General features: G+C 65.2%; 51 protein-coding genes, 1 tRNA gene and 1 pseudogene (1 of these 53 running past the window's edge). 28 read left to right on the top strand and 25 right to left on the bottom strand.

Features of this window, described 5'->3' with window-relative positions; translation table 11 throughout:
• The 3 genes from acnA to HZZ13_RS26300 form a co-directional block, all read left to right on the top strand.
• Positions 1–1,056, top strand: the 3' end of a protein-coding gene (acnA, locus tag HZZ13_RS26310) for an aconitate hydratase AcnA (RefSeq protein WP_197962408.1). The gene continues 1,665 nt to the left of window position 1, outside the view; 1,056 of the gene's 2,721 nt are visible here — the last part of the coding sequence; the start codon falls outside the window, past its left edge; it ends in the stop codon at positions 1,054–1,056.
• A gap of 231 nt (positions 1,057–1,287) precedes the next feature.
• Positions 1,288–2,064, top strand: a complete 777-nt coding sequence (locus HZZ13_RS26305) for a DUF1223 domain-containing protein (protein WP_197962407.1) — start codon at positions 1,288–1,290, stop codon at positions 2,062–2,064.
• A gap of 559 nt (positions 2,065–2,623) precedes the next feature.
• On the top strand, positions 2,624–2,986 hold the full coding sequence (locus tag HZZ13_RS26300; protein ID WP_197962406.1) for a DUF2794 domain-containing protein: 363 nt from the start codon (positions 2,624–2,626) through the stop codon (positions 2,984–2,986).
• A 147-nt stretch (positions 2,987–3,133) separates the two neighbouring features.
• Here the strand turns inward: HZZ13_RS26300 and HZZ13_RS26295 are convergent, their stop codons facing one another.
• The 4 genes from HZZ13_RS26295 to HZZ13_RS26280 all read right to left on the bottom strand — a co-directional run bounded on the left by HZZ13_RS26295 (position 3,134) and on the right by HZZ13_RS26280 (position 8,242).
• Positions 3,134–3,664, bottom strand: coding sequence for a GNAT family N-acetyltransferase (locus HZZ13_RS26295; protein WP_197962405.1), 531 nt, complete (start codon positions 3,662–3,664; stop codon positions 3,134–3,136).
• Between the two features lie 218 nt (positions 3,665–3,882).
• Positions 3,883–4,674 carry a Bax inhibitor-1/YccA family protein gene (locus HZZ13_RS26290; protein ID WP_197962404.1) on the bottom strand — a complete coding sequence of 264 codons (792 nt, stop codon included), beginning with the start codon at positions 4,672–4,674 and terminating at the stop codon, positions 3,883–3,885.
• A 281-nt stretch (positions 4,675–4,955) separates the two neighbouring features.
• On the bottom strand, positions 4,956–7,526 hold the full coding sequence (locus HZZ13_RS26285; protein WP_197962403.1) for an ABC transporter permease: 2,571 nt from the start codon (positions 7,524–7,526) through the stop codon (positions 4,956–4,958).
• Complete coding sequence (locus HZZ13_RS26280; RefSeq protein ID WP_197962402.1) at positions 7,523–8,242, bottom strand: ABC transporter ATP-binding protein; 720 nt, start codon at positions 8,240–8,242, stop codon at positions 7,523–7,525. The genes HZZ13_RS26285 and HZZ13_RS26280 overlap by 4 nt, the downstream gene beginning before the upstream one ends.
• Positions 8,243–8,297: 55 nt before the next feature.
• On the opposite strand from HZZ13_RS26280, the gene HZZ13_RS26275 reads away from it, so the two are divergent.
• The 12 genes from HZZ13_RS26275 (at position 8,298) to HZZ13_RS26220 (ending at position 22,383) form a co-directional block, all read left to right on the top strand.
• A complete protein-coding gene (locus HZZ13_RS26275) occupies positions 8,298–8,933 on the top strand; it encodes an arylesterase (protein WP_197962569.1) in 636 nt (211 codons plus the stop codon).
• A gap of 177 nt (positions 8,934–9,110) precedes the next feature.
• Positions 9,111–9,647: an RNA 2',3'-cyclic phosphodiesterase gene (gene thpR, locus HZZ13_RS26270; RefSeq protein ID WP_197962401.1), complete on the top strand. Its 537-nt coding sequence runs from the start codon at positions 9,111–9,113 to the stop codon at positions 9,645–9,647.
• Between the two features lie 177 nt (positions 9,648–9,824).
• Positions 9,825–11,012: a cell division protein ZapE gene (zapE, locus tag HZZ13_RS26265; RefSeq protein ID WP_197962400.1), complete on the top strand. Its 1,188-nt coding sequence runs from the start codon at positions 9,825–9,827 to the stop codon at positions 11,010–11,012.
• A 248-nt stretch (positions 11,013–11,260) separates the two neighbouring features.
• Entirely contained in the window at positions 11,261–12,229 is a 969-nt protein-coding gene (mdh, locus tag HZZ13_RS26260; protein WP_197962399.1) for a malate dehydrogenase, read from the top strand.
• Positions 12,230–12,434: 205 nt separating this feature from the next.
• On the top strand, positions 12,435–13,631 hold the full coding sequence (gene sucC, locus HZZ13_RS26255) for an ADP-forming succinate--CoA ligase subunit beta (RefSeq protein WP_197962398.1): 1,197 nt from the start codon (positions 12,435–12,437) through the stop codon (positions 13,629–13,631).
• Positions 13,632–13,635: 4 nt separating this feature from the next.
• Positions 13,636–14,115, top strand: coding sequence for a DUF1579 family protein (locus HZZ13_RS26250; RefSeq protein WP_197962397.1), 480 nt, complete (start codon positions 13,636–13,638; stop codon positions 14,113–14,115).
• A 36-nt stretch (positions 14,116–14,151) separates the two neighbouring features.
• On the top strand, positions 14,152–15,036 hold the full coding sequence (sucD, locus tag HZZ13_RS26245; protein WP_197962396.1) for a succinate--CoA ligase subunit alpha: 885 nt from the start codon (positions 14,152–14,154) through the stop codon (positions 15,034–15,036).
• 137 nt (positions 15,037–15,173) lie between these two features.
• Positions 15,174–18,131: a 2-oxoglutarate dehydrogenase E1 component gene (locus HZZ13_RS26240; protein WP_197962395.1), complete on the top strand. Its 2,958-nt coding sequence runs from the start codon at positions 15,174–15,176 to the stop codon at positions 18,129–18,131.
• 167 nt (positions 18,132–18,298) lie between these two features.
• Positions 18,299–19,540: a 2-oxoglutarate dehydrogenase complex dihydrolipoyllysine-residue succinyltransferase gene (gene odhB / locus HZZ13_RS26235; protein ID WP_197962394.1), complete on the top strand. Its 1,242-nt coding sequence runs from the start codon at positions 18,299–18,301 to the stop codon at positions 19,538–19,540.
• A gap of 52 nt (positions 19,541–19,592) precedes the next feature.
• Complete coding sequence (locus HZZ13_RS26230) at positions 19,593–20,354, top strand: SDR family oxidoreductase (RefSeq protein WP_197962393.1); 762 nt, start codon at positions 19,593–19,595, stop codon at positions 20,352–20,354.
• 63 nt (positions 20,355–20,417) lie between these two features.
• Entirely contained in the window at positions 20,418–21,818 is a 1,401-nt protein-coding gene (gene lpdA / locus HZZ13_RS26225) for a dihydrolipoyl dehydrogenase (RefSeq protein WP_197962392.1), read from the top strand.
• 34 nt (positions 21,819–21,852) lie between these two features.
• Positions 21,853–22,383 (top strand): hypothetical protein, encoded by a 531-nt coding sequence (locus HZZ13_RS26220; protein WP_197962391.1) that lies wholly within the window; start codon positions 21,853–21,855, stop codon positions 22,381–22,383.
• A 135-nt stretch (positions 22,384–22,518) separates the two neighbouring features.
• Here the strand turns inward: HZZ13_RS26220 and HZZ13_RS26215 are convergent, their stop codons facing one another.
• Positions 22,519–23,106, bottom strand: coding sequence for a DUF4337 domain-containing protein (locus HZZ13_RS26215; RefSeq protein WP_197962390.1), 588 nt, complete (start codon positions 23,104–23,106; stop codon positions 22,519–22,521).
• Between the two features lie 101 nt (positions 23,107–23,207).
• The gene (locus HZZ13_RS26210) at positions 23,208–24,173 is read right to left on the bottom strand and encodes a tyrosine recombinase XerC (RefSeq protein WP_197962389.1); all 966 of its coding nucleotides are present in this window, start codon (positions 24,171–24,173) and stop codon (positions 23,208–23,210) included.
• Between the two features lie 112 nt (positions 24,174–24,285).
• On the opposite strand from HZZ13_RS26210, the gene HZZ13_RS26205 reads away from it, so the two are divergent.
• Positions 24,286–26,490: a primosomal protein N' gene (locus tag HZZ13_RS26205; RefSeq protein ID WP_197962388.1), complete on the top strand. Its 2,205-nt coding sequence runs from the start codon at positions 24,286–24,288 to the stop codon at positions 26,488–26,490.
• A gap of 231 nt (positions 26,491–26,721) precedes the next feature.
• On the opposite strand, the gene HZZ13_RS26200 is transcribed toward HZZ13_RS26205, so the two are convergent.
• Positions 26,722–27,219 (bottom strand): septal ring lytic transglycosylase RlpA family protein, encoded by a 498-nt coding sequence (locus HZZ13_RS26200; protein WP_197962387.1) that lies wholly within the window; start codon positions 27,217–27,219, stop codon positions 26,722–26,724.
• Positions 27,220–27,879: 660 nt separating this feature from the next.
• On the opposite strand from HZZ13_RS26200, the gene HZZ13_RS26195 reads away from it, so the two are divergent.
• The 6 genes from HZZ13_RS26195 (at position 27,880) to HZZ13_RS26170 (ending at position 34,866) form a co-directional block, all read left to right on the top strand.
• Positions 27,880–28,440: a F0F1 ATP synthase subunit delta gene (locus HZZ13_RS26195; RefSeq protein WP_197962386.1), complete on the top strand. Its 561-nt coding sequence runs from the start codon at positions 27,880–27,882 to the stop codon at positions 28,438–28,440.
• On the top strand, positions 28,440–29,969 hold the full coding sequence (atpA, locus tag HZZ13_RS26190) for a F0F1 ATP synthase subunit alpha (RefSeq protein ID WP_197962385.1): 1,530 nt from the start codon (positions 28,440–28,442) through the stop codon (positions 29,967–29,969). The genes HZZ13_RS26195 and atpA overlap by 1 nt, the downstream gene beginning before the upstream one ends.
• A 177-nt stretch (positions 29,970–30,146) precedes the next feature.
• Positions 30,147–31,022, top strand: coding sequence for a F0F1 ATP synthase subunit gamma (locus HZZ13_RS26185; RefSeq protein ID WP_197962384.1), 876 nt, complete (start codon positions 30,147–30,149; stop codon positions 31,020–31,022).
• Between the two features lie 34 nt (positions 31,023–31,056).
• On the top strand, positions 31,057–32,499 hold the full coding sequence (atpD, locus tag HZZ13_RS26180) for a F0F1 ATP synthase subunit beta (RefSeq protein WP_197962383.1): 1,443 nt from the start codon (positions 31,057–31,059) through the stop codon (positions 32,497–32,499).
• A 109-nt stretch (positions 32,500–32,608) separates the two neighbouring features.
• Positions 32,609–33,016, top strand: a complete 408-nt coding sequence (locus tag HZZ13_RS26175) for a F0F1 ATP synthase subunit epsilon (protein WP_197962382.1) — start codon at positions 32,609–32,611, stop codon at positions 33,014–33,016.
• Between the two features lie 161 nt (positions 33,017–33,177).
• Complete coding sequence (locus HZZ13_RS26170; RefSeq protein ID WP_197962381.1) at positions 33,178–34,866, top strand: adenylate/guanylate cyclase domain-containing protein; 1,689 nt, start codon at positions 33,178–33,180, stop codon at positions 34,864–34,866.
• A gap of 319 nt (positions 34,867–35,185) precedes the next feature.
• Here HZZ13_RS26170 and HZZ13_RS26165 read toward each other — a convergent pair whose 3' ends face one another.
• From HZZ13_RS26165 to HZZ13_RS26125, 9 genes are all read right to left on the bottom strand, one after another.
• Positions 35,186–35,686, bottom strand: coding sequence for an RNA pyrophosphohydrolase (locus HZZ13_RS26165; protein WP_197962380.1), 501 nt, complete (start codon positions 35,684–35,686; stop codon positions 35,186–35,188).
• A 106-nt stretch (positions 35,687–35,792) separates the two neighbouring features.
• A complete protein-coding gene (locus HZZ13_RS26160; RefSeq protein ID WP_197962379.1) occupies positions 35,793–36,299 on the bottom strand; it encodes an RNA pyrophosphohydrolase in 507 nt (168 codons plus the stop codon).
• Between the two features lie 75 nt (positions 36,300–36,374).
• The gene (locus HZZ13_RS26155; RefSeq protein WP_197962378.1) at positions 36,375–37,595 is read right to left on the bottom strand and encodes a divergent polysaccharide deacetylase family protein; all 1,221 of its coding nucleotides are present in this window, start codon (positions 37,593–37,595) and stop codon (positions 36,375–36,377) included.
• A gap of 143 nt (positions 37,596–37,738) precedes the next feature.
• On the bottom strand, positions 37,739–39,100 hold the full coding sequence (locus tag HZZ13_RS26150) for a S41 family peptidase (RefSeq protein ID WP_197962377.1): 1,362 nt from the start codon (positions 39,098–39,100) through the stop codon (positions 37,739–37,741).
• Positions 39,097–40,488, bottom strand: coding sequence for a murein hydrolase activator EnvC family protein (locus HZZ13_RS26145; RefSeq protein ID WP_197962568.1), 1,392 nt, complete (start codon positions 40,486–40,488; stop codon positions 39,097–39,099). The genes HZZ13_RS26150 and HZZ13_RS26145 overlap by 4 nt, the downstream gene beginning before the upstream one ends.
• 32 nt (positions 40,489–40,520) lie before the next feature.
• The gene (gene rlmH, locus HZZ13_RS26140) at positions 40,521–41,003 is read right to left on the bottom strand and encodes a 23S rRNA (pseudouridine(1915)-N(3))-methyltransferase RlmH (RefSeq protein WP_197962376.1); all 483 of its coding nucleotides are present in this window, start codon (positions 41,001–41,003) and stop codon (positions 40,521–40,523) included.
• A 109-nt stretch (positions 41,004–41,112) separates the two neighbouring features.
• The gene (gene rsfS, locus HZZ13_RS26135) at positions 41,113–41,469 is read right to left on the bottom strand and encodes a ribosome silencing factor (protein WP_197962375.1); all 357 of its coding nucleotides are present in this window, start codon (positions 41,467–41,469) and stop codon (positions 41,113–41,115) included.
• Between the two features lie 208 nt (positions 41,470–41,677).
• Positions 41,678–42,322: a nicotinate-nucleotide adenylyltransferase gene (locus HZZ13_RS26130; protein WP_197962374.1), complete on the bottom strand. Its 645-nt coding sequence runs from the start codon at positions 42,320–42,322 to the stop codon at positions 41,678–41,680.
• A 19-nt stretch (positions 42,323–42,341) separates the two neighbouring features.
• Positions 42,342–43,637, bottom strand: a complete 1,296-nt coding sequence (locus tag HZZ13_RS26125) for a glutamate-5-semialdehyde dehydrogenase (RefSeq protein WP_197962373.1) — start codon at positions 43,635–43,637, stop codon at positions 42,342–42,344.
• 181 nt (positions 43,638–43,818) lie between these two features.
• Between HZZ13_RS26125 and HZZ13_RS26120 the strand changes: the two genes are divergently transcribed.
• Complete coding sequence (locus tag HZZ13_RS26120; protein ID WP_197962372.1) at positions 43,819–44,097, top strand: type II toxin-antitoxin system ParD family antitoxin; 279 nt, start codon at positions 43,819–43,821, stop codon at positions 44,095–44,097.
• Complete coding sequence (locus HZZ13_RS26115) at positions 44,087–44,383, top strand: type II toxin-antitoxin system RelE/ParE family toxin (RefSeq protein ID WP_197962371.1); 297 nt, start codon at positions 44,087–44,089, stop codon at positions 44,381–44,383. The genes HZZ13_RS26120 and HZZ13_RS26115 overlap by 11 nt, the downstream gene beginning before the upstream one ends.
• 12 nt (positions 44,384–44,395) lie before the next feature.
• On the opposite strand, the gene proB is transcribed toward HZZ13_RS26115, so the two are convergent.
• Positions 44,396–45,517, bottom strand: coding sequence for a glutamate 5-kinase (gene proB, locus HZZ13_RS26110; protein ID WP_197962370.1), 1,122 nt, complete (start codon positions 45,515–45,517; stop codon positions 44,396–44,398).
• 209 nt (positions 45,518–45,726) lie between these two features.
• On the opposite strand from proB, the gene HZZ13_RS26105 reads away from it, so the two are divergent.
• Positions 45,727–46,692 (top strand): Bug family tripartite tricarboxylate transporter substrate binding protein, encoded by a 966-nt coding sequence (locus HZZ13_RS26105; protein WP_197962369.1) that lies wholly within the window; start codon positions 45,727–45,729, stop codon positions 46,690–46,692.
• A gap of 134 nt (positions 46,693–46,826) precedes the next feature.
• Here HZZ13_RS26105 and HZZ13_RS26100 read toward each other — a convergent pair whose 3' ends face one another.
• The 3 genes from HZZ13_RS26100 to HZZ13_RS26090 all read right to left on the bottom strand — a co-directional run bounded on the left by HZZ13_RS26100 (position 46,827) and on the right by HZZ13_RS26090 (position 50,304).
• Positions 46,827–48,461, bottom strand: a complete 1,635-nt coding sequence (locus HZZ13_RS26100; protein ID WP_197962368.1) for an alkaline phosphatase family protein — start codon at positions 48,459–48,461, stop codon at positions 46,827–46,829.
• Between the two features lie 235 nt (positions 48,462–48,696).
• Positions 48,697–49,737, bottom strand: coding sequence for a GTPase ObgE (obgE, locus tag HZZ13_RS26095; RefSeq protein WP_197962367.1), 1,041 nt, complete (start codon positions 49,735–49,737; stop codon positions 48,697–48,699).
• A gap of 84 nt (positions 49,738–49,821) precedes the next feature.
• Positions 49,822–50,304: a MaoC family dehydratase gene (locus HZZ13_RS26090; RefSeq protein ID WP_197962366.1), complete on the bottom strand. Its 483-nt coding sequence runs from the start codon at positions 50,302–50,304 to the stop codon at positions 49,822–49,824.
• A 118-nt stretch (positions 50,305–50,422) separates the two neighbouring features.
• Here HZZ13_RS26090 and HZZ13_RS26085 point away from each other — a divergent pair, with 118 nt between their 5' ends.
• Positions 50,423–51,337: a DMT family transporter gene (locus tag HZZ13_RS26085; RefSeq protein ID WP_197962365.1), complete on the top strand. Its 915-nt coding sequence runs from the start codon at positions 50,423–50,425 to the stop codon at positions 51,335–51,337.
• A gap of 184 nt (positions 51,338–51,521) precedes the next feature.
• On the opposite strand, the gene HZZ13_RS26080 is transcribed toward HZZ13_RS26085, so the two are convergent.
• The 3 genes from HZZ13_RS26080 to rplU form a co-directional block, all read right to left on the bottom strand.
• Positions 51,522–52,115: a GNAT family N-acetyltransferase gene (locus HZZ13_RS26080; RefSeq protein WP_197962364.1), complete on the bottom strand. Its 594-nt coding sequence runs from the start codon at positions 52,113–52,115 to the stop codon at positions 51,522–51,524.
• Positions 52,116–52,265: 150 nt separating this feature from the next.
• Positions 52,266–52,535 (bottom strand): 50S ribosomal protein L27, encoded by a 270-nt coding sequence (rpmA, locus tag HZZ13_RS26075; RefSeq protein WP_197962363.1) that lies wholly within the window; start codon positions 52,533–52,535, stop codon positions 52,266–52,268.
• A gap of 102 nt (positions 52,536–52,637) precedes the next feature.
• Positions 52,638–53,018, bottom strand: a complete 381-nt coding sequence (rplU, locus tag HZZ13_RS26070) for a 50S ribosomal protein L21 (RefSeq protein WP_197962362.1) — start codon at positions 53,016–53,018, stop codon at positions 52,638–52,640.
• Between the two features lie 332 nt (positions 53,019–53,350).
• On the opposite strand from rplU, the gene HZZ13_RS26065 reads away from it, so the two are divergent.
• Positions 53,351–54,481, top strand: a complete 1,131-nt coding sequence (locus tag HZZ13_RS26065; RefSeq protein ID WP_197962361.1) for an ROK family protein — start codon at positions 53,351–53,353, stop codon at positions 54,479–54,481.
• A gap of 171 nt (positions 54,482–54,652) precedes the next feature.
• On the opposite strand, the gene HZZ13_RS26060 is transcribed toward HZZ13_RS26065, so the two are convergent.
• Positions 54,653–55,516 (bottom strand): alpha/beta fold hydrolase, encoded by an 864-nt coding sequence (locus HZZ13_RS26060; RefSeq protein ID WP_197962360.1) that lies wholly within the window; start codon positions 55,514–55,516, stop codon positions 54,653–54,655.
• Between the two features lie 158 nt (positions 55,517–55,674).
• On the opposite strand from HZZ13_RS26060, the gene HZZ13_RS26055 reads away from it, so the two are divergent.
• Positions 55,675–55,764 (top strand) — tRNA-Ser (locus tag HZZ13_RS26055).
• Positions 55,765–56,016: 252 nt separating this feature from the next.
• Here HZZ13_RS26055 and HZZ13_RS26050 read toward each other — a convergent pair.
• A pseudogene (locus HZZ13_RS26050) lies at positions 56,017–56,366 on the bottom strand (IS481 family transposase); the annotation flags it as partial.

The raw sequence follows: 56,366 nt of genomic DNA, 5'->3' as shown, positions 1-56,366 counted from the left end.
TACCTGGCCTCGCCGCCGCTCGTCGTCGCCTACGCGCTCGCGGGCAGCGTCACCAAGAACCTCGCCACCGAGCCGCTCGGCGAGGGTAAGGACGGCAAGCCGGTGTACCTGAAGGACATCTGGCCGACGACCAAGGAGATCAACGCCTTCATGAAGAAGTTCGTGACCGCGTCGATCTTCAAGAAGAAGTATGCCGACGTGTTCAAGGGCGACACCAACTGGCGCAAGATCAAGACGGTCGAGAGCGAGACCTATCGCTGGAACATGTCCTCGACCTATGTGCAGAACCCGCCTTACTTCGAAGGCATGAAGAAGGAGCCGGAGCCGGTCACCGACATCGTCGAGGCGCGCATCCTCGCCATGTTCGGCGACAAGATCACCACCGACCACATCTCGCCGGCCGGCTCGATCAAGCTCACCTCGCCCGCCGGCAAATATCTCAGCGAGCACCAGGTGCGCCCCGCCGACTTCAACCAGTACGGCACGCGCCGCGGCAACCATGAAGTCATGATGCGCGGCACCTTCGCCAACATCCGCATCAAGAACTTCATGCTGAGGGGCGCGGACGGAAACATCCCCGAGGGCGGTCTGACCAAGCACTGGCCCGACGGCGAGCAGATGTCGATCTACGACGCCGCGATGAAGTACCAGGAAGAGAAGGTGCCGCTGGTGGTGTTCGCCGGTGCCGAGTACGGCAACGGCTCCTCGCGCGACTGGGCCGCCAAGGGCACGCGCCTGCTCGGCGTGCGCGCCGTGATCTGCCAGAGCTTCGAGCGCATCCACCGCTCCAACCTGGTCGGCATGGGCGTGCTGCCGCTGACCTTCGAGGAAGGCACCTCCTGGCAGTCGCTGGGGCTGAAGGGTGACGAGAAGGTGACCATCCGCGGCCTCGTCGGCGACCTCAAGCCGCGCCAGAAGCTGACCGCGGAGATCGTCTCCGGCGACGGTTCGCTGCAGCGCGTTTCGCTGCTCTGCCGCATCGATACGCTGGACGAGCTCGACTACTACCGCAACGGCGGCATCCTGCACTACGTGCTGCGCAAGCTCGCGGCGTAAGCGCGGATTTGTGAACGATGGCTCACTGCGAAGTGAGTAGAAGCCTTAACGAAGGCGGCCTATCAAAGGCCGCCTTCGCGCGTTTGCGGTACGCTTCAGATGGGCCCGCCCGGCGGAAAACCTCCCCTTGGACGGTGGCCCGGATGGATGAATGTACCGCGCCCCGTAAGACTACGGTGACCATCCGGCGATAAGATTTCCCTCCAACAGCAACGGTGTGCGGCGTTCGACATGACGACAATGACGGCTTCCCATCTGATTCCACGTTGGTCCGGTGCTCTCTGGTCGGGAGCTCTCGGCATATGTGCAATCATCGCCGTCATTCGTCCTGCAGAGGCCGATCCCCGCGCCGTCGTCGAATTGTTCACCTCGCAGGGCTGCTCCTCCTGCCCGCCCGCCGACCAGATCATCGGCGATCTCTCCAAGGATCCCTCCGTCATCGCCCTGAGCATGCCGATCGATTATTGGGATTATCTCGGCTGGAAGGACACGCTGGCGGATTCGCGCTTCTCTGCACGGCAGCGGGCCTATTCGCGCATGCGCGGCGACCGCGAGGTCTACACGCCGCAGGTCGTGGTCAACGGCTCCACGCATGTCATCGGCAGCGATCGCGCCGGCATCGAGAACGCGATCGGTAGGACCGACAAGGGCTCCGGCGTGATGAGCGTGCCGGTCACGATGTCGCTCTCGGGCAAGCAGATCAGCGTCTCGGTCGCCGAAAGCAAGGAGCCCACGGTCTCGCACGGCGAGGTCTGGATCTGCTCGATCGCCAAGTCGGTGCCGATCGCGATCACCCGCGGCGAGAACCGCGGACAGCAGGTCACCTATCACAACGTGGTGCGCAACCTGCTCAAGGTCGGCGACTGGACCGGCCGTCCGGAAAGCTGGACGGTGCCGATCGAGAACCTCACGCGCGACGGTGTCGACGGCGCGGTGGTCTACGTCCAGGACGGCAGCCGCGAGCGACCGGGCCCGATGCTGGGCGCGGCGTACACGTCGCTGCATTGAAGTAGGTGCACGGCATTTCCGCAAAGTTGGTCTTCGTCATTCCGGGGCGCGCGAAGCGCGAGCTATGGTGCGCAATTGCGCACCTGAGAACCCAATGATCCAGTTTCTCGGATGAGAGATGGATTCCGGGGTCGCGCCAAGAGGCGCCCCCCGGAATGACGGCCGTGCCGAAAACATCCCGACACAAACAAAAAAGGACCAACTTGCGTTGGCCCTCCTTGTCGTGCGTACAGACCCGATCCTGTTCGACCCCGGGGGGCTGGGGGCTGAGGAATCCGGAACCGAAAGGACCGGGTCAACGCACGTCTGTCTTTTCGCAATGCAGGGCGGCGGGCGGTTGGCGGAAAAGCGGCGATACTATGATTCCTGCTAACGATCCCGTGACGGTTTGCCGCGACGGAGTTCCACCCTTGCGTGTGCCCCGACGCGGTGCCGATTCGATGGGTTGAGCCTCTTGCGATGCGCAACGGTTGGCGCAATCATGCAATTGTCATGAACGCGGTTCCGGGGACGGTCTTCGCGGACGCGGGTCATAGCGTGCGATGAGGAGGCGCTTCCCATGAGTCTGGCGTCGGAGGATACCGACCCGAGCGAGCAGCGCGCGGCGGCGCGTCCCGCCGCGGCGCCGAACCGGGTAACGTTCAACCGGCTCGAGCTGCACCGGATTCTCAATCTCTACGGCCGCATGGTCGCCGACGGCGAGTGGCGCGACTATGCAATCGACTTCCTGAAGGACCGCGCTGTGTTCTCGGTCTATCGCCGCGCCTCGGAAGTGCCGATCTATCGCATCGAGAAGGATCCGCGCCTCGCGCGCAAGCAGGGCATGTACAGCGTGATCTCGGCGACCGGCCTGATCCTGCGCCGCGGCCACGAGCTCGAGCGGGTGCTGCTGGTGATCGATCGGAAGTTGGCGGTGGTGTAGACGAACCATCGGTGGTCATTCCGGGGCGCGACGAAGTCGCGAGCTATGGTGCGCAATTGCGCACCTGAGAATCCATCCCTCCACCGCCCGTGCCGTTCAATGGATTCCGGGCTCGATGCTGCGCATCGCCCCGGAATGACGGATGACCTACGTCCCCGGCACCGTGCGCGCGCCCTCGCCGAGGTCGCGTTGCATCATCACGGTGTCCAGCCAGCGGCCGAATTTCAGGCCGACATTGGGATGCGTGCCAATCATCTTGAAGCCGCACCTTGTGTGCACGCCGATCGATCCGGCATTGGCGGAATCGCCGATCACCGCGATCATCTGGCGGAAGCCGCGCGCCTCGCATTCGGCGATCAGCCGTTCCAGCAGCTTCGAGCCGACGCCGCGGCGGTGGAAGGAGGGATCGAGATAGATCGAGTTCTCCACCGTGAAGCGGTAGGCCGGACGCGGCCGGTAGGCGCCGGCATAGGCATAGCCGGCCACGCGCCCGTCCAGCATGGCGACGAAATAGGGGTAGCCGCCGTCGATCAGCGCGCGATAGCGGCGCGTCATCTCCGAAAGGTCGGGCGGCTCCAGCTCGAATGTCGCCGTGCCCTCGCGGACGGCCTGCTGGTAGATGGCGGTGATGGCGGGAAGGTCGGCCTCGGTGGTGGGCCTGATATCGGGTGCGGACATGGGGGAAGATTAGAATCTTCGCGCGGTCGCTGGAAGGGGTCCGCCGCCTCCACCCCCGTCATTGCGAGCGCAGCGAAGCAATCCAGAGATGCATCCGCGGAGGGACTCTGGATTGCTTCGTCGCAAGGGCTCCTCGCAATGACGAGGAGAGGCCACGGGCCCAAACAAAAACCCCGGCCTCTCGGCCGGGGTTGGTGTCGTTCGCTCGGACCTGTCGCTTAGTCGCGCTGGCCGAGGAGCTGCAGCAGCAGCGTGAACAGGTTGATGAAGTTCAGGTACAGCGACAGGGCGCCGGTGATGGCCGCACGCTCTGCGATGTCACCGCCGGCCGAAACGTAGCCGTAGATGTAGTCGTTCTTCAGCCGCTGGGTATCCCAGGCGGTGAGGCCCGCGAACACCAGCACGCCGACCACCGACACGATGAACTGCAGCATCGAGCTGGCCAGGAACAGGTTCACCAGGCTCGCGATGATGATGCCGATCAGGCCCATGAACAGGAACGAGCCCATGCCGGTCAAGTCACGCTTGGTGGTGTAGCCGTAGAGGCTGAGCGCACCGAAGGTCGCCGCGGTGATGAAGAACACCCGCACGATCGAGGTGTGCGTGAACACCAGGAAGATCGACGACAGCGAGATGCCCATCAGCGCCGAGAACACCCAGAACAGGATCTGGGCGGTCGAGGGGGCCAGACGGTTGATGCCCGCCGAGATCACGAACACCATCGCGAGCGGCGCCAGCATGAACAGCCACTTCAGGGGGCTGACGAACATGGCGTAGCCGAACGGCGTCAGGAACAGCTTGCCGACGCGGACGGCGTCCGCCGTCGGAACGTCGGTCACAGCGGCCATGTAGACGCCGAGCGCGGCCAGGCCGGTGATGGCCAGGCCAATGGTCATGTAGTTATAGATGCGCAGCATATAGGCGCGCAGGCCGGCATCGACCGTCGCGGCGTCAACACGCCCGGCGGCCCTGCCGAAAGGAGAAGCGTAGTTACGGTCTAGGTCCGACATGGTCGAATTCCCGTTGGTTGGTCCGTCCGGCATGAGGGTCGCCATGCCGCCGGTTCGTCAAAATTCTATCTCGGAGACCGCTGCCAGCCGATTTAATTCTGGCTCACAATCGGGACTCCGAACCCATCCGATATGTGGGAAACTAACACATTCGCCGCAACCTTCCACGCGCGGCTGAATGTCGCCCTCGGCGTCAATCCTGACGCGAAGCTGACGGGTAGCGTGGTTAATCGACGAAAACCGGGACGATTCCGCCCGGCTCGATCCGCCGCTACATTTTGTCACAAATTTCGCAACACCGTGGCCGGCTTTTTGTTCAACGCCAGCAGCGTGCCGGCAAGCCCGAGCCCGACGGTGACGACCAGCGCCGCGGCGACCACGCCGGCGGCGCTGCCGGCCTGCCAGACGAAGCTCAGCGTCATCAGCCGCGTCACGATCATCCAGGCAGCTATGCTGCCCGCGATCACCCCGAAGACCGCGGTGGCAAGGCCGATCAGCAGGTATTCGAGGGCATAGGCGCCGAGCAGCCGCAGCCGCGTCGCGCCCAGGGTCTTCAGGATCACGGCATCATAGACCCGGTGGCGGTGGCCGGCGGCGAGCGCCCCGCCCAGCACCAGGATCGCCGAGATCAGCGTCACGGCGCTGGCGCCGCGGATCGCCAAAGCCAGATTGGTCACCACGGAGCCGACCGTCTCCATCACCTCGCGCACGCGCACGCTCGTCACCATCGGATAAGCGTCGGCGACCTCCTTGATGATCTTGCCGTCGGCGGCCGCCTTTCCGCCTGCTTCCGTCAGCGTCGCGATGTGGGTGTGCGGCGCGCCCTTGAAGGCGTTGGGCGAGAACACCAGGACGAAATTGATGCCGAGACCCTGCCAGTCGATGGTGCGCAAGTTGCTGATCTTGGCCGGGATGTCGCGGCCGAGCACGTTGACCACCACCTCGTCGCCGAGCTTGAGGCCGAGCCCGTCGGCGATCTTCTTCTCCATCGAGACCAGCGGCGGGCCGGAATAGTCCGCACCCCACCACTCGCCCTCGACCACCTTGGATCCCTTGGGCAGCTCAGCCGTATAAGTCAGGCCGCGGTCGCTCTGCAGCACCCATTCGGAATCCGTCGTGGGCTTGAGCTCCTCCGCGCGCACCCCGCGCGCGGCGACGATGCGCCCGCGCAGCATCGGCACGTCCTCGATCCTGGCGCCCGGAGCGATCTGGCGCAAGTACGCGTCGAACTGCTCGGCCTGTGCGCTCGGAATGTCGATGAAGAAGAACGACGGTGCGCGGTCGGGCAAGGCCGCGAGGAATTGCCGGCGCAGATTGCCGTCGATCTGGGTGATGGTGACGAGCACGGCGAGCCCGAGCCCCAGCGACAGCACGACGGACGGCGTCAGTGCGCCCGGCCGGTAGATGTTGGCGATCGCCAGCCGCAGCATCGGTAGCCGCGTCCGCGGCAGCCGTCGTGCGATTCCCATCAGCAGAGCGGCGATGCCGCGGAGCAAGGCGAACACGACCACCGAGGAAGCCACGAACACCGCGGCGATGCGCTTGTCGAACGATAGGCCGATCACGACCGCGACGAGGAGGGCGATCACGACGGCCATGAGCACCAGATAGCCCGCGCGTGGCCGGTGCCACTCGGAGCTGATGGTGTCGCGGAACAGGGCGGCCACCGGCACGTCGTGCGCGCGGCCGAGCGGCCACAGGCCGAAGGCGAGGGCGGTGAGGAGGCCATAGACGAAGGACAGCGCGAGCTCGTCGGCATGCACGGCCGGCACCACCGGCAGCGGCAGCATTTTGCCGAACAGCCCAACAATGGCAAAGGGCATCGCGGCGCCGAGCGCCAGGCCGATCACGGACCCGATCGCCGCCAGCAGGACCACCTGCGCCAGATAGATGCCGAACACGTCCCGGCCGGTGGCGCCGACGGCCTTGAAGGCGGCGATCACCTCGAGCTTGCGGTCGATATGGCTCTTGACGGCATTGGCGACGCCGACGCCGCCGACCAGCAGTGCGGCAAGGCCGACCAGGGTCAGGAACTGTGTGAAGCGGTTGATGTTGCGTTCGAGCTGCGGCGAGGCATTGGAACGGCTGCGGATCTCCCAGCCGGCTTGCGGCGCCGCGCTGCGCGCATCCGCGATGAAGGCTTCGGTGGCGCGCTCGTTGTTCGCAGTCTCGGGCAGCTTGACCCGGTAGACCCAGCGCACCAGGCTGCCGGGCTGGATCAGGCCGGTGGCGCGCAAGGCCGCTTCGCTGATCAAGAAGCGCGGCCCGAAGCCGATGCCGCCGGCGAGCTTGTCGGGCTCCGCCTCGACCGTCGAGCGGATCTGGAATGTCGCGGCCCCGATCGTGACGCGGTCGCCGGTCTTGAGAGAAAGCCGCGCCAGCAGCGTCGGATCGGCGGCGGCACCGAACGCGCCGTCGCGCATCGCGAGCAGATCGGCCATCGGCAGGGGCGGCGCCAGCGTCAGCTGTCCCAGCATCGGATAGGTGTTATCGACCGCCTTCATCTCGACCAGCGCCAGCTTGCCGTCAACCGAGCGCGCCATGCCGCGCAAGGTCGCAGCGGCCGACAGCGTGCCGCGCGAGCGCAGGAACGCGACCTCTTCCGGCTTGGCCTCGCGCTGGAACAGCACGAAGGAGACGTCGCCGCCGAGCAGCGTGCGGCCTTCGCGCGCGAGGCCGTCGGACAGGCTTGCGGACACTGAGCCGACGCCGGCGATCGCCATCACGCCGAGCGCGATGCAGGCGATGAAGACGTAGAAGCCGCGCAGGCCACCGCGCAATTCGCGCAAGGCGTAGCGCAGCGACAGCGCGACGGCGTTCGGCTTGGCGAACGGTTCGGCCACGGCGCTCATGCGGGCGCAGACTGCGTGTCGATGCGCCCGGAGCGCAGGCGGATGACGCGATCGCAGCGATGCGCGAGCGAGGAATCGTGCGTCACCAGCACCAAGGTCATGCCGCGCTCGGCGTGCTTGCTGAACAGGAGATCGACGATCTGCTTGCCGGTCGTCTCGTCGAGATTGCCGGTCGGCTCGTCGGCGACGAGGATCGCGGGATCGGGCGCGAGCGCGCGTGCGAGCGCGACGCGCTGCTGCTCGCCGCCGGAGAGCTGCGTCGGATAATGATGCAGACGGTCGCCGAGCCCGACCGATTGCAGCTCCTCAGCCGCGCGCCTGGCGGCATCGGGGTTGCCGGCGAGCTCGAGCGGCACGGCCACGTTCTCCAGCGCCGTCATGGTCGGGATCAGGTGGAAGGACTGAAAGACGATGCCGACCTGGCGGCCGCGGAAGCGCGCCAGCGCGTCCTCGTCGAGGGCATTGAAAGGCGTGCCATTCACCACCACCTCTCCGCTATCAGGACGCTCCAGCCCCGCCATCACCATCAGCAGCGTGGATTTGCCCGAGCCTGACGGGCCGATCAGGCCGATCGTCTCGCTCCGGCCGACCCGCAAGCTGATATCCTTGAGAATGTGAACGCGTGCCGCGCCCGTGCCCAATGAGAGATTGACGTTGGAGATGGCGATGGTGTCCGCGGTAGCGGCGAGCGAAGAGGGGTCGATGCGAGTGTCCATGGTCCGGTCATATGGCAAGTCCGCACGCGCGGTCGAGAGGCGTTACGGATTGTTCATGCACATAGCCGTGTTGATGCTCGCCGTCATGACGATGGCGAACCTCGCTTGGGCGGGCGCGACCAAACCGGTCAAGCTGGTCGTCCTCGGCGATTCCCTGAGCGCCGGCCTCGGCCTTCTGGCCCAGGAGGCGTTCCCCCAAAAGCTTAAAAAAGCCTTACAGGCCAAGGGCATAGAGGTCGACATGACCAATGCCGGGGTGTCCGGCGACACCACCTCGGGCGGCCGCGACCGGCTCGACTGGTCGGTGCCCGATGGAACCGACGGCGTCATCGTCGAGCTCGGCGCCAACGACGCGCTGCGCGGCATCGATCCCGAGGTGACGCGCGCCGCGCTGACCGACATCGTCCAGCGGCTCAAGGCGCGAAAGATTGCGGTGATGCTCTGCGGCATGCTGGCGCCGCCGAATTACGGCGCCGAATATGCCGCGCGGTTCAATTCGATTTATCCGGATCTGGCCAAGTCATTCGACGTGCCGCTCTATCCGTTCTTCCTCGAGGGCGTCGCGGCCGATGCCAAGCTCAACCAGGCGGATGGCATTCATCCGACCGCGGAAGGCGTCGACATCATCGTCGGCAGGATCATGCCCAGTGTGGAGGCATTCATTGGCACGATCGCTGAGCAACGACGTTGAAAACCAGGCAGTGCTAACCCTAATTCCAAGGGTTTTTACCGGGGTGAGGCGCGGCATGCTTCGCAGAGTCACACAACTGCGATAGGAATCAGGTTACCGGTGATTCGTCGCCGGCTCTAATTTGGATATGGTTCTCGCTGTTCGAGGACTGTACCCAAGCATCGGGAGTGCGAAACGATGCCGCGTTTGTTCACGGGTCTGGAAATTCCGGCCGAGATCGGCCAGTCGCTTTCCAACTTGAGGGGTGGCCTCCCCGGCGCCCGCTGGATCGATCCCGAAAATTATCACGTCACCCTGCGCTTCATCGGCGACATCGACGGCGCGTCCGCCAACGAGATCGCCTCGATGCTGTTTCGCGTCGACCGCAAGCCGTTCGAGGTGAAGGTGCAGGGGCTCACCAGCTTCGGCGGCCGCAAGCCGCGCGCCGTGGTCGCCACCATCGCGCCGAGCAAGCCGCTGATGGAATTGCAGGCCGAGCTCGAGCGCATGATGCAGCGGATCGGCCTCGACCCGGAGGGACGCAAGTTCATCCCGCACGTCACGCTCGCAAGACTGCACGACGCTTCCGACCGCGACGTCGCCGACTATCTCTCGCTGCGCGGCTATTTCCCGAGCAAGGCGTTCATGGCGGAACGCTTCGTGCTGTTCTCCTCGCGCGCATCGACGGGCGGCGGCCCGTATGTCGTCGAGGACGCCTACGAGCTGTGTGCGTAGCGCCGCTCTCGTGCCCCGGCCGTAGAGCCGGGGCCCAGCGCCCGCGATGAACGAAATTGTGGGTCCCGGCTCTGCGCAGCAGCGTTCCACGCTGCAGCGCGTCCGGGACACGAAAGCGCATACCCCGCCCACCAATTCACGGCTTGCAATTTCCGTCCGTCTCTGGCGGAAAGAGCCATGCTCTCGACCCCCAGTTCCCCTTTCAGCGAAGCGTATCAGGCCGAGATCGCCTCCGGCGCAATCGAGCCCGATGCCGCGCAGGCCGAGGTCGCCGAGGCCTATGCCGCGCTCGACCAGCGGCTCGCGACCTACAAGCCGCAGCGCAAGCAGGGCCTGCTCAGCCGTCTGTTCAGCTCTGGCGACAAGGATGATGCGCCGCGCGGGCTCTACATCCATGGCGAAGTCGGCCGCGGCAAGACCATGCTGATGGATTTGTTCTTTCAGCACGCATCGGTCGAGCACAAGCGCCGTGCGCATTTCCACGAGTTCATGGCGGACGTGCACGAGCGCATCTATGATTATCGCCAGAGCATCGCGCGCGGCGAGATCGCCGATAGCGACGTCATCGCGCTGACCGCCAATGCGATCTTCGAGGAGAGCTGGCTGCTCTGCTTCGACGAATTCCACGTCACCGACATCGCGGACGCGATGATCCTGGGCCGCCTGTTCGCAAAGCTGTTCGAGCTCGGCACCGTCGTGGTCGCGACCTCCAACGTCGCGCCCGACGATCTCTACAAGGGCGGCCTCAACCGCTCGCTGTTCCTGCCCTTCATCAAGCAGATCACCGACCACATGGACGTCGCGCGGCTCGATGCGCGCACCGACTTCCGCCTGGAGAAGCTGCAGGGCGTGCCGATGTGGCTGACACCGGCGGATGGCGATGCGGACGTCGCGCTCGACCGCGCCTGGAAGCGGATGACGGGCGGCGCCAAATGCCGCTCGCACGACATTTCGATCAAGGGCCGCATCCTGCATGTGCCGTGCTCGGCCCATGGCGTGGCGCGGTTCTCGTTCGCCGACCTCTGCGAGCGGCCGCTCGGTGCATCCGACTACCTCCGGCTGGCGCACGACTATCACACCATCCTGGTCGACCATATTCCAGTGATGGACTTCTCCCAGCGCAACGCCGCCAAGCGCTTCATCACCCTGATCGACACGCTCTATGACAACGCCGTGAAGCTGATGGCCTCGGCCGACGCCAACCCGATCTCGCTCTATCTCGCGACCGAAGGCGTTGAGGCCATGGAGTTCAAGCGGACCGCCTCGCGCCTGATCGAAATGAGCTCGGAATCCTATCTGGCGCTGCCTCACGGCCGCAAGGATTCCACCGCCAGCGGCTCGACCAAGGGTCTGGTGGAGACTTAAGTCCTATTCTTGCTGTCATTCCGGGGCGTCGCGAAAGCGACGAGCCCGGAATCCATTCATCGACGTGCTCCGTCGCCCGATGGATTCCGGGTTCGTGCTTCGCGCGCCCCGGAATGACAGGGGCTTGCGTGCCCGAGGCCGCGCCAAGCCCGACAATTGGGCATTGGGCGACTTGAACGGGGGAGGCGAAAGGGATAACCACCCGTCTCAGTTTTCCCCTCCTTACGGTGTCTAAAGGACAGGTTCACATGGCGCGCGACAAGATTGCTTTGATTGGCTCCGGTCAGATCGGCGGAACGCTGGCTCACCTCATCGGCCTGAAACAACTGGGCGACGTCGTGATGTTCGACATCGCCGAGGGCGTGCCGCAGGGCAAGGCGCTCGACATCGCGCAGTCCTCGCCGGTCGACGGCTTCGACGCCCACTATACCGGCGCGAACTCCTATGAGGCGCTCGACAACGCCAAGGTCTGCATCGTCACCGCCGGCGTGCCGCGCAAGCCCGGCATGAGCCGCGACGATCTGCTCTCCATCAACCTCAAGGTCATGGAGCAGGTCGGTGCCGGCATCAAGAAGTACGCCCCCGACGCCTTCGTCATCTGCATCACCAACCCGCTCGACGCCATGGTCTGGGCGCTGCAGAAGGCCTCGGGCCTGCCGCACAAGAAGGTTGTCGGCATGGCCGGCGTGCTGGATTCGGCGCGCTTCCGCTACTTCCTGGCCGACGAGTTCAACGTCTCAGTCGAGGACGTCACCGCCTTCGTGCTCGGCGGCCATGGCGACACCATGGTGCCGCTGGTGAAGTACTCCACCGTCGCCGGCATCCCGCTGCCCGACCTCGTCAAGATGGGCTGGACCTCGCAGGCGCGCCTCGACGAGATCGTCGACCGCACCCGCAACGGCGGCGCCGAGATCGTCAACCTGCTCAAGACCGGCTCGGCCTTCTATGCGCCGGCGGCCTCCGCGATCGCGATGGCCGAGAGCTATCTGAAGGACAAGAAGCGCGTGCTGCCCTGCGCCGCCTATCTCAACGGCGAGTACAGCGTGAAGGACATGTATGTCGGCGTGCCCGTCGTGATCGGCGCCAAGGGCGTCGAGCGCGTGGTCGAGATCGACCTCGCCGGCAAGGACCGCGAGGCCTTCGACAAGTCGGTCGGCGCCGTACAGGGCCTGGTCGATGCCTGCAAGAAGATCGCCCCCGATCTTCTCGGCCGCTAAGGCAAGGCAATACCCGCCGAAGATCGAAACCCGGTCTTCGGCGGTTTCACTTCCGGACCCCGGCTGACCGGGGTGGGGTTCCGGTTTCGGCAGAGATCTCGAAGTCAAAGAATCCGGGTTGCAGTTCCTGTGGTATATGGTATGCCAGCCACAAGACTGAGGTGGGCCCATGAGGTCACCGCCCGCGGGTTCAGGGAGCGACCATATGAATATCCATGAATATCAGGCCAAAGCGCTGCTGAACGAGTTCGGCGTGCCCATCTCCAAGGGCGTCCCAGTGCTCAAGGCTGCCGACGCCGAAGCCGCCGCCAAGGCGCTGCCCGGTCCGGTCTGGGTGGTGAAGAGCCAGATCCATGCCGGCGGCCGCGGCAAGGGCAAGTTCAAGGAAGCCAGCGCCGGCGACAAGGGCGGCGTCCGCATAGCCAAGTCGGCCGCTGAAGTCTCCGAGTTTGCCAAGCAGATGCTGGGCGCAACCCTGGTGACCGTGCAGACGGGCCCCGCCGGCAAGCAGGTCAACCGCCTCTACATCGAGGACGGCTCGGACATCGACAAGGAATTCTACCTCTCGATCCTGGTCGACCGCGAGACCTCGCGCGTCTCCTTCGTCGTTTCGACCGAGGGCGGCGTCAACATCGAGGACGTCGCGCACAACACGCCCGAGAAAATCGTGACCTTCTCGGTCGATCCTGCGACCGGCATCATGGGCCATCACGGCCGCACGGTGGCGAAGGCCCTGAACCTCTCCGGCGATCTTGCCAAGCAGGCCGAGAAGCTCACCGCGCAGCTCTACGCCGCCTTCGTCGCCAAGGACATGTCGATGCTGGAGATCAACCCGCTGGTCGTGACCAAGCAGGGCCAGCTCCGCGTGCTCGATGCCAAGGTGTCGTTCGACGACAACGCGCTGTTCCGTCACCCCGAGGTGCTCGCGCTGCGCGACGAGACCGAGGAAGACGCCAAGGAAATCGAGGCGTCGAAATACGATCTCAACTACGTCACGCTCGACGGCAACATCGGCTGCATGGTCAACGGCGCCGGCCTTGCCATGGCGACGATGGACATCATCAAGCTCTACGGCATGGCGCCGGCGAACTTCCTCGACGTCGGCGGCAGCGCCAGCAAGGAGAAGGTCGCGGCCGCGTTCAAGATCATCACCGCCGATCCCAACGTGAAGGGCATCCTGGTCAACATCTTCGGCGGCATCATGAAGTGCGACGTGATCGCCGAGGGCGTCACGGCTGCGGTTCGCGAGGTCGGCCTCAGCGTGCCGCTGGTGGTCCGCCTCGAAGGCACCAATGTCGAGCTCGGCAAGAAGATCATCCGTGAATCCGGCCTCAACGTGGTGCCCGCCGACAATCTCGACGACGCCGCGCAGAAGATCGTGAAGGCCGTCAAGGGAGGCTGACGCCATGGCCCAGGACCATCTCGCCGCATCATCTCCGCTCCCCGAGCACGCGCGTCTTTCCGCGTTCGCAGGCGAATGGGATGGTGAGGAGATGGTCTTCCCGTCGCGCTGGACGGCGGGCGGGCCGGCCACCTCGCGCGTCGTCGCGCGCATGGATCTCAACGGGTTCTATCTGATCCAGGACTCGGTCCAGATGCGCGACGGCAAGCAGGTCTTCGCCACCCACGGCATCTTCACCTTCGACCGCGACGACCGGACCTACAAATTGTTCTGGTACGATTCGCTCGGCTACACGCCGCCTTCGCCCGCCTCAGGCGGGTGGGTTGGCAACACCCTGACGCTGGTGCGCGGCTCGCTCCGCGGCAATGCGCGCCACGTCTACGAGATCATCAATGAGGATTCCTACTCGTTGAAGATCCAGTTCTCGCCGGACGCGGAAGGCTGGGCCGACGTGCTCACCGGCGTCTACCGCCGCATCCACTGACCCTCTCACTCTGTTAGTTTCGCGAAAGCAGACCTCATGTCCATCCTGATCGACAAGAACACCAAGGTCATCTGCCAGGGTTTTACCGGCAAGAACGGCACCTTCCATTCCGAGGCCGCGATGGCCTACGGCACCAAGATGGTCGGCGGCACCTCGCCGGGCAAAGGCGGCTCGACGCATCTGGGCCTGCCGGTGTTCGACACCGTGCGCGAGGCGCGTGAGAAGACCGGCGCCGATGCCTCGGTGATCTACGTGCCGCCGCCGGGCGCGGCGGACGCGATCTGCGAAGCCATCGACGCCGAGGTCCCGCTGATCGTCTGCATCACCGAGGGCATTCCCGTCATCGACATGGTGCGCGTGAAGCGCTCGCTGGCCGGCTCCAAGTCGCGCCTGATCGGGCCGAACTGCCCGGGCGTCATGACCGCCGGCGAGTGCAAGATCGGCATCATGCCCGCCAACATCTTCAAGACCGGATCGGTCGGTATCGTCTCCCGCTCCGGCACGCTGACTTACGAAGCCGTGTTCCAGACCTCCCAGGAAGGCCTCGGCCAGACCACCGCGGTCGGCATCGGCGGCGACCCGGTCAAGGGCACCGAGTTCATCGACGTCCTGGAAATGCTGCTCGCCGACCCCAAGACCGAATCGATCATCATGATCGGGGAGATCGGCGGTTCCGCCGAGGAGGACGCCGCCCAGTTCCTCAAGGACGAGGCCAAGCGCGGCCGCAAGAAACCGATGGTCGGCTTCATCGCCGGCGTCACCGCCCCTCCCGGCCGCCGCATGGGTCATGCCGGCGCCATCATCTCGGGCGGCAAGGGCGACGCCGGTTCCAAGACCGAAGCGATGAAATCGGCAGGAATTACAGTGTCTCCGTCGCCCGCCCGCCTCGGCCATACGCTTGCCGAAAAGTTGAAAGGCTAATTCACTTCTTCGTGCTTTTCCGGGCGAAGTTTCGCAGCAAATAGGGTAAAGGGTGCCTGTCGCGTCGAGCCCTGTCGGGGGAGCTCGGCGCCAGCGCCGTTTGTTATGCGCGAACCGAAATCGCCAGGAACTCAAGTATGTCTCGCCAGGACGCGAACGCAGCCTTTGCCCTGTCATCCTTTTTGCAGGGCACCAACGCCACCTACATCGACGAAATCTACGCCCGCTACCAGAAGGACCCGTCCTCGGTCGACGCCGAGTGGCAGGAATTCTTCAAGAGCCTGAACGACGCGCCCGCTGACATCAGCAAGAACGCGGAAGGCCCGTCCTGGGAGCGCGACAACTGGCCGCTGACCCCCGAGGATGAGCTGACCTCCGCCCTCGACGGCAACTGGGCCGAAGTCGAGAAGACGGTCGCTGGCAAGATCGCCGCCAAGGCGCAAGCCAAGGGCGCCGACATCTCCTCCGCAGACCTGCTTCAGGCCACGCGCGACTCCGTCCGCGCCCTGATGCTGATCCGCTCCTACCGCATGCGCGGCCACTTCCATGCCAAGCTCGATCCGCTCGGCATCGAAGCCCAGCGCAACCGCGAAGAGCTCGATCCGCGCACCTACGGCTTCAGCGAAGCCGATTTCGACCGCAAGATCTTCCTCGATCACGTGCTCGGTCTCGAATACGGCACCTTGCGCGAGATCACCGCGATCTGCGAGCGCACCTATTGCCAGACGCTCGGCGTCGAGTTCATGCACATCAGCAACGCCGCGCAGAAGGCCTGGATCCAGGAGCGCATCGAGGGACCCGACAAGGAGATCTCGTTCACGCGCGAAGGCCGTAGAGCCATCCTGCAGAAGCTGATCGAAGCCGAAGGCTTCGAAAAGTTCTGCGACACCAAGTTCACCGGCACCAAGCGCTTCGGCCTCGACGGCGGCGAATCCCTGATCCCCGCGCTCGAGCAGATCATCAAGCGCGGCGGCAATCTCGGCGTGAAGGAAATCGTGCTGGGCATGCCGCATCGCGGCCGCCTCAACGTGCTGACCCAGGTGATGGGCAAGGCGCACCGCGCGCTGTTTCACGAGTTCAAGGGCGGCTCGGCCAATCCCGACGCGGTCGAAGGCTCCGGCGACGTCAAGTATCACCTCGGCGCGTCCTCGGACCGCGAGTTCGACGGCAACCGCATCCATCTGTCGCTGACCGCCAACCCCTCGCATCTCGAGATCGTCGATCCCGTGGTGCTCGGCAAGGTCCGCGCCAAGCAGGACCAGCACGGCGATCCCCCGGACATGCGCATCTCGGTAATGCCGCTTCTGATGCACGGCGACGCCGCGTTCGCCGGCCAGGGCGTGGTCGCGGAATGCTTCGGCCTGTCCGACCTGAAGGGCTACCGCACCGGCGGCTCCGTGCACTTCATCGTCAACAACCAGATCGGCTTCACCACCTATCCGCGCTACTCGCGCTCCTCGCCCTATCCGTCCGACGTGGCGAAGATGATCGACGCGCCGATCTTCCACGTCAACGGCGACGATCCGGAAGCCGTCGTGTTCGCGGCCAAGGTCGCGACCGAATTCCGGCAGAAGTTCCACAAGCCCGTCGTCATCGACATGTGGTGCTACCGCCGCTACGGCCACAATGAGGGCGATGAGCCGGCCTTCACCCAGCCGGTGATGTACAAGCGGATCGCGGCCCATCCCTCGACCCTCACGCTCTACTCCAAGCGCCTGATCGCAGAGGGCGTCATCACTGAGGGCGAGGTCGACAAGCTGAAGGCGGACTGGCGCGCCCGGCTCGATGCCGAGTTCGAGGCCGGCACCTCCTACAAGCCGAACAAGGCCGACTGGCTCGACGGCAAGTGGGCGGGCTTCAAGATCGCCGACCAGGAAGAGGATGCGCGGCGGGGCGTCACCGGCGTCGACATCGCGACGCTGAAGGACATCGGCCGCAAGATCACCAAGGTGCCGGACGGCTTCCGCGTTCACCGCACCATCCAGCGTTTCCTCGATAACCGCGCCAAGGCGATCGAGAACGGCAACGGCATCGACTGGGCGACCGGCGAGGCGCTGGCGTTTTGCTCGCTGCTCAACGAAAACCACCACGTCCGCCTGTCCGGACAGGACTCGGAACGCGGCACCTTCTCGCAGCGCCATTCGGTCCTGATCGATCAGGAGGACGAGAGCCGCTACACGCCGTTCAACCATCTCGGCCACGAGCAGGGCCATTACGAGGTCATCAACTCGCTGCTGTCGGAAGAAGCCGTGCTCGGTTTCGAATACGGTTATTCGCTCGCCGAGCCGAACACGCTGACGCTGTGGGAAGCCCAGTTCGGCGACTTCGCCAACGGCGCGCAGGTCGTGTTCGACCAGTTCATCTCCTCGGGCGAGCGCAAGTGGCTGCGCATGTCCGGTCTCGTCTGCCTGTTGCCGCACGGCTATGAAGGCCAGGGTCCGGAGCACTCCTCGGCGCGCCTCGAGCGCTACTTGCAGATGTGCGCGGAAGACAACATGCAGGTGGTCTACCCGACCACGCCGGCGAACTACTTCCATGTGCTGCGCCGACAGCTGCATCGCGAGATCCGCAAGCCGCTGATCATGATGACGCCGAAGTCGCTGCTGCGTCACAAGCGGGCGGTGTCGCGTCTGGAGGAGCTGGCGAAGGGCACGACCTTCCACCGCATCCTCTATGATGACGCCCAGATGCTGCCGAACGAGGCGATCAAGCTCGTGCCCGACGAGAAGATCCGCCGCATCGTGCTGTGCTCCGGCAAGGTCTATTACGACCTCTACGAGGAGCGCGAGAAGCGCGGCATCGACGACATCTATCTGATGCGCGTCGAGCAGCTCTATCCGGTGCCGCTGAAGGCGCTGGTGGCCGAGCTGTCGCGCTTCAAGAAGGCCGAGATGGTGTGGTGCCAGGAAGAGCCCCGCAACATGGGTGCCTGGCACTTCATCGAGCCCTATCTGGAATGGGTGCTGAACCAGGTGAACGGCGCGAGCCGGCGTCCGCGTTATGTCGGCCGCGCTGCTTCCGCCGCGACCGCAACGGGTCTGATGTCCAAGCATCAGGCTCAGCTGAAGGCGTTCCTGGACGAAGCACTGAGCTGAACTTTTTGAACTGCGTCATGCCCCGCCTTGTGCGCCAACGGCGCACCGGAGCGGGGCATCCAGTTGCCGTGGCGTGACTGCAAACGGCTCGCTGGATGGCCTGCTTTTCGCCGGCCGATGACATCTGAATTCATGACCGCTACCTGCGATCCCTTAAGGAAGAGACCATGACTGAAATTCGTGTGCCGACGCTCGGCGAATCCGTCACCGAGGCCACCATCGGCCGCTGGTTCAAGAAGGCAGGCGATCCCGTCGCCGTCGACGAGCCCTTGGTGGAACTCGAGACCGACAAGGTGACCATCGAAGTCCCTGCGCCCTCCGCCGGCACGCTGAGCGAGATCATCGCTGCCGATGGTGCGACCGTTGCCGTGGGCGCGCTGCTCGGTCAGATCACCGACGGTGCCGGCGCCGCCAAGCCCGCCGCCGCGCCGGCCAAGGCTGCTGCGCCTGCGGCTGCCGCCGCTGCTCCCGCGCCGGCTCCCGCTGCCGCGAAGGCACCGCCGGCCGATGCGCCGCTCGCGCCGTCGGTGCGCAAATTGTCGGCCGAGACCGGCATCGACGCCTCGACCGTTCCGGGCTCCGGCAAGGACGGCCGCGTCACCAAGGGCGACATGCTGGCCGCGATCGAGCGCGCCGCCTCCGCGCCGACCCCGGTCAACCAGCCCGCCGCCGCGGTTCAGGTCCGCGCGCCGTCGCCGGCCGATGACGCCGCCCGCGAAGAGCGCGTCAAGATGACCCGGCTGCGCCAGACCATCGCGCGCCGCCTCAAGGACGTGCAGAACACCGCGGCCATGCTCACGACCTTCAACGAGGTCGACATGACCAACGTCATGGCGCTGCGTGCGCACTACAAGGACGCGTTCGAGAAGAAGCACGGCGCCAAGCTCGGCTTCATGGGCTTCTTCACCAAGGCCGTCGTGCAGGCGCTGAAGGACATCCCGGCCGTCAACGCCGAGATCGACGGCAGCGATCTGATCTACAAGAACTACTATCACATCGGCGTCGCCGTCGGCACCGACAAGGGCCTGGTCGTGCCCGTGGTGCGCGACTGCGATCACAAGTCGATCTCCGACATCGAGAAGAGCATCGCCGATTTCGGCCGCCGCGCCCGTGACGGCCAGCTCAAGATCGACGAGATGCAGGGCGGCACCTTCACCATCACCAATGGCGGTATCTACGGCTCGCTCATGTCGACCCCGATCCTGAACGCCCCGCAGTCCGGCATCCTCGGCATGCACAAGATCCAGGAGCGGCCGATGGTCGTCGGCGGCAAGATCGAGGTCCGCCCGATGATGTATCTGGCGCTGTCCTACGATCACCGCGTCATCGACGGCAAGGAAGCCGTCACCTTCCTGGTCCGCGTCAAGGAGAGCCTGGAAGATCCGGCGCGCCTGGTGCTCGATCTCTGATCCCCGGTGCTTTGCGAGCGCCGTCGCCACTCGCGACGGCGCGTGTCGAACCATGGAGGCGCATGTGACCGATAAAGTCGTTGTCATCACCGGCGGCAGCCGCGGCATCGGGCGGGCGACAGCGCTTGCGGCGGCCGTGCGCGGCTTTCGCGTCGTGGTCGGCTATGCCAGCAACAAGAATGCCGCCGCCGAGGTGGTCGCGCAGATCGCGGCGAAGGGCGGCAAGGCCATTGCGGTGAAATGCGACGTCGCCGAGGAAGGCGACATCCTCAATTTGTTCAAGGAAGCCGACAGGTTCGGCACGCTTGGGGCGCTCGTCAACAATGGCGGCATCGTCGGCAAGAGCGGCGTGCGCGTCGACGAGATGTCGGCCGAGCGCATCCAGCGCGTGATGGCCGTCAACGTCACCGGCTCGATCCTGTGCGCGCGCGAGGCGGTGAAGCGGATGTCGACCAAGCATGGCGGCACCGGCGGCGTCATCATCAACCTGTCGTCGGTCGCGGCCCGTCTCGGCGCACCCAACACCTATGTCGACTATGCCGCGTCCAAGGGCGCGGTCGATTCCTTCACCGTCGGTCTCGGCTACGAGGTTGCAGGCGAGGGCATCCGCGTCGCCGCGATCCGTCCCGGCCTGATCGACACCGAGATCCACGCCGCCGGCGGCGAGCCCGATCGCGCCCATCGTCTGGCCAACATGGTGCCGATGAAGCGCGTCGGCACCGCCGACGAAATCGCCAATGCCATCGTCTGGCTGATCTCGGACGAGGCCTCCTACGTCACCTCGGCCATTCTCGATGTGTCCGGCGGCCGCTGACGCGCCGCGCGGACGCTGACGCTGACACATCTCCTCACGCCTAACCTTACGGGACTTTCTCTCATGGCTACCTACGATCTCGTCGTCATCGGCACCGGACCGGGCGGTTATGTCTGCGCGGTGCGCGCGAGCCAGCTCGGCATGAAAGTCGCCGTGGTCGAAAAGAACGCAACCCTCGGCGGCACCTGCCTCAACGTCGGCTGCATGCCGTCGAAGGCGCTGCTGCACGCCTCCGAGATGTTCGAGGAAGCCGGCCATTCCTTCGCCAAGATGGGCGTGAGCGTTTCCGCGCCGAAGCTCGATCTGCCCGCGATGATGAACTTCAAGCAGCAGGGCATCGACGGCAACGTCAAGGGCGTCGAGTTCCTGATGAAGAAGAACAAGATCGACGTGCTCAAGGGCACCGGCAAGATCTTAGGGACCGGCAAGGTCGAGGTCTCCGCCGACGGCAAGTCGCAGGTGGTCGAGACCAAGAACATCGTGATCGCCACCGGCTCGGACATCGCGCGCCTCAAGGGCATCGAGATCGACGAGAAGCGCATCGTGTCCTCGACCGGCGCGCTGTCGCTGGAGAAGGTGCCAGGCAGATTGCTTGTCATTGGCGCCGGCGTGATCGGACTCGAACTCGGCTCTGTGTGGCGCCGGCTCGGATCCGAAGTCATGGTTGTTGAATTCCTCGATCGTATCCTGCCCGGTATGGACGGCGAGGTCGCCAAGCAATTCCAGCGCATCCTGGAAAAGCAGGGATTTGCCTTCAAGCTGGGATCGAAGGTGACCGGCGTCGAAGTGAACAGCAAGGCATTGCTCGCGAAAATCGAACCGGCTGCCGGCGGTGCCGCCGAGACCATCGAGGCCGATGTCGTTCTGGTCTGCATCGGCCGCGTGCCCTACACCGATGGTCTCGGCCTCAAGGAAGCCGGCGTCGCGCTGGATGCGCGCGGCCGGGTGCAGATCGATCCGCATTTCGCCACCAGCCTGAAGGGCGTCTATGCCATCGGCGACGTCGTCGCTGGGCCCATGCTGGCGCACAAGGCCGAGGACGAAGGCGTCGCGGTCGCCGAGATCATCGCCGGCCAGGCCGGCCACGTGAATTACGATGTGATCCCGGGCGTCGTGTATACCACGCCGGAAGTGTCCTCCGTCGGCAAGACCGAGGAGGAACTGAAGCAGGCGGGCATGGCCTATACGGTCGGAAAGTTTCCGTTCACCGCCAACGGCCGCTCCAAGGTCAACCAGACCACCGACGGCTTTGTGAAGGTTCTCGCAGATGCGAAGACCGATCGCGTGCTCGGCGTGCACATTATCGGCCGCGAAGCCGGCGAAATGATCCATGAAGCGTGTGTTCTCATGGAATTTGGCGGCAGTGCGGAAGATCTCGCGCGCACCTGCCATGCCCATCCGACCCGCTCGGAGGCCGTCAAGGAAGCCGCGCTTGCGGTCGGCAAGCGGGCCATCCATATGTAGCGAAGCGCCCAGCGCCGAACCGGGCGGGAAACACATGCTGCGCCGCCTTCTTCAACCGGTCTGGGTCCTGCTTGCGGTCGTCTTCCTGATCGAAGCCTGGCTGTGGGACCATCTCGAGCCGATCGTCGCCAAGGTCGTCGCGGCCATCCCGCTCGCGCGCTTCAAGCAATGGCTGACGGAGCGCGTCGATGCGCTATCGCCGGCCATGACGCTGATCGTGTTCGCGGTCCCCATCATCCCGCTGTTTCCGCTCAAGCTGGTCGGCCTGTGGCTGCTCGCGCACGAATACTGGACCAGCGCCGTCTTCACGATCGTGTTCGCGAAGATGGTCGGCGTCGGCGTCACCGCCTTCGTGTTCGACGTGACGCGCGACAAGCTTCTGGAGATGCACTGGTTCGAACGGATCTACGCTCTGGTGCTGAGGATCCGCGCCCAGGCCGCCGCGCTGGTCGACCCGATCAAGCGCCGCATCCGCGAGCTGATCGCCGGCGACGGCGAGGGCTGGTCCGCCCGCACGCTGCGTTTGATCCAGCGTTTCAGGAAGAGCGTGCACCAGGCGCGGTGATCTTCGCCACCACAAGGACGGTCTGTAGCCCGGATGGAGCGCAGCGCAATCCGGGACAGGCGTCCCCGCATTCCGCTACGCTCCATGCGGGCTACGAGCTGCGTGCGCTTCGAGCGCGCGCCACACACACACACCTCAATGCAAATGCAGCAGATGCGGCCACCACAGGCCGAGCGCGGTCATGATCAGGCCGGCGATCGTCAGCACGCCGCTGACATAGGCGAGCGCCAGCATGCCGGTGATGATGGTGGCCGAGGCCAGCACGATGCCGATCTGGAAGGCGGCCGAGGCCAGCTCGAAATGGTGGTACTTCGCGGTCGCCTCGTCGCGGTCGTGCTCGGCGTGCTTGGCCTTCTCCGCAAGCTGCTCGGTGCCTTCGCCAGTCTCGGGCTCGGAGCGGTAGCGCTGCGCGGTCTTGGTCCAGTCGTCGATCTGCTTCTGCACGGCGGGCTTCTGCGCCTCGTCCGCTGCGGCCAGCGTCAGCTTGCCCTGCTCGGCCGCGGTCGCCACCACGGTGCGGCGGATGCTCTTGGCCTGGAAGAACGCCCAGAGATTGGCGGCTTCGACGTTCTTGCTGATCGATTCGGTCTGGGCGCCCTTGCCGAGCGTCTCCGAGACCGCAAGGAACAGCGCCAGCACGGCGATCAGAAGGGCGATCTTCTTGTTCGAACCGGACGCGTGTTCGGCGTGCTCGGCATGCTCCATGCTTTCATGTGCGCTCATGATTCCCCTCCGGTTCGGTTCCGCAACGATTGACCGAACCGCGCGGCCTGCGCAAGAGGCCCGATCGCTATGACAGCTTCATGTCAGAATTCAGCGGCAATTCAGCGCCGCGGATGCGCGCTCGCATAGACTTCGAGCAATCGCTCGGAATCGATGCCGGTATAGACCTGCGTCGTCGACAGCGAGGAATGGCCGAGCAATTCCTGGATGGCGCGCAAGTCGCCGCCGCGCGAGAGCAGATGCGTGGCGAAGGAATGCCGGAGCGCGTGCGGCGTGGCGCTGTCGGGCAGCCCGAGCGCGCCGCGCAGCCGCTCCATCGCGAGCTGGATGATGCGCGGGCTCAAGGAGCCGCCGCGTGCGCCGACGAAGATCGGCCCTTCCGCCGGCAGCGGATACGGACACATCGCAACGTATTCTTGAATCAATGCGAGCACGTTCTGCAGCACCGGCACCATGCGGGTCTTGTTGCCCTTGCCGGTCACGACCAGCACGTCGCCTTCGCCGGGACGCGGCACCTCGCGGCGCTTCAGGGAGAGCGCTTCGGAGATGCGCAGGCCCGAGCCATACAGCAGCGCCATCACCGCGGCATCGCGCGCCAGGATCCAGGTCTCGCGTTCCTCGCCGGCGCGCTCGTCGGCGTCGGCAAGCCGTTTGGCCGATGCCATCGGCAGCGGCTTCGGCAGGCTCTTTGCGACCTTCGGCGCGCGGATCGCCGACAATGCGCCGACCTTGCCCTTGCCTTCGCGTTCGAGGAAGCGACCGAACGAACGCAGCCCCGCCAGCGCGCGCATCAGGCTGCGGCCGGCAATGTCGTCGGCCCGGCGCATCGCCATGAAGGCGCGCACGTCGGTCGCCTCCAGCGCGGCGAATCGCTCGAGCGTGACGCGCTCGCCCCAATGATTGCTGAGAAAATCCAGGCACTGCCGCAGATCGCGGCCATACGCCTCCAGCGTCTTCGGCGACAGCCGCCGCTCGGCGCCGAGATGCGCCAGCCAGCGCGTCATCTCCTGCGCGATCGAGGGATCGGCGCTGGCGAGCTCGATTCGTGGGGCGGCCGCTTTGCTCATGCGCTCTGGACGTGGTGATTCCGCACAGTATATCGCATCACACTCGTTTATCGTTCGCTAAGGCCGCCGCGCGGCGCTAGCCTCAAGGCCTCAAGGTTCCGATTCCCGGCTCATGGACCAATTGCCGCGCAACGACACCGCCCCCGCCACCCGCATGGTCGACGTGCTGGTGCCGGTCGCGCTTGACCAGACCTATTCCTACAAGGTGCCGCGCGGCATGGAGCTGAAGGCGGGCGATCTCGTCGGTGTGCCGCTCGGTCCGCGCGAGGTGCTGGCCGTGGTCTGGGGCGAGAACGCCAATCCCGATCCGCGCCTGCACAACCGCCTCAAGGAGGTCAGCGAGAAGCTCGACATCCCGCCGCTCAAGCCGGAGCTGCGCTCGGTGGTGGACTGGGTCGCCAATTACACGCTGAGCCCGCGCGGCATGGTGCTGCGCATGTGCCTGCGCATGGGCGAGAATCTCGGCCCGGAGCGGGTGCGCGCTGGCGTGCGCCTGACAGGCGATCCTCCGAAGCGGCTGACGCCGGCGCGGGCGCGCGTGATCGCGGTGCTGTCGGACCGGCTGCTGCACGGCAAGTCCGAGGCGGCCAAGCAGGCCGGCGTCTCCTCGGGCGTGATCGACGGCCTCGTCGATGAAGGCACGCTCACGGTTGAGCCGATGCCGCCGCCGCCTCCGCCGCCGGCGCCCGATCCGGAATTCGGCCGGCCGGACTTCACCTCGCTGCAGCGCGCGGCCGTCGACACCATGCGCGCGCTCGCGGCCAACGGCACTTTCCATGTCGCGCTGCTCGACGGCGTCACCGGCTCGGGCAAGACCGAGGTCTATTTCGAGGCCGTCGCCGAGGTGGTCCGCCGCGGCAAGCAAGCGCTGATCCTGATGCCCGAGATCGCGCTCACCGGCCAGTTCCTCGACCGCTTCGCCCAGCGTTTCGGCGTGCGGCCGATCGAGTGGCATTCGGAGCTGACGCCGCGCACCCGCGCGCGCAATTGGGCCGCGATCTCCGAAGGTTCGGCGCCGGTCGTGGTCGGCGCGCGCTCGGCGCTGTTTCTCCCGTACGCCAAGCTCGGCCTCATCGTCGTCGATGAAGAGCACGATCAGGCTTACAAGCAGGACGACGGCGTGCATTACCACGCCCGCGACATGGCGGTGGTGCGCGGGCATATCGCAAAAATCCCGGTCGTGCTGGCGTCCGCGACGCCGTCGGTGGAATCCGAGGTCAATGCGCGCAAGCACCGCTATCAGCGCATCGCGCTGCCCTCGCGTTTCGGCGGCCAGCACATGCCGCATATCGAGGCCATCGACCTGCGCCGCGAGCCGCCCGCGCGCGGCCGCTTCATCTCGCCGCGGCTTGCCGGCGAGATCCGGACCGCGATCGAGCGGCGCGAGCAGGCGCTGTTGTTCCTCAACCGCCGCGGCTATGCGCCGCTGACCTTGTGCCGCGCCTGCGGCCATCGCTTCGCCTGCACCATCTGCGATGCCTGGCTGGTCGATCATCGTTTCCGCCAGCGGCTGGTCTGCCACCATTGCGGCTTCTCGATGCCGCGCCCGCACATCTGCCCGAACTGTTCGGCCGAGGAATCGCTGGTTGCGGTCGGCCCCGGCGTCGAGCGCCTGCAGGAGGAGGCGGCCGCGCTGTTCCCGCAAGCGCGCACCATGGTGCTGTCGAGCGATCTCATCACCTCGATCGAGACGATGCGAAGCGAGCTTGCCGAGATCGCGGAGGGCCGCGTCGACATCATCATCGGCACGCAGCTCGTGGCCAAGGGTCACAACTTTCCGCGGCTCAATCTGGTCGGCGTGGTCGATGCCGATCTCGGCCTTTCCAATGGCGACCCGCGCGCTGCCGAGCGCACCTGGCAATTGCTCAACCAGGTGATCGGCCGCGCCGGCCGCGAGCAGGGCCGCGGCGTCGGGTACTTGCAGACCCACCAGCCCGATCATCCCGTGATGCGGGCCTTGATCGCCTGCGACCGCGAGGCCTTCTACGACAGCGAGATCGAGCTGCGCGAGAAGACGCTGTATCCGCCGTTCGGCCGGCTCGCCAGCCTGATCATCTCCGCCGGCGACCGCCCGGGCGCCGAAGGCTTCGGCCGCAAGCTCGTCGCGCTCGCGCCGCGCGACGAGCGCGTCGTCGTGCTCGGCCCCGCCGAAGCGCCGCTCGCCGTCATCAAGGGCCGCTACCGCTTCCGCATCCTGGTGAAATCGGCGCGCGGTTTCGATCTGTCGGACTACTTACGCAACTGGCTCGCGGTCTGCCCGAAGCCGACAGGCAATCTGAAGCTGGAAGTCGACGTCGATCCGCAGAGTTTTTTGTAGCTCCACTGTCGCTACATCCTCCGCCGTCATTCCGGGGCGCGACGAAGTCGCGAGCCCGGAATCCATTCATCCACCAACTCTATCGCCCGATGGATTCCGGGTTCGATGCTGCGCATCGCCCCGGAATGACAGCAGACGAAAAAACCCGCGGTCCCCCAAGACCGCGGGCTTGTTTCATGCGCGCATCAAACTGATGAAAACTGCGCGCGTAATGTGAGGCGCTGTCGCGCCTTAGGAGACGACTTCCGCGGTGACGCGGCCGACGCCGGCGCCGGTGAGGCCAATGGCGCGGGCAGCACCGGTGGAGAGGTCGAGGACACGGCCGCGAATGAACGGGCCGCGGTCGTTGATGGTGACGACCACGCTCTGGCCGCGGTGGGTGACGCGCAGCTTGGTGCCGAACGGCAGCGAACGGTGCGCCGCGGTCATGGCGTTCTGGTTGAAGCGCTGGCCCGAGGCGGTGCGGCTGCCGGACTCGTTGCCGTAAAAGGAGGCCATACCGGAGAAGCTGTGGCCCGTGCCGGAGGTCGGCGTCATCGACGCATTGGCATTGCGCCAATCGGAAGTCGCGTTGGCCTCGGTCTGGGTATGGTGGCGGTGGTGATGCCGGTGGTGCCGGGATTTGGCGGAAGCTTCGGTGGCAGTTCCACCGACGAGGAGAGTTGCGGCGACGAAAGCAATCGCCGTACGCGGCCGGGTCACAAGGCCCAGCGTCTTCAAAGACAGCATTTAATGGTCCCTAAGCTAGTATTGCCACATATGTGGCAAGTGGAGCCCCCATCAGTTTGTGAGCGGGTTGGCGTTTCGATTCCCAATGAGGCGTGAATTGGGCAGTAAATCCGGTATGTGTCGGCGTGAAACATCTTGTTACCTGCACAGGATATTCGCACGATGTTCCGTAATCTTCGGCTTTAACGATTTATTAAATTAATGATTACTTACGAATACTGTAAAGCGAAGTCATCGCCGCGAACGTTTAGAATTCGATAAGTATTCGACGTGTGGAACTGGGAGGAACGGATTCACGCCTCAGCGATCCGTGTTCATGGCGGCTATGCGCTGATGGCAGGAACCAATGGAGGGCGCCGCGCAAGGGCTTGGTGCCAATTTCCGCGACGTGGGAGGGCGCCGCCTCAGCTCGTCTCTCCGCGCCCGGGTGTGTCGCGAGGCTGCGACGAACTGGCGAGCGAACCTCATGCCTTTAATTTGGCGTCATGTTGCACCTGCGCGCCCGCTATGTTAGCAAAGCCGCGATTTTAACGAGCCCGGCACCTCCCGTGCTGGTCGAAAATCGAAGTCCCGCTTGAATTCCAAGGGCTTGGATCGCTAGGCGCCGCTTCGTGGCGACGGTTTTTCCCTTGCGAGTTTGACAGCAAAAAGAGCGCGTCTGTGGCTGCAGAAGATACGTCCGTTTCAGGTGTGTCCGGCCGTTATGCAACGGCCTTGTTTGAACTGGCCCGCGACCACAACGTGGTCGACGCGGTCAAAGCCGATCTCGACAAATTCGATGCCCTGCTGAACGAGAGCGCCGATCTGAAGCGCCTCGTCCGCAGCCCGGTGTTCGCGGCCGACGCTCAGTCCAAGGCCCTCTCGGCCGTGCTGGACAAGGCCGGTATCGTCGGCATCGCCGCCAACTTCCTGAAAGTGCTGACCGCCAACCGCCGCCTGTTCGCGGTGGCCGACGTCATCCGCGCCTACGGCGCGCTCGTCGCTAGGTTCAAGGGCGAGACGACGGCCGACGTCACCGTGGCGGAAGCGCTCTCGGACAAGAATCTCGATGCCCTCAAGGTCGCCCTGAAATCGGTGACCGGCAAGGATGTCGCGCTGAACGTGAAGATTGATCCCTCGATCATCGGTGGCCTCGTCGTCAAGCTGGGCAGCCGCATGGTGGATGGTTCGCTTCGCACCAAACTCAATTCGATCAAGCACGCGATGAAAGAGGCAGGCTGATGGACATCCGCGCCGCGGAAATTTCCGCGATCCTCAAGGACCAGATCAAGAATTTCGGCCAGGAAGCTGAAGTCTCCGAAGTCGGACAGGTGCTGTCCGTCGGCGACGGTATCGCCCGCGTCTATGGTCTGGACAACGTCCAGGCCGGTGAAATGGTCGAGTTCGAGAACGGCACCCGCGGCATGGCGCTGAACCTCGAAACCGACAATGTCGGTGTCGTTATTTTCGGTGCCGACCGCGAGATCAAGGAAGGCCAGACCGTCAAGCGCACCCGCGCCATCGTGGACGCGCCGGTCGGCAAGGGCCTGCTCGGCCGCGTCGTCGACGCGCTCGGCAACCCGATCGACGGCAAGGGTCCGATCCAGGCCGACAAGCGCATGCGCGTCGACGTCAAGGCGCCCGGCATCATTCCGCGCAAGTCGGTGAGCGAGCCGATGGCGACCGGCCTCAAGGCCATCGATGCCCTGATCCCGATCGGCCGCGGCCAGCGCGAGCTGATCATCGGCGACCGCCAGACCGGCAAGACCGCGATCGCACTCGACACCATCCTGAACCAGAAGCCGCTCAACGCGCAGCCGGACGAGAACATCAAGCTGTACTGCGTCTACGTCGCGGTCGGCCAGAAGCGTTCCACCGTCGCGCAGTTCGTGAAGGTGCTGGAAGAGCAGGGCGCGCTCGAATATTCGATCGTCGTCGCCGCCACCGCCTCCGATCCGGCGCCGATGCAGTACATCGCGCCGTTCACCGGCTGCACCATGGGCGAGTACTTCCGCGACAACGGCATGCACGCGGTCATCATCTATGACGACCTGTCCAAGCAGGCCGTCGCCTACCGCCAGATGTCGCTGCTGCTGCGCCGCCCGCCGGGCCGCGAAGCCTATCCGGGCGACGTGTTCTATCTGCATTCCCGCCTGCTCGAGCGCGCGGCGAAGCTGAACAAGGACCAGGGCTCCGGCTCGCTGACGGCGCTGCCGGTCATCGAAACCCAGGCCAACGACGTGTCGGCCTACATCCCGACCAACGTCATCTCGATCACCGACGGCCAGATCTTCCTGGAAACCGACCTGTTCTTCCAGGGCATCCGTCCCGCGGTGAACGTCGGTCTGTCGGTGTCGCGCGTGGGCTCCTCGGCGCAGACCAAGGCCACCAAGAAGGTCGCCGGCAAGATCAAGGGCGAGCTCGCGCAGTACCGCGAAATGGCGGCGTTCGCGCAGTTCGGCTCCGACCTCGACGCCTCGACCCAGCGCCTGCTCAACCGCGGCTCGCGCCTCACCGAGCTGTTGAAGCAGCCGCAGTTCTCGCCGCTGAAGATGGAAGAGCAGGTCTGCGTGATCTGGGCCGGCACCAACGGCTATCTCGATCCGCTCCCGCTCAACAAGATCAAGGCGTTCGAGGACGGCCTGCTCTCGCTGCTGCGCGGCAAGCACGCCGACATCCTCAACGCGATTCGCGATAGCCGCGATCTCTCCGACGACACCGCTGCCAAGCTGAAGTCGGCGGTCGAGGGCTTTGCGAAGAGCTTCGCGTAAGTAACGCCGTCATGGCCGGGCTAAAGCGCGAAGCGCGTCTTCGCAATTGAAGTCCCGGCCATCCACGCCTTGCCGCGTGGAGACGAGTGCGTGGATGCCCGGGACAAGCCCGGGCATGACGACTGGGATAGGCTAGCGGCTTGATCGTCAGGGTCGAACCGCCGGGGTGAACGAAGAATGGCGTCACTTAAAGACATGCGCGTCCGCATCGCCTCCACCAAGGCGACGCAAAAGATCACCAAGGCCATGCAGATGGTCGCCGCCTCCAAGCTGCGCCGCGCGCAGACCGCCGCGGAAGCGGCGCGTCCCTATGCCGACAAGATGAGCGCGGTGATCTCCAACATCGCCAGCGCCGCGGCGGGCTCGCCCGGCGCGCCGGCGCTGCTGGCCGGCACCGGCCGCGATCAGGTTCATCTGCTGCTGGTCTGCACCGGCGAGCGCGGCCTCTCCGGCGCCTTCAACTCCTCGATCGTGCGCCTGGCTCGCGAGCGCGCCCTGGCGCTGATCGCGCAAGGCAAGGAAGTGAAGTTCTTCTGCGTCGGCCGCAAGGGCTACGAGCAGCTCCGCCGCCAGTTCGACAAGCAGATCGTCGAGCATCTCGATTTGCGCAGCGTGCGCCAGCTCGGCTTCGTCAACGCCGAGGACATCGCCAAGAAGGTTCTGGCGCGTTTCGACAACGGCGAGTTCGACGTCTGCACGCTGTTCTACTCGAAATTCAAATCGGTGATCGCACAGGTCCCGACCGCCCAGCAGATCATTCCGCTGGTCGTCGAGGAAGGCGGCGCGAACGGCAGCGCGACCTCTTACGAATACGAGCCGGAGGAGGACGAGATCCTGACGCGCCTGTTGCCGCGCAATCTCGCGGTGCAGATCTTCCGCGCCCTGCTCGAGAACAACGCCTCGTTCTACGGCGCGCAGATGTCGGCGATGGACAACGCCACCCGCAATGCCGGCGAAATGATCCGCAAGCAGACGCTGGTCTACAACCGCACGCGTCAGGCTCAGATCACCAAGGAACTCATCGAAATCATCTCCGGCGCAGAAGCAGTCTGACCGGACACGAAATTCGGATCGAAGGAGACAGTAAATGGCTACAGCAGCCACACAGATCGGTCGCGTTACCCAGGTCATGGGCGCCGTCGTCGACGTGCAGTTCGAAGGCCACCTGCCGGCCATTCTCAACTCGCTGGAGACCAAGAACGGCAACAACCGCCTGGTTCTGGAAGTCGCGCAGCATCTCGGCGAATCGACCGTCCGCACCATCGCCATGGACGCCACCGAAGGTCTGGTGCGCGGCCAGGAAGTGACCGACACCGGTCAGCCGATCTCGGTTCCCGTGGGTGACGGTACGCTGGGCCGCATCATGAACGTCATCGGCGAGCCGATCGACGAGGCCGGTCCGATCAAGTCGGAAGGCATCCGCGCCATCCACCAGGAAGCGCCGACCTATACCGACCAGTCGACAGAAGCCGAAATTCTCGTCACCGGCATCAAGGTCGTCGACCTCCTCGCGCCCTACGCCAAGGGCGGCAAGATCGGCCTGTTCGGCGGCGCCGGCGTCGGCAAGACCGTGCTGATTCAGGAGCTGATCAACAACGTTGCCAAGGCGCACGGCGGTTACTCCGTGTTCGCCGGCGTCGGCGAGCGGACCCGCGAGGGCAACGACCTCTATCACGAGTTCATCGAGTCCAAGGTCAACGCCGATCCGAAGAACCCGGATCCGAGCGTGAAGTCGAAGTGCGCGCTGGTGTTCGGCCAGATGAACGAGCCGCCGGGCGCCCGCGCCCGCGTCGGCCTGACCGGTCTGACTGTCGCCGAGCACTTCCGCGACCAGGGCCAGGACGTGCTGTTCTTCGTCGACAACATCTTCCGCTTCACGCAAGCCGGTTCGGAAGTGTCGGCGCTGCTCGGCCGTATTCCGAGCGCCGTGGGTTATCAGCCGACGCTCGCCACCGACATGGGCGCGCTGCAGGAGCGCATCACCACCACGCAGAAGGGCTCGATCACCTCGGTGCAGGCCATCTACGTGCCGGCCGACGACTTGACCGACCCGGCGCCCGCCACCTCGTTCGCGCACTTGGACGCCACCACGGTGCTGTCGCGCGCGATCTCGGAAAAAGGCATCTATCCGGCGGTCGACCCGCTCGACTCGACCTCGCGCATGCTCTCCCCGCTGGTCGTCGGCGAGGAGCACTATGCAGTCGCCCGTCAGGTCCAGCAGGTGCTGCAGCGCTACAAGTCGCTCCAGGACATCATCGCCATTCTCGGCATGGACGAGCTTTCGGAAGAGGACAAGCTGACGGTGGCCCGCGCCCGCAAGATCGAGCGCTTCCTGTCGCAGCCGTTCCACGTCGCCGAAGTCTTCACGGGATCGCCGGGCAAGTTCGTCGACCTCGCCGACACCATCAAGGGCTTCAAGGGCCTGGTGGAAGGCAAGTACGACCACCTGCCGGAAGCTGCCTTCTACATGGTCGGCACCATCGAAGAGGCGGTCGAGAAGGGCAAGAAGCTGGCGGCGGAAGCCGCCTAATTCTCGGTGTCATTGCCGGGCTTGACCCGGCAATCCATCGCGAAAGAGTTTTGATGGATGGACCCGCGGGTCAAGCCCGCGGGTGACAGGCAAAGCAAGCGGAAACACCATGGCCACCTTCCACTTCGATCTCGTCTCTCCGGAAAAGCTCGCCTTCACGGGCGAGGTCGATCAGGTCGACATCCCCGGCGTCGAGGGTGACTTCGGCGTGCTGGCGGGACACGCGCCGGTCGTGGCTGCGATCCGGCCGGGCATCCTCACCATCACCACCGGCGGCCGCCACGAGAAGATCATCGTGCTCGGCGGCCTTGCCGAAGTCTCCGAAAGAGGCCTGACCGTGCTCGCCGACGTCGCGACCTCGCTCGCCGAGCTGGACCGCGCCCAGTTCGCCGAGACCATCGCGGAGATGGAAGAGAACCTGAAGGAGCATGAGGGCTCCGAGCTCGATCAGGCCATCGAACGGCTCGATCACTTCAAGAGCATCCAGCACCAGCTCAGCTCCACGGCTATGCACTAAGCCCCGGGGCACCGCTCCGGGGCTCGAACAAGACATTCCTGCAAAGGAATTCCTGAACAGGTTCAGCGCTCGTCACCGACCGTTGCGGGCGCTGAAACTTTGTTGCACCGCGCCGGAGATGGCGGCATTCTGCGCTCGCGGATTGTTCCGGGGGCCGGCAGATGAAACGCAAGATCGCAGCGATTTTCGCAGCCGATATTGCCGGGTATTCGAGGCTGGTCGCGGAAGACGAAGAGGAGACGCTGCGGCGTCTCGCCTCCTATCGCGAGGTCGTCGACGATTTCATCGCCAAGGCCGGCGGGCGCATCTTCAACACGGCGGGCGATGCCGTGCTCGCGGAATTTCCGAGCGCGGTGGATGCGGTGCGCTGCGCGATCGACATCCAGGAAAGCTTGCGGACCCGCAACATGGCCTATCCGCCGAGTCGGCAGATGTCGTTTCGCATCGGCATCACCATCGGCGACGTGGTCGAGCGCGACGGCGATCTCTTAGGGGATGGCGTCAACATCGCCGCGCGCCTGGAGGGGCTCGCCGAGGTCGGCGGCATCTGCGTCTCCCGCGCGGTGCATGAGCAGGTCGTCAACAAGCTGTCGGTTCAGTTCGCCGATATCGGCGCGCAGGAGGTCAAGAACATCCCGACGCCGGTGCACGCCTATATGGTGGCGATGCGGCGCGAGGACGGGACTTACGCGACGCCGCAGGTGAAGAAAGCGGCCGCCAAAGTGGCCGCGGCACCGGTGTGGACGTGGCCGCTGGTCGTTGCGGTGGTCTCGGTCACCGGCATCGGCGTTACCGGCTTTCTCTACAACACGAAGCTCAAGCAGACCGCGAGCGTCGCGGCCACGCCGACGGCGGCACCGAGCGCAACGCCAAGCTCAATGTCGAGTGCAATGCCAAGCGCGACTCCGACCGCGGCTGCCGCAGCACCGAGCCCGATGCCGACTCAAATGGCCAAGGCGCCGATGGCTCCGTCAAGTGCCAGCGCCGCGACGGCGCCGATACCGGCGCCATCGGCATCCCCGATGTCAGGCAAGTTCTCCGCCGATAGCGTGCCCTTCATCAACGAGCGCGTGCGCAACTTCCTGGCTGGCGACTATTCCGCCGCCGGCGACTACAAGGCGTTCGCACTCAATGTCGGCGGCTTCACCGGCTCGGCATTGAACCAGCCGAGCGAAGAGGCCGCGCGCAACGCGGCGATCGAGCAGTGCCAGAAGCGCGCCGACGCCGCGCAATCGCCGCGGCGCTGCGAGATCTATGCGGTCGGCAACAACGTGGTCTACCCGCACGGCAAGCCGCCGATGCCGCCGCAGCCCTGGGTGCGCCATGATGCCATGATCGAGCGGCCGTTCGCATCGAAGGATTTTCCGATGGTGCGCGAGCCACAGAAAGTGCGGATCGAGAACATGTTCGTGCCCGCGGCGAAATCCCGCTCGGTCGCCCTCGGCCCGGGCGGACAATATTTCATGGTGCTGGGCGCCTCGTCCGCCGACGATGCGGCGCGGCGGTCGCTGGAATCGTGCGGCGCGATCGCCGGCACCGCGTGCATGGTGGTCGCGATCGACGACAATTTCGTCGTGCCGATCCCGACCCTGTTCAGGATCACCGGCTTCTTCAATGCCGCGTCCAACGCCTCGATCGTGGCAGAGGCGCGCGGCGAGGTCGTACGCAAGCTCGGTGACGCCGCGGGCTGGAACGCCGTCGCCGTCGGCACGTCCGGCCGCGCCGGCCTCGGCCTCAAAGCCGCCGACGAGCAGACCGCCGTCAACTCCGCGCTCGCCGATTGCACCAAGCGCGACAGCGATTGCCACGTCATCGCCATCGGCCCGTTCACGGTGGGCCCGATTAATTAAGGCGCGCCAAATGAGGCTTGATCGCGCAACGACGGAAGTCCGCTCCCTCTCCCGCTTGCGAGAGAGGGTTGGGGAGAGGGGGCTTCCGCAATGGGACAATCCCCAAGAGGAGAAAGCCCTCACCCGGCGCTGCGTCATAGCCGAGGCTTTGCCTCGGCGTCGTTTAAGATGACGGCCGCCAAAGGCGGCCTACGCCTCTCCCGCAAGCAAGCGGGAGAGGTTGGCGTCCGTGGCCCCGCCGCCGATCGTGCTCCGTCGCAGATTTTTCTCTCTACGTCTCGAACACTTCGCTACTGTGCATGGGGTTGTTTCCGAGAGTTCAGCTTGCGAGGTGCGCAAACTCTCGCGCCACGGCGCGGTAGACCTCGCGGCGGAACGGCACCACGAGGTCGGCGACACGATCGAGGTGCTCCCAGCGCCAAGCGTCGAACTCGGCGGGCTGGCCGTTGCGCGGGGTCAGCGGATCGATCTCGTCATCCTTGCCGGTGAAGCGCAGCGCGAACCATTTCTGGCGCTGGCCGCGAAACTTCGCCAGCCGATGCGTCTGCGGTCCCTCGTAGGGCGGGAATTCATAGGTGAACCAGTCGGTCTCGCCGAGATAGTCGGCACTGACGACGTTGGTCTCCTCCCAGAGCTCGCGCATCGCCGCATCGCGCAAATTCTCGCCCTCGTCGACACCGCCCTGCGGCATCTGCCAGTCGAGCCCCGGCAGGATGATCTCGGGCCCGTCGCCCTTGAAGCGATGGCCGATCAGCACGCGGCCGTCGGCGTTGAACAGGGCGATGCCGACGTTCGGGCGGTAGGGTTTGTCAGTGGTCACTTGCGGATATCTCTCGTCGTCATTCCGGGGCGATGCGAAGCATCGAACCCGGAATCTCGAGGTCCCGGGTTCGATGCTCCGCATCGCCCCGGGACGACAATAGAGATTATTGTTCCGCCAGCGCAGAAAATTCCTGCACCACGCGCTCGTAGACCGGGCGCTTGAACGGGATGATCAGCCCGGGCAGATTCTTCATCGACTCCCAGCGCCAGCTCACGAACTCCGCCTTGTGGCCGCCACCGCCGGGATTGGCGACGTTGATCTCGCTGTCCTTGCCGGTGAAGCGCACCGCGTACCATTTTTGGCGCTGGCCGCGGTAGCGGCCCTTCCAGGCGCGCCCCGCAACGGTGCGCGGAATGTCGTAGGTGAGCCAATCCGGGACTTCGCCGAGCCGTTCGACCGAGCGCACGCTGGTCTCCTCGTAGAGTTCGCGCTTGGCCGCTTCCCAGGTGTCCTCGCCGGGATCGACCCCGCCTTGCGGCATCTGCCAGACATGGGTGTCGTCGACATGCTCGATGCCGCCAGCGCGGCGCCCGATGAACACCAGTCCCTTTGGATTGATCAGCATCACACCGACGCAGGTCCGGTAGGGCAGATCCTCGTAACGCGCCATTCCGCCAGACCTCTTGCCTGTTTTTTTGGAAGGCATGCCGGCCCCGCGAGACCCGTGCCACACCAATTTGTTGATTTAGCTGGATTTTGATTTCAGCATCGCGGTTGTCAATGGCACCAGAAGGATACCTCGGTCGCCCAATGTCTTGGTCCAGGCGCTGATGCGCTCGATCGAGACCGGCAGGGCGGAGGCCGTGCCGACAGCGATGCCGCGTTCGCGCGCCGCCGATTCCAGCTTGTTGAGGGCGCGGTCGATCTCGGTTGCCGTCGGCACCGCGTCGATGGCGATATCGCCCTTGCCGAACGGCACGGCCTGGTTGGCCGCGGCCTGGGGCGCGATGCTGCGCGGCGAGGAGCCGTCGTCGAAGAAGGCGAGACCGCGCTTGGCCGCCTCGCGGATGATCGGCTGCATCGCCGGCTCCGTCGCGATGAAGCGGGCGCCCATGAAATTGGTGAGGCCGGCATAGCCCTGCATCCGGCTGAGGTGCCAGTACAGGCGGTCCATGTTCTGGTCGGGGCTGAGCGAGGTCAGCAGCGTCTGCGGCCCCGGATCGTTGTCGGGGAAGTCGTAGGGCTCCATCGGGATCTGGAGGAAGATCTCGTGGCGCTGCGCCCGCGCCCGCTCGGCGAGCTTGCCGGGGTCGGAGCCGTAGGGCGTGAAGGCCAGCGTCACCGCCGGCGGTAGCTTCATGATGGCGTCCAGGGTCTTGGCGGCGCCGACGCCGAGGCCGCCGATCACGACGGCGACCACGGGCATCTTGGCGGCCTTGGCGCGGTCGGCATCCGCCGCATAGACGTTGAACGGCTTCAGCCCGTCGGTGGCCACCGGGATCATGCCGTAGCGTGATTTCTCCAGCAGCTTCGGATTGATCCCCGCCATGACGGGCGGCGGGCCGGATGCCTCACCCTTGTCCGCAGTCTCGCCCCCGCCGATCACCACGTCGCGGCGGGCGCCGGTGGAGCCGTCGATCATGGTGATGGTCTTCTGCTCGGTGGCAGCGGCCTGCTTCGGCGCTTCCTTGGTCTCGTGCTTGCCGTCCGGCTTGCTCTCTGCGCCGTGGCCGGGCGCGGCCGGTTTCTCGTCTGTGGCAGCGGGAGCGCGGATCGCGAGCCTGGCCAGCGGCTCGCCGCCGAGCGGATCGTTGTTGAAGATGGCGAAGCCGGCAAAGGTAATCAGGAACAGGCCGAGCAGCACGGCGAGCAGCTGCATGGCGGTGAACGGCAGCCGCAGCCGGCGTTTCCGGCGCGGCTTGTCCTGTCCGAGCGGGGCGCTCAGATCATCGGCCGTCTCAGTCATGCGCGATCCCGAATCACTCGCGCCGACGATACCACGCCGCGGTCAAGCGGCGGCAGGCCGGGAGAGGCCGGGGAGCACAGGAGTTCCAAGCAAAAAGGGCGGCTTCAGCAAGCCGCCCTTTGGAGATCGCGCGTGGCGCCGACTTAGTTCGCCGCTTTGGGCCTGTCGGCCGTCGCCTTGTTGTCGCCGCCCGGGGTCGGCGCGGCAGAGGCGCTGTTCTTGATGCCGTGGAGCAGGTCGCCGGCGAGCTTGAGCGCCTTGTCGTCCTTGGCGTCCGGCGGGACGTAGGACTGCGAGCCCGTCTTCTCGTCGCCGTCGTTCTTCAGATGGCCGCGCAGCGAAGCCTCGCCCTTGGTGTCGGTGCGCGACTTCAGCTCGTCCGGCACGTCCTGGAGCACTTCGATATCGGGCACGATGCCCTTGGCCTGGATCGACTTGCCCGACGGCGTGTAATAGCGCGCGGTGGTCAGCCGCAGCGCGCCGTTGCCGCTGCCGAGCGGAATGATGGTCTGCACCGAGCCCTTGCCGAACGAGCGCGTGCCGACGATGGTCGCGCGCTTGTGGTCCTGCAGCGCGCCGGCGACGATTTCCGACGCCGAGGCCGAGCCGCCATTGACCAGCACGATAACAGGCTTGCCCTTGGTCAGGTCGCCCGCATGCGCGGTGCGGCGCTGGGTCTCCTCGGCATTGCGGCCGCGGGTCGAGACGATCTCGCCCTTCTCGAGGAAGGAGTCGGAGACGGTGACCGCTTCCTCGAGCAGGCCGCCCGGATTGTTGCGGAGGTCGATGATGAAGCCCTTGAGCTTGTCGCCGCCGATCTGGTTCGTGAGGTTGCCGATCTCGCGCTTCAGGCCTTCGGTGGTCTGCTCGTTGAAGGTGGTGATGCGGATATAGCCGATGTCATCCTGCTCGACACGCGCGCGGACCGAACGGACGCGGATATTGTCGCGCACCAGCGTCACGTCGAGCGGATTGTCCTGGCCCTTGCGGATGATCTTGAGCTTGATCTTGGTGTTGACCGGACCGCGCATCTTCTCGACCGCCTGGTTCAGGGTCAGGCCCTGCACCGCCTCGTCGTCGAGATTGGTGATGATGTCGTTGGCCATGATGCCGGCGCGCGAAGCGGGCGTGTCGTCGATCGGCGAGACCACCTTGATCAGGCCGTCTTCCATCGTGACCTCGATGCCGAGGCCGCCGAACTCGCCGCGGGTCTGCACCTGCATGTCGCGGAAGCTCTTGGCGTCCATGTAGCTCGAATGCGGGTCGAGGCCGGTGAGCATGCCAGAGATCGCGGATTCGATCAGCTTGGTGTCATCGGGCTTCTCGACATAGTCCGAGCGCACGCGCTCGAAGACGTCGCCGAACAAATTGAGCTGGCGATAGGTGTCCGCGGTGGCGGCTCGCGCGCTGGAGCCCATGAACACCGCGCGCGGCTGGGTCACGAACAGCGTCAGCGCCGCACCGGTGGCGGCGCTGAGGAGGATTACTGAAGTCTTGCGCATCATCCGCGAACCTTCTCGCCTTCATTTGCGGCCCACCATGGGCCTGGATCGATTGGAGTGCCGTCTTTACGGAACTCGACATACAGCACAGGTTGACTCGCGTTCGTGGCGAGAATGGAGGCGACCTGAGAGGTCGACCCCATGGTCGCGACCGGCTCCCCCGTGAGCACAAACTGCCCGATGTTGACCGAAATGCGCTCCATCCCGGCGATCAGGACATGATACCCGCCCCCGGCATTGAGGATCAAGAGTTGTCCATAGCTGCGGAATGGGCCGGCATACACAACCCAGCCATCACATGGCGTCGTGACCTGGGCGCCGGGCTTGGTCGCCAGCGAAATACCCTTCTGAACGCCGCCGACCCCGTCGGAACCGCCAAAGTCCCTGATCTTGTTACCGTTAACCGGAAGCGACAGGAGGCCCTTGGCCGCGGCGAAGGCGATCGCCGGGGTGGTGCGGGACTTGTCCTTGAACGCGCCCGGGCCCTGTTTGGCGCTGGCGGCGGCGTTTGTCGCCGCCTTGGCCTCGGCCTGCCTTGCGGCCTCGGCGGCCTTCTCGGCCGCCTTGGCGGCGGTTTGCAGGTCCTGCTCCATCTTGGCGATCAGCCCCTGGAGATCGCCGACCTGCTTTGACAGCGCGATCGCGCGCGCGCTTTCGGCATCGAGGTCCTTTTCCCGTGCGGACTGCTGACGCTGCCGTTCCTCGATCAGGGCGGTGAGCCGGGTCTGGTCGCTCCTGACCTTGTCGCGGTCGGAGGCGAGCTGATCGCGCTCGGTGGCGATGGTCTTGCGCAAGGCCACGAGCTCGCCGAGCTCGCCCGCGATCTTCTCGGCGCGGCCGCGCAATTCCGGCACGACGGCGCCGAGCAGCATCGCGGTGCGTAAGGATTGCAGCGCATCTTCGGGTCGCACCAGCAGCGCCGGCGGCGTGCGGCGGCCGGCGCGCTGCAAGGCCGCCAGCACCTCGACGATGTCGGCACGGCGCGAATCCAGCGAAGCGCGCATCTGTTGCTCGCGGCCGTTCAGGTTTCGCAGGCGCGTCTCGGCCTCGTCGATCTTGGTCTCCACGGCGCGCACATTGGCGGCGGTTTCGATCAGCTGCTGATTGAGCTGGGTGCGGTCCTGGCCGAGCGCGCTGATCTCGGCCTTCAGCTTGGCCTGTGCTTCTTCCGCGCTTTTTTGCCTCGCGCGCGCGGCCTCCAGCTCCTGCTCGCGCTGCTTGATCGCGTCGGGCGAGACCGCCGCGGTCTGCGGCGGCGGCGCAACTGTTTGACCCTGCGTCTGAGCTTGCGCGAGGCTTGTGTTCGCCTGCGCGAGGCTTGTGTTCGCGTGCGCGAGGCTTGCGCCGGCGACGCCGGTGATCAGCAGCAGGTTGAGGAGCGGCGCTCGCATCGTGTCGGCAAAGGTGCTCGTCGTGGCGCGCATCATGCGCGGTGATAGGGATGGCCGGCCAGGATGGTGGCGGCCCGATAAAGCTGTTCCAGAAGCATGACGCGGACCATTTGGTGCGGCCAGGTCGCAGAGCCGAACGCGATCGCGAGCTTGGCCTTACGGCGCAATTCGGGCGAAAGTCCGTCCGCCCCTCCGATCATGAAGATAGTATGTCCGGCGCCCTCGTCGCGCCAGCGCGCCAGATGCCGTGCGAATACGGTGGAGTCGAGATTCTGGCCGCGCTCGTCAAGCGCCACCAGGATCGCCTTGTCAGGAATATGCGCCGAGATCGCCGCGGCCTCTTCGGCCATCCGTGTCTGCGCGTCGCGCGCGCGGCTTTCGGGAATTTCGTGGATGCCGAGCTCGCGGAATCCAAGCTTGCGGCCAGCCTCCTCGAACCGCTCGAAATAGCGGTCGGCAAGCTCCCGTTCGGGGCCCTGCTTCAGTCGGCCCACCGCAATGACAGCAACACGCATGATTTTTGGAGTCGCGTTGACAAGACCGCGCGCAACAAGCACGCGCACGACGCTAGCATGCGCGTCAGCCGATTCGAAATCGGCCAGTGAGCCTATATCGCCGTCGAGCCTAGATCGCCTTCGCCGCCCCTGGGCCCTGCGTGTACAACCTTTCGAGGTTGTAGAACTCGCGGACCTCGGGTCGGAACACGTGCACGATCACGTCGCCGGAATCGATCAGCACCCAGTCGCAATTGGGCAAGCCCTCGACATGGATGTTGTTGATGCCGTTTTCCTTGAGGCTCTTGGTGACGTTTTCCGCGATCGCGCCGACGTGCCGGTTCACCCGGCCGGTGGTGACGATCATGTAGTCGGAGTACACCGATTTGCCGCGAAGGTCGATGGTGACCGTCTCTTCCGCCTTCATGTCCTCGAGGCGGGAGAGGATCAGGCTCAGCGTCTTGTCGGCGTCGGGTTGCGCCTTCAAGGCCGCAGCTTTGGTCGATGTTTTACGCGTAGGCTTGGCAACCTTGGGTAAAACAGGCTTGGACAATACAGATGCGGTCAGGGACCATTCCTTTCACTGTATCGCGAACGCCGAATCCGGCGCCCACTGGTTACACTACATCATGTGGGGTTAAGGGTTTCAATATGCCAGAGAGCCCGTAGTCCACACCATGTCCGCACACTTCGTCTCACTTCGTACCTTTCCAGCTCCCGTCCGGGTTCCGCAAGCCAGTCGAGGAGAGATTCAGCTTCAATCCGGTCAGGAACACCCAGGCCGGTGCCGGCCGATCTGCAAGCAGGGCCGCCTTGTTCTCGGGCAGACGGTAGCGCGATAACGCCTGGGCTGCGGGCGAGCCGAGCGCGCGAAAACTCTGCGGCGGACGATCGATCACTGCCATCGGCACCTGGGCGGCGATGCGCCGCCAGTCCTGCCAACGATGGAATTGAGCGAGATTGTCGGCGCCCATGATCCAGACGAAGCGCAAGCCAGGGAAGCGGCGGCGCAAGGTGTTGATCGTGTCGATAGTATAGCGGGTGCGAATGACGGATTCGAGACAGCTCACCTCGATGCGCGGATCATCGGCGACCTCGCGCGCGGCCTGCATGCGCCCGCCGAGCTCGTGCAGCGTGCCGTTCTCCTTGAGCGGGTTGCCTGGCGTGACCAGCCACCAGACGCGATCGAGCTGCAATCGCTTCAGCGCGAAGCGGCTGATCTCGCGGTGGGCCTGATGCGGCGGGTTGAACGAGCCGCCGAGCAGGCCGATGCGCATGCCCGGCGTCGAGGCCGGAACCGCTTGCGCCACGAAGCGCGGCACGACGAGATTGTTGCTCAATGCGCGCGCCTCGCGACGTCTACGGCCGGGTCTGTCCGGTGCCGTGGACCCGATATTTGAAGCTCGTCAATTGCTCGGCGCCGACCGGGCCGCGGGCGTGGAAGCGGCCGGTGGCGATCCCGATCTCGGCGCCGAAACCGAACTCGCCGCCATCGGCGAACTGCGTCGAGGCATTGTGGAGCACGATCGCGGAATCGACCTCGCTCAGGAACTTGTTGGCCGCAGCCTCATCCGCGCTCACGATGGCATCGGTGTGATGCGAGCCGTGGTTCTGGATGTGCGCGATCGCGCCGTCGACGCCGTCCACCACCTTCGCCGCGATGATCGCGTCGAGATATTCGGTGTTCCAATCTTCGTCGCTCGCCGGCTTGACGCGCGCATCGGCCTTTTGCACGGCCTCGTCGCCGCGCACCTCGCAGCCGGCATCGAGCAGCATCTCGACCAGCGGCTTCAGGGTCTTGTCAGCGGCAGCACGATCAACCAGCAGCGTCTCGGCTGCACCGCAGACGCCGGTGCGTCGCATCTTGGCATTGAGCACGATCGACTTCGCCATGGCGAGGTCGGCGCTGCCATCGACATAGACGTGGTTGACGCCTTCGAGATGCGCAAAGACAGGCACGCGCGCCTCCTGCTCGACGCGCGCGACGAGGCTCTTGCCCCCGCGCGGCACGATGACGTCGATGGCGCCGTCGAGGCCCGACAGCATCATGCCGACCGCGGCGCGATCGCGCGTCGGCACCAGCGTGATCGCAGCTTCCGGCAGGCCGGCTTCGCGCAGGCCCTGCACCAGGCACTCATGGATGGCGCGGCAGGAGCGAAAACTGTCGGAACCGCCGCGCAGGACCACGGCGTTGCCAGACTTCAGGCACAGCACGCCGGCGTCCGCCGCGACGTTCGGCCGGCTCTCGAAGATCACGCCGACGACGCCGAGCGGCACGCGCACGCGCTCGATGGTCATGCCGTTCGGCCGCTGCCAGCGCTCGGTGACGACGCCGATGGGATCGGCGATGCCGCGCACGATGCCGATGCCCTCGGCCATGCCCTCGATGCGCGCCGGCGTCAGCGTCAGGCGGTCGATGAAGGCGGAGGTGGCATTGCCGGAGGCGCGGGCCTCCGCGACGTCCTCGGCATTGGCGGCGAGAAGCGCGGCCGCGTTCGCGCGGATCGCCAGCTCCATGGCTTCCAGCGCCCGGTTCTTCTGCTCCGGCGGCGCCAGCGCCAGCACGCGCGCAGCGGCGCGGGCACGGGTTCCGAGATCGGACATCAGCGCCTGGAGATCGGCATTGCCGTCGACGGCTTTGAGAGGGGCGGCCATGGGGTCAAACCTTCTGCTAAGGCGGTGTCCTAGCACGGAAATCCCGCTTTGGCGAAGGGCGGGGAGGGTATGGCAGGGGTTCGTTTCGCGCCGCCACGACCGGATTGGGCCGGACGGCAGGCGAAGCCTTGCGGGGCGGCCCAATATCAATAAGTATCATATTTTGATAACGGGGCCACCCATGGCGAGCAGCTACAGCATTGGCAAGCATTTCGAGGACCTGATCGACACTCTGGTTGAGAGCGGGCGCTATGCCAGCGCAAGCGAGGTCATGCGCGAAGGCCTTCGCCTCGTCGAGGAGCGCGAGGAACGGCGCAAGCTCAAGCTGGAGGCGCTGCGGGAGGAAATCCAGAAAGGCTTTGACAGCGGTCCGATGGAGGAGGTCGATGTCCAGAAATGGATGAACGACATCAAGGCGCGGGGACGGCAACGTTTGGCCGCGCGCAAGCGTGGCAAATAGATTTCGCAAATCCCCGCAAGCAGACGTCGATCTCGATTCGATCTGGGACTTCATTGCTTCACACAGCGTCCGGTCCGCCGACAAGCAGATCGCGCGCATCGGCGAGATCTTCGAAATGCTCTTGGGGAATCCGCTCGCCGGGCGCGAACGCCCGGACTTACGCATCGGCTTGCGCAGCTTCCCGGTCGGCAATTACGTCATCTTCTATGTTCCGTTACCGGATGGCGTCGAGATTATCCGCGTCATGCACGGCCGGCAGGATATCAACCCCGACGACATGCAATAGCCGCGGTTGGCTTTACCCGCCCACCACCAGATCGTCGCGGTGGATCATCTCCGCGCGGCCGCTGATGCCGAGGATGGTCATCACATCGGGGGAGGAGCGGCCCTTGATCCGTTCGGCATCGTCGGCGTCATAGGCGATCAGGCCGCGGCCGACCTCGCTGCCGTCGGGGCCGCGCACGACCACGGCATCGCCGCGGGCGAACTGGCCCTCGACCTTGATCACGCCGGCCGGCAGCAGGCTGGCGCCGGCCCGCAGCGCCGTCACGGCGCCGGCATCGATGGTCAGCGTGCCCTTCGGCTCCAGCGTCCCCGCGATCCAGCGTTTGCGTGACGTGATCGGATTGGCGGGCGTCAGGAACCAGGTGCAGCGGCCGCCATCGGCGATCGCCTGCAAGGGATGCTCGATCTTGCCGGAGGCGATCAGCATATGCGTGCCTCCGGTCGTCGCGATCTTGGCAGCCTCGACCTTGGTGCGCATGCCGCCGCGCGACAGCTCGGACTCGGCATCGCCCGCCACCGCCTCGATCTCCGAGGAGATGCTGTCGACCACGGGAATGAGTTTTGCGTTCGGGTTGTTCTTCGGCGGGGCGTCGTAGAGTCCGTCGATGTCGGACAGCAGCACCAGCAGGTCTGCGCTCGCCATGGTCGCGACGCGCGCGGCGAGGCGATCGTTGTCGCCGTAGCGGATCTCGGTGGTCGCCACCGTGTCGTTCTCGTTGATCACGGGGATGGCGCGCCATTCCAAGAGCTTGCCGATGGTGGAGCGCGCGTTGAGATAGCGGCGGCGCTCCTCGGTGTCCTGCAGTGTCACCAGGATCTGGCCGGCGCCGATGCCGTGGGCGCCAAGCACCTCCGACCAGATCCGCGCCAGCGCGATCTGGCCGACGGCAGCTGCAGCCTGGCTCTCTTCCAGCTTCAGCGGGCCGCGCGGCAATTTCAGCCGGCTGCGACCGAGCGCGATCGAGCCGGAGGAGACGACGAGGACGTCGCGCCCCTCCTTGTGCAGCTTGGCCATGTCGTCGGCGAGCGCGGCGAGCCAGGACGCCCGCACCTCGCCCTTGTCGGAATCGACCAGCAGCGCTGAGCCGACCTTGACGACGATGCGGCGGAATTGACTGAGTTCGGGGCTGGCCATGTGTGTGTATGTTGGCGCGCTTGGGCGATCTGCACTGCATTGGAAACGGCGGAGCGAGCGGGGCGGCGCCGATAGGCCTGCTTTTGCAGCAGGACGAGGGCCGGCGCAAGGCGGCCGGCATGGTAAACGGCGCGGGCCTGGTCTCTGGCCTTGTTTCGGACGCCGGCGCGGTTCTAATGCCGACAATCAAATGGGCTGGAAGGGAACGCATGGATCGCCGCACATTCATGGCCGGATGTCTGGGTATGCCGTTGCTGGCGCAGGCCGGTGGGGCGCAAGCGCAGGCCGGGCTGACGAAAATCATCTTCCCGTTTGCGGCGGGGGCCGGCGGCGACACGCTCTGCCGGCTGATCGCGCAGGAGATGGCGCCAATGCTGCAACGGACCGTCGTGGTCGAGAACCGCACCGGCGGCGACGGCCTGATCGGCATCAAGGCGGTGAAGGGCGCAAGCCCCGACGGCAGCATGGTGCTGGTGACGACAGGGCCGACCATGTACCTGCTGCCGATGGTCGAGCCGACGCCGAGCTTCGACACCGCGAAGGATTTCGTGCCGGTCTCACTGCTGGCGCGATTCGAGTTTGCGCTGGTGATCAACCCGGCGGTCGAAGCCGCCGATTTCAAGGCGTTCGTGGCGTGGCTGAAATCGCATCCGGACAAGACGTCCTTTGGCGTGCCGAGCAACGGCACCATCCCGCATTTCATGGGCTCCAAGCTCGAGAGGGACCTCGGCATCCCCCTGACCCGCGTGCCCTATCGCGGCAGCGCGCCGATCCTCAACGATCTTGTCGGCGGCCACATCTCGTTCGGGATCACCACGCTGGCGGATGCGCTGTCGCAGCACCGCGCCAAGGGCGTGAAGATCATTGCGGTCGCGAGCGCCGAACGCTCGCCGTTCGCGCCGGACGTGCCGACGCTGAAGGAGCGCGGCATCGACCTCGTTGCGGATGCCTGGTACGGCATGTGGCTTCCCGCCGGCAGCCCGCCGGAGTTTGCAAGCAAGCTCGGCGCGGCCGCGAGCGCGGCGCTCGCCAAGCCCGAGGTGAAGGAGAAGCTGACGGCGATCGGCTTGATCCCGGTCGGCAGCGATGCGGATGGATTGACGAAGGAGCTCGCCGCGAACATCGCGCTGTGGCAGCCGATCGTGAAGGCGACGGGATATAAGATCACGAATTGAGTCTCTGCGGCGCCACACACTCAGTCGTCATGGCCGGGCTTGACCCGGCCATCCACGTGCTTCCGCGACGGAGGTGAGACGTGGATGCCCGGGTCAAGCCCGGGCATGACGAGATGAGAGGACTTCGGCCTCATTCACATCTTCCCCCGCTGCGCTATGCCGTCCTTGATCGCGGCGAGCTCCGTCTCGTCCCAGATGCCGATCAGGATGCCGCCCTTCACCTGCAGCTGGTTGTCGGCATAGGCGGCGATCTTCTCGCGGGGTGTGGTGATGTGACCGTTCGGATGCAGCGCCCAGTCGAACGGCTCGGCTTGCAATCGCGCGAGGACGGCGGCGCATTCCGGATCGTCGCCGCGATCGACGTACTCGTCCGGATCGGTTTCGAGATCGTACAGCATCGGGCGGAAGCCGGAAGCGTGGATGTATTTCCAGCGGCCGTCGAACACCATGAACAGGCGGCAGCGTTCGATCGGCTGGTTCAGCTTCAGCCGCACGTCCTGCATGGAATAGTCGTATTCGGAGAACGCTACCTTGCGCCAATCCGGCGGCGTTGGCCCGCGCAGCAGCGGCAGCAGCGAGCGTCCTTCGAGGATGTGGCCGGGCACCTTGCCGCCGAAATAATCGACGAAGGTCGGTGCGAGATCGATCGCCTCGACCAGCGCATCGCTGCGCGTGCCGCGCGTGGTGTCGGCTTCCCTGGAGGGATCGATGATAACAAGCGGAATCTTCGCCGACTGTTCGTGGAACAGATCCTTCTCGCCCATCCAGTGATCGCCGAGATAGTCGCCATGATCGGAGGTGAACACGATCATCGTGGTGTCCAGCAGGCCGCGCGTCTCCAAAAACTCCATCAGCACGCCCATCTGGTCGTCGATCTGGGTGATCAGGCCCATATAGGTCGGGATCACCTTCTCGCGGGCCTCATTGCGCGCCATGTTGCGGGAGTAGCGCATGTCCATGTAGGCGCCGAACACCGGATGCGGGTTTTGCCGCTCGCGCATCGAACGGATTACCGGGATCATGTCATCGGCCGAATACATGCTGGCATAGGGTTCTGGCGCGATATAGGGCCAGTGCGGCTTGATGTAGGACAGATGCAGGCACCACGGCCGGCCGTCGGTCTCGGCCTCGCTGATGAAGTCCATCGCGCGCCGGGTCATATAGGGCGTCTCGGAATGCTCTTCGGGCACGCGCGCGGCCTTGTCGGCGTGCACCAGCAGCCAGCCGTTCTGCAAGCTACCGTCGTCAGCAGCGCCGGAATTGGCCCAGTGCTCCCAGGGATTGGTGGCGGCAAAACCGTGCTCACGCAGATATTCGTCGTATTTCGGGCGCGGCCGTCCGGTCGGATGCAGGCCGTCATCGCGCTCGTAAGGCTCGAAGCCGCATTCGGCGACATGCACGCCGATCATCGATTCCGGGGGAATGCCGAGCGCCTTCATGCCTTCGAGATCAGGGGCCATGTGGGTCTTGCCGACCAGCACGTTGCGGACGCCGATCTTGTTGAGGTGATCGCCGAGCGTGGGCTCGCCGACGCGCAAGGGCCAGCCGTTCCAGTGCGAGCCGTGCGAGCGCATGTAGCGGCCGGTATAGAACGACATCCGCGACGGGCCGCAGATCGGCGACTGCACGTAGGCCTTGGTGAACAGCACGCCGCGCCTTGCCATCGCGTCGATGTTCGGTGTCTTCAGCGTGGGATGGCCGGTGCAGGCGAGATAATCGTAGCGAAGCTGGTCGCACATGATCCAGAGAACGTTCTTCGCGCGCGCCATGCGTCATCCCTGCCGTTTCTTGATTGTTCGATGCTGCGCTATTGGAGAAACGAAGACAAGCCGGTGATGCGCATGACGGCGGCCACAACTTCCGCTGTCGTCCCCGCGAAGGCGGGGACCCATAACCACAGGAAGGAGTTTGGCGAAGACTAGAAGATCGGTACTACAACCGTCTCCAATCGAGAGATCACGCGGTATGGGTCCCCGCCTTCGCGGGGACGACAGTGGAGAGAGGCTAAGCCGACCACGGCTCCGCTTCGGCCGCGCTCTTGGCCTTGGCGGAGACCGGGCTTTCGCCGATGACATCGGCCAGCGCGCGCAAGGCTTCCTTGACGCCCTGACCGGTGACGCCGGAGAGCAGCAGCGGCGTCTTCCTGGCGGCGCGCTTCAGGCGGTCCTTCTGCTTCTTCAATTCGTCCGGCCGGACCGCGTCAATCTTGTTCAGCGCGACGATCTCGATCTTGTCGGTGAGCTGGCCGCCATAGGCGTCGAGCTCTTTGCGCACGGTCTTGTAGGCCTTGCCGGCATGCTCGCAGGTGGCGTCGACGAGGTGCAAGAGCACGCGGCAGCGCTCGACATGGCCGAGGAAGCGGTCGCCGAGGCCCGCGCCTTCATGCGCGCCCTCGATCAGGCCGGGAATGTCGGCGAGCACGAATTCGCGGCCGTCGGCATTCACGACGCCGAGCTGCGGATGCAGCGTGGTGAAGGGATAGTCGGCGATCTTCGGCTTTGCCGCGCTGACCTTGGAGAGGAAGGTCGACTTGCCGGCATTGGGCAGGCCGACGAGGCCGGCATCGGCAATGAGTTTCAGCCGCAGCCAGATCCAGCGCTCCTCGCCCACCTGGCCGGGATTGGCGTTGCGCGGGGCGCGGTTGGTCGACGACTTGAAATGCGCGTTGCCGAAGCCGCCATTGCCGCCTTCGGCCAGCACGAATTTTTCGCCGACCTTGGTGAAGTCGTGGATCAGCGTCTCGCGGTCCTCGTCGAAAATCTGCGTGCCGAGCGGAACCTTCAGCACGATGTTCTTGCCGTTGGCGCCGTGACGGTCCGAGCCCGAGCCGTTCTCGCCCTTCTGGGCCTTGAAGTGCTGCTGATAGCGGTAGTCGATCAGCGTGTTGAGGCCGTCGGCGACCTCGACGATGACGTTGCCGCCGCGGCCGCCATTGCCGCCGGAGGGGCCGCCGAATTCGATGAACTTCTCGCGGCGGAACGCCACGCAGCCGTTGCCGCCGTCACCGGAGCGGATATAGACCTTTGCTTCGTCGAGGAATTTCATGGGCCATAGGTAGGCCAGCCTGCCGCGTGCGGCAACCCGGATTGATCCGCAAATCGGCCGAAATCCTGCGAATTGCCCCCTTGCTTAACCCGCCGGCCGCCGCCGGATCAGGAATTTCTGCGTGCCCTCGAGCACCAGCTCCTTGCGCTGGTTGAACACGGTGCTGCGCAGCGTCACCGTGCCGGTCGAGCGCCCCGGCACCAGCTCGATGACTTCCAGCGCCGGATAGATGGTATCGTCGGCGAACACCGGCTTGAGAAAGCGGCTCGATTGCTCGAGGAAGCCGACCAGGGAGTCCTCGACCAGGAACGGAAACAGGCCGGCGCCGGGCGCGGTGTGGATCAGGGTCTGGAAGCCGTGGGCGAGCAGATGCGGCATGCCGCGGCTGCGGCAATATTCCACGTCGTAGTGCACCGGATGAGTGTCGCCGCTCGCGGTCTGGAATGCGGCGAACACCGCCGAGGTCTGGGTGCGGCTCGGCAGCACGAAGCGTTCGCCGACGACGAAATCCTCAAACCAGCGTTGCGTCGGGATCATGCGATGCTGGGCCGGATCGAAATCGGTCATGTCTGGGCTCTCAAGTCGATGTGGCCTGTATCGCTACCGCGATGCCAAGAGTGCGACAATCCGTTCAATTCGGCGTGGCGGGCTTGTCCCGGCGGCTCACCTCATTAAAACGACCGCAATGCCCCTCTTCAAGAATCTCTCCGCCTATGACGATCGCTCGGCGCGCCTCGCCGGCATCGGACTCATGGTGCTGTCGATCTTCATGTTCTCGTTCGGCGATGCCATGGGCAAGTTCCTGGTCGGGACCTATTCGGTGGGGCAGCTCTTGTTCCTGCGCGCCTGCGCGGCGCTGCTGCTGCTGTCGCCGCTGGTCTGGAAGCAGCGCTACCTGTTCCTGCATCTGGAGCGGCCGGGCCTGCAGCTGGTTCGCGTCGTGCTGTCGACGCTGGAAGTCGCGGCCTTCTTTCTCGCAACCGTCTATCTGCCGCTCGCCGACGTCATCACCTATTATCTCGCCGGCCCGATCTTCGTCACCGCGATGTCGGCGATCTTTCTGGGCGAGAAGGTCGGCTGGCGGCGCTGGACCGCGATCCTGATCGGCTTCTGCGGCGTCTTGATCGCGCTGCGGCCTTCGGCGCAGACGGTGAGCCTGCCGGCGCTGATCGCGCTCGGCGGCAGCCTCTCCTTCGCAACCCTGATGCTGATCACGCGCAGCCTGCGCAAGACGCCCGACATCGTGATGGCGTCCTCGCAATTCATCGGCACGTTTTCGCTCGGTGCGGTGCTGTCGGCATTCCACTGGGTGCCGCCGACCCCCGGCAGCCTCGTGATCTTCGCGCTCGCCGGATGCGTCTCGGTGACCGCACTGTTCTGCGTCAACCGTTCGCTCAAGCTGGCGCCGGCCAGCGTCGTCGTGCCCTATCAATATTCGATGATCGTCTGGGCCGTGATCTTCGGCTTCGTCGTGTTCGGCGACGTCCCGTCGATCGCAACACTGGTCGGCGCGGCCATCATCATCGGCGCCGGGTTCTACATTTACTTGCGGGAGCGGGATCTGGGACGCGCAAGCGAAGAGGTGAATCCGCCGGCGTAGCCGCAATCACGGGTCGTCCCGGGGCGCGCGCAGCGCGAGCCCGGGACCCATACCCACAGGCAGATGTTTTGCGACGACTCGGAGTGGGAGTTCTGCCCCGCACGGCTTCCTGTGGTTATGGGTCCCGGGCTCGCGACTTCGTCGCGCCCCGGGACGACGGGGGAGTATGCCGCAGCGCCTTCCTCTACCGCATCCGTCTTGCACTGCTCCAGCTCTTCAGCGAGGCCCACACGGCGCGCGACAGGCGGAAGCAGTCGACGGGCGTCGAGGAGCCGAGCGCCAGGAAGCGGTGCAGCTGCACGCCGCTCCACTGGAAGCCGCACTTCTCCAGCACCTTGCGCGAGGCCGGATTGGTGACGCGCGCGCCGGCGTAGAGATGCTCGTCCTCGAACTCCTCGAAGAAGAAGTCGATCGCGCCGCGTGCGGCCTCGGTGGCAAAGCCCCGGCCCCAATGCTCGACGCCGAGCCAGTAGCCGAGCTCGGCATTGCCGGGCTTGCAGCAGTCGATGCCGACCATGCCGACCGGCCCGCTGTCGTGCTCGATCAGGAACACGGTCTCGCTGCCGAGCGCGGCGGTGGCGCGGATGAATTCGGCGGCGTCGTCCTGCGAATAGGGATGCGGCAGGCGGCGGGTGTTCTCGGCGACACGGCGGTCGTTGGCGAGCCGGGCGATGGTCCTGACGTCGGCCAGCGTCGGCCGCCGCAAGGTCAGCCGCTCGGTGGCGACGACGCTGGGTCTCGCCTCGGCCAAGGTCACGCTCGAAAAATCCTGCAACATGTCCGGCTCCGTGAAAGTCACTAAGTCAAAAGTGCGCAAACAAAAGGGGAGGCCGGTTTCCCGCCTCCCCTTGGAGCCTTCGATCTGTTGCGATCTTTAAGGACTCCGCCGGTTCAGTCGGGACCGGCGGACTCCAATTTGATCCACCGTCTATTCAGCAGCCTCGGCAATCGGGAGCACCGATACGAAGGTGCGGCCGCCTGCTTTGGCCTGGAACGCAACACGGCCCTCGATCTTGGCGAACAGAGTGTGGTCCGTACCCATGCCGACATTGAGGCCGGGGTGCCAGGTGGTGCCGCGCTGACGCGCAATGATGTTGCCGGGCGTGACGATCTCGCCGCCGAACGCCTTGATACCGAGGCGCTTGCCCTTGGAATCGCGACCGTTGCGCGATGAACCGCCTGCTTTTTTGTGAGCCATGGCTCGTCTCCGAAATCCTGCGTAGTTCTAGGTCAATTCCTTGACGGAATCATTTCAAAACGTCGCACGCATCAATTCGTGAATTGGCGTGATCGGTTTCCGTTATTCGGCCGCTTCCGCTGCCGGCGCCGCCTTCTCCTTCTTCGGACGCGGGCCCTTGCTGGGCTTGGCGCCGTCGGTCAGGATCTCGCTGATGCGCAGCACGGTGATCTCGTCGCGGTAGCCGCGCTTGCGGCGCGAATTCTTGCGGCGGCGCTTCTTGAAGGCGATGACCTTGGGGCCGCGCTTGTGGTCGAGCACCTCGACCGCAACCGACGCACCTGCAACGGTCGGAACGCCCAGCACCGGCGTGTCGCCGCCGACCACCAGAACTTCATTCAACTGCACGATCGAGCCGACTTCGCCGTCGATCTTGCCTACTTCGAGAACATCATCCGGCTCGACACGGTATTGCTTGCCGCCGGTTTTGATGACTGCGAACATCGTTCTTTCTCCGTGTTCAATCCCGGCCTCGGGACGGGAAACGTCCGGGTCGGCTTTTTGTCAGTCGCTATGGGTTTATCTGCGTTTTGTGCGGGCGGGTTTTATCCCTTTGAAAACCCACGCAAAAACAAGCGGCGCGAGAAACGCCCCGCGCCGGCTGTGGGACTTATAGCCGCCGCCGGCGGAGAGTCAAGGAAAACCGCCAAAAAGGGCCCGGATTTGAAGGATTTGGCGCAATTGCCGCGCACCGGCTGAATCTGCCGCCCGCGTGCAACCAACGGGTTCCCTCCCCGTTGTGTCCTCGCGATCAGGACAGGCGGGCAAGGGCTATCATGGGTTCAGACGAGCTGGTCAAGACAACGGATATCGCCCAGCACGGGGCGAGCCGCCTGCCGTCGGTCGATGTCGACAGCTTCAACATCGAGATCAAGGACGACGACGGCTTTCTCGGCGACCGCGCCAGCAAGGGTGCGTTTCGCGAGATCCTCGAAGAATGGCGCAAGCCCCTGCGCAAGAGCGGTGAGGATCCGTTCGGTGACGAGCCCTCCGACAAGATCAGCAAGAAAGCCCTCGATGCCGTTCTGGTCGGCGACGACACCGAGGCCACGGCCGTCGTGCACAGCGCGATCGAGGACTTCGCCCAGGAGCTCGCTTACGTCACGCGGCGGTTTCTCAAGACCAAGGCCTGGGCCAAGACCGAATGCATCGTGGTCGGGGGCGGCTTTCGCGCCAGCCGGCTTGGCGAGATTGCCATTGCCCGGGCCGAGATCATCCTGAAATCGGAGGGCTTCAAGGTCGACCTGGTGCCGATCCGCTCCGATCCTGACGACGCCGGCCTGATCGGAGCCCTGCACCTCGTGCCGTCCTGGATCTTCGAGGCCTATGACAGCATCCTCGCCGTCGATATCGGTGGCACCAACATCCGCTGCGGTATCGTCGAGACGCGCTGGAAGAAGGCGCCCGACCTGTCCAAGGCGGTCGTCTTCAAATCAGATCTGTGGCGTCACGCCGATGACGAGCCGAGCCGCGAAACCGCAGTCAAGCGGCTGGTCAAGATGCTGCAAGGCCTGATCGAGGACGCCGAGGCCGAAGGCTTCAAGCTCGCACCCTTCATCGGCATCGCCTGTCCCGGCGTGATCAATGCGGACGGCTCGATCGAGAAAGGCGCGCAGAACATGCCCGGCAATTGGGAGAGCAGCAAATTCAACCTGCCCGCGAGCCTGGTCGAGGCCATTCCGCAGATCGGCGAGCACGACACCGCGATCCTGATGCACAATGACGGCGTGGTTCAGGGCCTGTCGGAAGTGCCGTTCATGCAGAATGTCGAGCGCTGGGGCGTGCTCACCATCGGCACCGGGCTCGGCAATGCGCGCTTCACCAACCGCCGCAAGGAGAATGGCAACGGCAAGGACCGGGATTCTACGGAGAGCGGGAAGAAAAAGGGCAAGGCGGACAAGGAGTAACCTTGACCGGTTAGGTTAAGGACCGGATTGCGTTGCGGCCCGCCCGCCGCACGCTAGGGTCGAATCGTCGCTTCCACTCGGCCGGCGAAGCCGCCCTTCACGGCCAGTATTTCAATGAGCGGCACGGGACCGCCAGTGTTTACCGCGTCTGGCGGTCCCACCCCGTTTTCCTCAGCTCCAGCCCACACGCCGAAAGAACGCCGCGATCTCTGCGGCCGCGCGGTCCGGATCTTCCCGATGCGGGAAGTGGCCGACGCCGGGAAACATCTTGAGATCGAGCTCGCTGAAGGTCTCGGACAGCCGGTCGGTCCACGGATACGGAAACAGCGGATCGTGCTCGGCCCAGCGCACGCAGGTCGGCACCGCGATCGGCGGCAGCCTGGGCGCTTCGCCTTTCATCATCGCGACGCGCCCGGCATGCGAGGCGCGGTAATGCGCAAAGCCGCCGGCGAGGTTGCCGTCTTTCAGGAAGTTGTCCGTGAAGGCGTCCAGCACGTCGTCGAAGGCGTTTGTCCGGTGCGCCCAGCCTTTGAGGAAGTGGCTGATATAGAGCCGGCAGGTCTCCCGGCTCGCACCGACCAGCTGTGGGGCCATCTCCATCTGGTGAAAGGACTGGTACCAGATGTGGTTGAGCCGATCGGGCGCGGCCATCCGCGGCCCGATCCCGGGATAGACGAAATCGAAGAAGAAGAGTCCCGCCACCCGCTCGGGCGCCTGCCGGGCCAGCGGCTGCATGACAGCGCCCCCGACATCGTGGCCGATGACGCCGAATCGGTCGAAACGAAGCGCGTCCATCAGCGCCAGCATGTCGGCGGCATGGCCGTCCGGCCCGTAAGGCCCATCGGGCTTGTCGCTGTCGCCGAAGCCGCGGAGGTCAGGCGCTACAAGCGTGAACCGGTCCGAAAGCCTCGATATCACCGGCTCCCAGGTCAGCCAGAATTCCGGCCAGCCATGCAGCAAAAGCAGCGGTTTGCCTCTTCCGGCGCGGACCGCGTGGAAATCAGCGCCGTTGGCCGTGATAGTCAGGTGCTCCATGGCGGTTCCTCATTGCTTTGAAAGGCCAAGGGGGCAGGCGGGACGACAAGGGCTGAAACAGGCAGCGGATTTTCCCCTTTCGCGCCTTGTCTGGCCCGCCATCCTCGCCTATTAACGCCCCCAACCACGGGGGCCGCAGCTCCTATATGGCGCCTTCAGGAGAGGTGGCAGAGTGGTTGAATGCACCGCACTCGAAATGCGGCATAGGTGCAAGCCTATCGGGGGTTCGAATCCCTCCCTCTCCGCCACCCCGCGATGGTCCAGCCCGGACACATAGGTAACGAATCGTACCTGAGACATGGGTGACAACCTCGTGCCGAACGGGTTGTCGAAGGTTGCAGGTCACTCCACGCCTTCATGGCACGGCCTATTCTTGCTCGGCCCGCGCTATCGCCGTCAACCCCGCGCGCCAAGGGGCGCGCCCCTGCGGGCTTCGGGGGTTGACCGCTCAGCGCGGCCAAGCAGGGGAGCTGCCATGCCGAGAATGAGCAAGAGTGGCGTCAGAGCGACGATGTCGGACCGGAGACATCGGTAACGGGCTTCGGGCCGAACGGGTTGTCGAGGGGCTGCAAGGTCTTTTGCTCCAGGTCGAAGTATCCCAGATCGTAGTGCATGAAGCTGACGAGCCAGATGCCCTCGTCGACTTCCTTGATGCCGAGCTTCTGGCCGGCCAGCACGGTCGAGATGTTGATTCGCTTGCGATGCAGGCAGAGCCGTCCGCAGGCCGTGACGAGGACGTCGCGGTCATGGAATGGATAGGACAGTTCGGGCAAGCCGTCATAGCGGCGCGGTGACGCCGCATACAATTCCGCCGGACACTTCATGCCGAGCGCCTCGTGCGGTCTTTCCG

Origin of the sequence: Bradyrhizobium agreste (genome assembly GCF_016031625.1) — a bacterium.
Taxonomy (GTDB): domain Bacteria; phylum Pseudomonadota; class Alphaproteobacteria; order Rhizobiales; family Xanthobacteraceae; genus Bradyrhizobium; species Bradyrhizobium agreste.
This window is presented reverse-complemented; position numbering and strand designations above follow the sequence as displayed.

Bases quoted from the DNA above. Each gene is read 5' to 3' on its own strand.
- HZZ13_RS26305 (WP_197962407.1), top strand. From the start codon at position 1,288: ATGACGACAATGACGGCTTCCCATCTGATTCCACGTTGGTCCGGTGCT.
- HZZ13_RS26300 (WP_197962406.1), top strand. From the start codon at position 2,624: ATGAGTCTGGCGTCGGAGGATACCGACCCGAGCGAGCAGCGCGCGGCG.
- HZZ13_RS26295 (WP_197962405.1), bottom strand. From the start codon at position 3,664: ATGTCCGCACCCGATATCAGGCCCACCACCGAGGCCGACCTTCCCGCC.
- HZZ13_RS26290 (WP_197962404.1), bottom strand. From the start codon at position 4,674: ATGTCGGACCTAGACCGTAACTACGCTTCTCCTTTCGGCAGGGCCGCC.
- HZZ13_RS26285 (WP_197962403.1), bottom strand. From the start codon at position 7,526: ATGAGCGCCGTGGCCGAACCGTTCGCCAAGCCGAACGCCGTCGCGCTG.
- HZZ13_RS26280 (WP_197962402.1), bottom strand. From the start codon at position 8,242: ATGGACACTCGCATCGACCCCTCTTCGCTCGCCGCTACCGCGGACACC.
- HZZ13_RS26275 (WP_197962569.1), top strand. From the start codon at position 8,298: ATGCACATAGCCGTGTTGATGCTCGCCGTCATGACGATGGCGAACCTC.
- thpR (WP_197962401.1), top strand. From the start codon at position 9,111: ATGCCGCGTTTGTTCACGGGTCTGGAAATTCCGGCCGAGATCGGCCAG.
- zapE (WP_197962400.1), top strand. From the start codon at position 9,825: ATGCTCTCGACCCCCAGTTCCCCTTTCAGCGAAGCGTATCAGGCCGAG.
- mdh (WP_197962399.1), top strand. From the start codon at position 11,261: ATGGCGCGCGACAAGATTGCTTTGATTGGCTCCGGTCAGATCGGCGGA.
- sucC (WP_197962398.1), top strand. From the start codon at position 12,435: ATGAATATCCATGAATATCAGGCCAAAGCGCTGCTGAACGAGTTCGGC.
- HZZ13_RS26250 (WP_197962397.1), top strand. From the start codon at position 13,636: ATGGCCCAGGACCATCTCGCCGCATCATCTCCGCTCCCCGAGCACGCG.
- sucD (WP_197962396.1), top strand. From the start codon at position 14,152: ATGTCCATCCTGATCGACAAGAACACCAAGGTCATCTGCCAGGGTTTT.
- HZZ13_RS26240 (WP_197962395.1), top strand. From the start codon at position 15,174: ATGTCTCGCCAGGACGCGAACGCAGCCTTTGCCCTGTCATCCTTTTTG.
- odhB (WP_197962394.1), top strand. From the start codon at position 18,299: ATGACTGAAATTCGTGTGCCGACGCTCGGCGAATCCGTCACCGAGGCC.
- HZZ13_RS26230 (WP_197962393.1), top strand. From the start codon at position 19,593: ATGGAGGCGCATGTGACCGATAAAGTCGTTGTCATCACCGGCGGCAGC.
- lpdA (WP_197962392.1), top strand. From the start codon at position 20,418: ATGGCTACCTACGATCTCGTCGTCATCGGCACCGGACCGGGCGGTTAT.
- HZZ13_RS26220 (WP_197962391.1), top strand. From the start codon at position 21,853: ATGCTGCGCCGCCTTCTTCAACCGGTCTGGGTCCTGCTTGCGGTCGTC.
- HZZ13_RS26215 (WP_197962390.1), bottom strand. From the start codon at position 23,106: ATGAGCGCACATGAAAGCATGGAGCATGCCGAGCACGCCGAACACGCG.
- HZZ13_RS26210 (WP_197962389.1), bottom strand. From the start codon at position 24,173: ATGAGCAAAGCGGCCGCCCCACGAATCGAGCTCGCCAGCGCCGATCCC.
- HZZ13_RS26205 (WP_197962388.1), top strand. From the start codon at position 24,286: ATGGACCAATTGCCGCGCAACGACACCGCCCCCGCCACCCGCATGGTC.
- HZZ13_RS26200 (WP_197962387.1), bottom strand. From the start codon at position 27,219: ATGCTGTCTTTGAAGACGCTGGGCCTTGTGACCCGGCCGCGTACGGCG.
- atpA (WP_197962385.1), top strand. From the start codon at position 28,440: ATGGACATCCGCGCCGCGGAAATTTCCGCGATCCTCAAGGACCAGATC.
- HZZ13_RS26185 (WP_197962384.1), top strand. From the start codon at position 30,147: ATGGCGTCACTTAAAGACATGCGCGTCCGCATCGCCTCCACCAAGGCG.
- atpD (WP_197962383.1), top strand. From the start codon at position 31,057: ATGGCTACAGCAGCCACACAGATCGGTCGCGTTACCCAGGTCATGGGC.
- HZZ13_RS26175 (WP_197962382.1), top strand. From the start codon at position 32,609: ATGGCCACCTTCCACTTCGATCTCGTCTCTCCGGAAAAGCTCGCCTTC.
- HZZ13_RS26170 (WP_197962381.1), top strand. From the start codon at position 33,178: ATGAAACGCAAGATCGCAGCGATTTTCGCAGCCGATATTGCCGGGTAT.
- HZZ13_RS26160 (WP_197962379.1), bottom strand. From the start codon at position 36,299: ATGGCGCGTTACGAGGATCTGCCCTACCGGACCTGCGTCGGTGTGATG.
- HZZ13_RS26155 (WP_197962378.1), bottom strand. From the start codon at position 37,595: ATGACTGAGACGGCCGATGATCTGAGCGCCCCGCTCGGACAGGACAAG.
- HZZ13_RS26150 (WP_197962377.1), bottom strand. From the start codon at position 39,100: ATGATGCGCAAGACTTCAGTAATCCTCCTCAGCGCCGCCACCGGTGCG.
- HZZ13_RS26145 (WP_197962568.1), bottom strand. From the start codon at position 40,488: ATGCGAGCGCCGCTCCTCAACCTGCTGCTGATCACCGGCGTCGCCGGC.
- rlmH (WP_197962376.1), bottom strand. From the start codon at position 41,003: ATGCGTGTTGCTGTCATTGCGGTGGGCCGACTGAAGCAGGGCCCCGAA.
- HZZ13_RS26125 (WP_197962373.1), bottom strand. From the start codon at position 43,637: ATGGCCGCCCCTCTCAAAGCCGTCGACGGCAATGCCGATCTCCAGGCG.
- HZZ13_RS26120 (WP_197962372.1), top strand. From the start codon at position 43,819: ATGGCGAGCAGCTACAGCATTGGCAAGCATTTCGAGGACCTGATCGAC.
- proB (WP_197962370.1), bottom strand. From the start codon at position 45,517: ATGGCCAGCCCCGAACTCAGTCAATTCCGCCGCATCGTCGTCAAGGTC.
- HZZ13_RS26105 (WP_197962369.1), top strand. From the start codon at position 45,727: ATGGATCGCCGCACATTCATGGCCGGATGTCTGGGTATGCCGTTGCTG.
- HZZ13_RS26100 (WP_197962368.1), bottom strand. From the start codon at position 48,461: ATGGCGCGCGCGAAGAACGTTCTCTGGATCATGTGCGACCAGCTTCGC.
- obgE (WP_197962367.1), bottom strand. From the start codon at position 49,737: ATGAAATTCCTCGACGAAGCAAAGGTCTATATCCGCTCCGGTGACGGC.
- HZZ13_RS26090 (WP_197962366.1), bottom strand. From the start codon at position 50,304: ATGACCGATTTCGATCCGGCCCAGCATCGCATGATCCCGACGCAACGC.
- HZZ13_RS26085 (WP_197962365.1), top strand. From the start codon at position 50,423: ATGCCCCTCTTCAAGAATCTCTCCGCCTATGACGATCGCTCGGCGCGC.
- HZZ13_RS26080 (WP_197962364.1), bottom strand. From the start codon at position 52,115: ATGTTGCAGGATTTTTCGAGCGTGACCTTGGCCGAGGCGAGACCCAGC.
- rpmA (WP_197962363.1), bottom strand. From the start codon at position 52,535: ATGGCTCACAAAAAAGCAGGCGGTTCATCGCGCAACGGTCGCGATTCC.
- rplU (WP_197962362.1), bottom strand. From the start codon at position 53,018: ATGTTCGCAGTCATCAAAACCGGCGGCAAGCAATACCGTGTCGAGCCG.
- HZZ13_RS26065 (WP_197962361.1), top strand. From the start codon at position 53,351: ATGGGTTCAGACGAGCTGGTCAAGACAACGGATATCGCCCAGCACGGG.
- HZZ13_RS26060 (WP_197962360.1), bottom strand. From the start codon at position 55,516: ATGGAGCACCTGACTATCACGGCCAACGGCGCTGATTTCCACGCGGTC.